General features: G+C 62.5%; 40 protein-coding genes and 1 pseudogene (2 of these 41 cut by a window edge). 25 read left to right on the forward strand and 16 right to left on the reverse strand.

Annotation, left to right across the window (positions count from 1 at the left end):
- From ACIPZF_RS00435 to ACIPZF_RS00445, 3 genes are all read right to left on the reverse strand, one after another.
- A protein-coding gene (locus ACIPZF_RS00435; RefSeq protein WP_400794195.1) for a neuraminidase-like domain-containing protein crosses the window boundary here: on the reverse strand, positions 1–3327 show its start. Its footprint begins 4545 nt before the window's first position; only the first 3327 of its 7872 coding nucleotides appear in the window; the start codon lies at positions 3325–3327; its stop codon lies off the left edge, out of view.
- Between the two features lie 259 nt (positions 3328–3586).
- Positions 3587–3715: a phosphopantetheine-binding protein gene (locus ACIPZF_RS00440; RefSeq protein WP_400794997.1), complete on the reverse strand. Its 129-nt coding sequence runs from the start codon at positions 3713–3715 to the stop codon at positions 3587–3589.
- 61 nt (positions 3716–3776) lie between these two features.
- Positions 3777–3938, reverse strand: coding sequence for a hypothetical protein (locus tag ACIPZF_RS00445; protein ID WP_012273262.1), 162 nt, complete (start codon positions 3936–3938; stop codon positions 3777–3779).
- A gap of 140 nt (positions 3939–4078) precedes the next feature.
- Between ACIPZF_RS00445 and ACIPZF_RS00450 the strand changes: the two genes are divergently transcribed.
- From ACIPZF_RS00450 to glgB, 3 genes are all read left to right on the forward strand, one after another.
- Positions 4079–6097 carry an alpha-1,4-glucan--maltose-1-phosphate maltosyltransferase gene (locus tag ACIPZF_RS00450; RefSeq protein ID WP_400794197.1) on the forward strand — a complete coding sequence of 673 codons (2019 nt, stop codon included), beginning with the start codon at positions 4079–4081 and terminating at the stop codon, positions 6095–6097.
- A gap of 150 nt (positions 6098–6247) precedes the next feature.
- The gene (gene treS, locus ACIPZF_RS00455; RefSeq protein WP_400794199.1) at positions 6248–9565 is read left to right on the forward strand and encodes a maltose alpha-D-glucosyltransferase; all 3318 of its coding nucleotides are present in this window, start codon (positions 6248–6250) and stop codon (positions 9563–9565) included.
- Positions 9565–11775, forward strand: coding sequence for a 1,4-alpha-glucan branching protein GlgB (glgB, locus tag ACIPZF_RS00460; protein WP_400794201.1), 2211 nt, complete (start codon positions 9565–9567; stop codon positions 11773–11775). The genes treS and glgB overlap by 1 nt, the downstream gene beginning before the upstream one ends.
- A gap of 55 nt (positions 11776–11830) precedes the next feature.
- On the opposite strand, the gene ACIPZF_RS00465 is transcribed toward glgB, so the two are convergent.
- Positions 11831–12907 (reverse strand): autotransporter domain-containing protein, encoded by a 1077-nt coding sequence (locus ACIPZF_RS00465; protein ID WP_400794203.1) that lies wholly within the window; start codon positions 12905–12907, stop codon positions 11831–11833.
- Positions 12908–13434: 527 nt separating this feature from the next.
- On the opposite strand from ACIPZF_RS00465, the gene ACIPZF_RS00470 reads away from it, so the two are divergent.
- Positions 13435–14349 (forward strand): hypothetical protein, encoded by a 915-nt coding sequence (locus tag ACIPZF_RS00470; protein WP_400794205.1) that lies wholly within the window; start codon positions 13435–13437, stop codon positions 14347–14349.
- Between the two features lie 141 nt (positions 14350–14490).
- Complete coding sequence (locus tag ACIPZF_RS00475; protein ID WP_400794207.1) at positions 14491–17415, forward strand: RHS repeat-associated core domain-containing protein; 2925 nt, start codon at positions 14491–14493, stop codon at positions 17413–17415.
- A 51-nt stretch (positions 17416–17466) separates the two neighbouring features.
- Here ACIPZF_RS00475 and glgX read toward each other — a convergent pair whose 3' ends face one another.
- The 8 genes from glgX to ACIPZF_RS00515 all read right to left on the reverse strand — a co-directional run bounded on the left by glgX (position 17467) and on the right by ACIPZF_RS00515 (position 29383).
- Positions 17467–19620 carry a glycogen debranching protein GlgX gene (gene glgX / locus ACIPZF_RS00480; protein ID WP_400794209.1) on the reverse strand — a complete coding sequence of 718 codons (2154 nt, stop codon included), beginning with the start codon at positions 19618–19620 and terminating at the stop codon, positions 17467–17469.
- 134 nt (positions 19621–19754) lie between these two features.
- Entirely contained in the window at positions 19755–20021 is a 267-nt protein-coding gene (locus ACIPZF_RS00485) for a DUF2934 domain-containing protein (protein WP_400794211.1), read from the reverse strand.
- 14 nt (positions 20022–20035) lie between these two features.
- Complete coding sequence (locus tag ACIPZF_RS00490) at positions 20036–22810, reverse strand: malto-oligosyltrehalose synthase (protein WP_400794212.1); 2775 nt, start codon at positions 22808–22810, stop codon at positions 20036–20038.
- Complete coding sequence (malQ, locus tag ACIPZF_RS00495) at positions 22807–24876, reverse strand: 4-alpha-glucanotransferase (protein ID WP_400794214.1); 2070 nt, start codon at positions 24874–24876, stop codon at positions 22807–22809. Before malQ ends, ACIPZF_RS00490 begins: the two co-directional genes overlap by 4 nt.
- A complete protein-coding gene (gene treZ / locus ACIPZF_RS00500) occupies positions 24873–26615 on the reverse strand; it encodes a malto-oligosyltrehalose trehalohydrolase (RefSeq protein WP_400794216.1) in 1743 nt (580 codons plus the stop codon). Before treZ ends, malQ begins: the two co-directional genes overlap by 4 nt.
- Before the next feature lie 14 nt (positions 26616–26629).
- Complete coding sequence (gene glgA / locus ACIPZF_RS00505; RefSeq protein WP_400794218.1) at positions 26630–28189, reverse strand: glycogen synthase GlgA; 1560 nt, start codon at positions 28187–28189, stop codon at positions 26630–26632.
- Between the two features lie 476 nt (positions 28190–28665).
- Positions 28666–29124, reverse strand: a complete 459-nt coding sequence (locus tag ACIPZF_RS00510; protein ID WP_400794220.1) for an SgcJ/EcaC family oxidoreductase — start codon at positions 29122–29124, stop codon at positions 28666–28668.
- A gap of 91 nt (positions 29125–29215) precedes the next feature.
- Positions 29216–29383, reverse strand: coding sequence for a DUF6026 family protein (locus ACIPZF_RS00515; RefSeq protein ID WP_400794222.1), 168 nt, complete (start codon positions 29381–29383; stop codon positions 29216–29218).
- A 202-nt stretch (positions 29384–29585) separates the two neighbouring features.
- Between ACIPZF_RS00515 and gnd the strand changes: the two genes are divergently transcribed.
- The 6 genes and pseudogenes from gnd to ACIPZF_RS00545 all read left to right on the forward strand — a co-directional run bounded on the left by gnd (position 29586) and on the right by ACIPZF_RS00545 (position 35328).
- Entirely contained in the window at positions 29586–30569 is a 984-nt protein-coding gene (gene gnd / locus ACIPZF_RS00520) for a phosphogluconate dehydrogenase (NAD(+)-dependent, decarboxylating) (protein WP_400794224.1), read from the forward strand.
- Positions 30566–32071, forward strand: a complete 1506-nt coding sequence (gene zwf, locus ACIPZF_RS00525; protein WP_400794226.1) for a glucose-6-phosphate dehydrogenase — start codon at positions 30566–30568, stop codon at positions 32069–32071. The genes gnd and zwf overlap by 4 nt, the downstream gene beginning before the upstream one ends.
- 117 nt (positions 32072–32188) lie before the next feature.
- Complete coding sequence (locus tag ACIPZF_RS00530; RefSeq protein ID WP_400794227.1) at positions 32189–33985, forward strand: glycoside hydrolase family 15 protein; 1797 nt, start codon at positions 32189–32191, stop codon at positions 33983–33985.
- A 108-nt stretch (positions 33986–34093) separates the two neighbouring features.
- A pseudogene (locus ACIPZF_RS00535) lies at positions 34094–34373 on the forward strand (type II toxin-antitoxin system RelE/ParE family toxin).
- Positions 34374–34388: 15 nt separating this feature from the next.
- A complete protein-coding gene (locus ACIPZF_RS00540; protein ID WP_400794229.1) occupies positions 34389–34676 on the forward strand; it encodes a HigA family addiction module antitoxin in 288 nt (95 codons plus the stop codon).
- A gap of 31 nt (positions 34677–34707) precedes the next feature.
- A complete protein-coding gene (locus ACIPZF_RS00545; RefSeq protein ID WP_400794231.1) occupies positions 34708–35328 on the forward strand; it encodes a TetR/AcrR family transcriptional regulator in 621 nt (206 codons plus the stop codon).
- 123 nt (positions 35329–35451) lie between these two features.
- Here ACIPZF_RS00545 and preA read toward each other — a convergent pair whose 3' ends face one another.
- The 3 genes from preA to hydA form a co-directional block, all read right to left on the reverse strand.
- Positions 35452–36726, reverse strand: coding sequence for an NAD-dependent dihydropyrimidine dehydrogenase subunit PreA (gene preA, locus ACIPZF_RS00550; RefSeq protein ID WP_400794233.1), 1275 nt, complete (start codon positions 36724–36726; stop codon positions 35452–35454).
- Positions 36727–38094 carry an NAD(P)-dependent oxidoreductase gene (locus ACIPZF_RS00555; RefSeq protein WP_400794235.1) on the reverse strand — a complete coding sequence of 456 codons (1368 nt, stop codon included), beginning with the start codon at positions 38092–38094 and terminating at the stop codon, positions 36727–36729.
- 94 nt (positions 38095–38188) lie between these two features.
- Entirely contained in the window at positions 38189–39628 is a 1440-nt protein-coding gene (hydA, locus tag ACIPZF_RS00560; RefSeq protein ID WP_400794237.1) for a dihydropyrimidinase, read from the reverse strand.
- A gap of 350 nt (positions 39629–39978) precedes the next feature.
- On the opposite strand from hydA, the gene ACIPZF_RS00565 reads away from it, so the two are divergent.
- Positions 39979–41481 (forward strand): NCS1 family nucleobase:cation symporter-1, encoded by a 1503-nt coding sequence (locus tag ACIPZF_RS00565; protein WP_400794239.1) that lies wholly within the window; start codon positions 39979–39981, stop codon positions 41479–41481.
- 13 nt (positions 41482–41494) lie between these two features.
- A complete protein-coding gene (locus ACIPZF_RS00570; RefSeq protein ID WP_400794241.1) occupies positions 41495–42778 on the forward strand; it encodes a Zn-dependent hydrolase in 1284 nt (427 codons plus the stop codon).
- Between the two features lie 32 nt (positions 42779–42810).
- Here the strand turns inward: ACIPZF_RS00570 and ACIPZF_RS00575 are convergent, their stop codons facing one another.
- On the reverse strand, positions 42811–43344 hold the full coding sequence (locus ACIPZF_RS00575) for an RNA polymerase sigma factor (protein ID WP_400794243.1): 534 nt from the start codon (positions 43342–43344) through the stop codon (positions 42811–42813).
- Between the two features lie 256 nt (positions 43345–43600).
- Between ACIPZF_RS00575 and tssA the strand changes: the two genes are divergently transcribed.
- The 12 genes from tssA to tssK all read left to right on the forward strand — a co-directional run.
- A complete protein-coding gene (tssA, locus tag ACIPZF_RS00580) occupies positions 43601–44614 on the forward strand; it encodes a type VI secretion system protein TssA (protein ID WP_400794245.1) in 1014 nt (337 codons plus the stop codon).
- Between the two features lie 54 nt (positions 44615–44668).
- Positions 44669–45181 (forward strand): type VI secretion system contractile sheath small subunit, encoded by a 513-nt coding sequence (gene tssB, locus ACIPZF_RS00585; RefSeq protein ID WP_400794247.1) that lies wholly within the window; start codon positions 44669–44671, stop codon positions 45179–45181.
- An 88-nt stretch (positions 45182–45269) separates the two neighbouring features.
- Complete coding sequence (gene tssC / locus ACIPZF_RS00590) at positions 45270–46766, forward strand: type VI secretion system contractile sheath large subunit (RefSeq protein WP_400794249.1); 1497 nt, start codon at positions 45270–45272, stop codon at positions 46764–46766.
- A 50-nt stretch (positions 46767–46816) separates the two neighbouring features.
- The gene (locus tag ACIPZF_RS00595) at positions 46817–47299 is read left to right on the forward strand and encodes an Hcp family type VI secretion system effector (RefSeq protein WP_400794251.1); all 483 of its coding nucleotides are present in this window, start codon (positions 46817–46819) and stop codon (positions 47297–47299) included.
- A 98-nt stretch (positions 47300–47397) separates the two neighbouring features.
- Positions 47398–47916 carry a type VI secretion system baseplate subunit TssE gene (gene tssE, locus ACIPZF_RS00600; protein WP_400794253.1) on the forward strand — a complete coding sequence of 173 codons (519 nt, stop codon included), beginning with the start codon at positions 47398–47400 and terminating at the stop codon, positions 47914–47916.
- The gene (tssF, locus tag ACIPZF_RS00605) at positions 47913–49787 is read left to right on the forward strand and encodes a type VI secretion system baseplate subunit TssF (protein ID WP_400794255.1); all 1875 of its coding nucleotides are present in this window, start codon (positions 47913–47915) and stop codon (positions 49785–49787) included. The genes tssE and tssF overlap by 4 nt, the downstream gene beginning before the upstream one ends.
- Entirely contained in the window at positions 49772–50809 is a 1038-nt protein-coding gene (tssG, locus tag ACIPZF_RS00610) for a type VI secretion system baseplate subunit TssG (RefSeq protein WP_400794257.1), read from the forward strand. The genes tssF and tssG overlap by 16 nt, the downstream gene beginning before the upstream one ends.
- Positions 50802–53441 (forward strand): type VI secretion system ATPase TssH, encoded by a 2640-nt coding sequence (gene tssH, locus ACIPZF_RS00615; protein WP_400794258.1) that lies wholly within the window; start codon positions 50802–50804, stop codon positions 53439–53441. The genes tssG and tssH overlap by 8 nt, the downstream gene beginning before the upstream one ends.
- A 31-nt stretch (positions 53442–53472) precedes the next feature.
- Positions 53473–54063 (forward strand): hypothetical protein, encoded by a 591-nt coding sequence (locus ACIPZF_RS00620; RefSeq protein ID WP_400794260.1) that lies wholly within the window; start codon positions 53473–53475, stop codon positions 54061–54063.
- A 93-nt stretch (positions 54064–54156) separates the two neighbouring features.
- Positions 54157–56118, forward strand: coding sequence for a type VI secretion system Vgr family protein (locus tag ACIPZF_RS00625; RefSeq protein WP_400794262.1), 1962 nt, complete (start codon positions 54157–54159; stop codon positions 56116–56118).
- A gap of 34 nt (positions 56119–56152) precedes the next feature.
- A complete protein-coding gene (tagH, locus tag ACIPZF_RS00630) occupies positions 56153–57514 on the forward strand; it encodes a type VI secretion system-associated FHA domain protein TagH (protein WP_400794264.1) in 1362 nt (453 codons plus the stop codon).
- A gap of 31 nt (positions 57515–57545) precedes the next feature.
- Positions 57546–57671, forward strand: the beginning of a protein-coding gene (tssK, locus tag ACIPZF_RS00635) for a type VI secretion system baseplate subunit TssK (RefSeq protein ID WP_400794266.1). The gene runs 1206 nt beyond the window's last position; 126 of the gene's 1332 nt are visible here — the first part of the coding sequence; it begins with the start codon at positions 57546–57548; its stop codon lies off the right edge, out of view.

Below are 57671 nucleotides of genomic sequence, written 5' to 3' on the forward strand. Positions count from 1 at the left end.
CACCCGCAACGGGTAATACTGGCTGGGTTTGTTGTCGGGCCCCATGGCGATGGAAGTGGCTTCCCACTCCACCCAGACGACATAGCGCCGCCCGGCGACGATGACCGGGCGGATCAGCTCGATATGCGTACGCTCGTCTTGTTTAAGCAGCGAGTCTTCAGTTTTTTTCGCCGCTTCGGCGTGCGACTTCTTCTTCTTATCTTCGGCGGCCTTCTCAGCCTCGGGAACTTCTTTGGGCGCGATGTATTGCAAGGGCGCTGCTGTTGCCAATGGCGTCAGCGCCACGGCGCCGCTGATCGGCAGCGCAATTTTCTCCCATTCCCCCCACGCCAACATACTCGGGGCACCGACCCCGTCACGTTGGCGCATGTCCAAAGTGCGCCAGTAGTATTCGACGGGCTCGACGTTGGTCTTGCCTATGAAGTGATAGGTATCTTCAAGCGGTGAGGTGCCATCGGCGTACGCTGAAATCGGTTGTATATTGCTGAGCGTCTCGAACGTGCTCAGGTAACCCACCATGGCGGTCTGGATGTCCTGCGGTTGGCACTTGCCTTGTGCGATCAGGTTTTCAAGCTCTTTGAATGCCGTGGTCTTGCGCGTGCGGCGGGTCGGGTCGATGAAGTTCTGCGGCTCGTTGCGCACCTGCTGGCGCAACTTCCAGTTCTCGTAACGGCTGGCAAAGTTTTCCCACTCGTCACGTTCGGCTTCATCAAACAGCGTGCTGCGGTAGCCGTTTTCCTGGCGCGCATATACCTGGTGCAGGTAACGCTGCAAGCTGGCAATGGCAGCGGCTACCCGGGTGGTACGCGGCTCATGGGAGACTTGCAGGTCTATCAGCAGGTAGTCGGCCAGCGCTTGTGGCTTGGTGATCCAACTGCGCTGGGTGTTTGCTGGTACCCAGCTGGCAAGCATCCAGTTAACCAGTGCGTCACGCCAGGCCACACTCAATTGCTCGTCCAATACCTTGCGCTGCTTGGCTGTACAACTTTGCCGCAGTGCCGTGGCGGCTTGCTGGAACGGCATGTGGTTGCTTGCTGACGGCAGTGCACCGAGCTCGACCAAGGTATCCACCGACAGCCGCTGTTGCTGCGACAGGTCCAGCAGCCGCAGCAACCGGTCAATTTCTCCCAGCGTGGTGGGAGGCGTCAGCGAGGTAAGGCGTGCCAGACTGCCTTGAGGCTTGCCAAGCAAGGTTTCCAGTGCGGTCCAGGCCGTGGTAATCCGCTTTCCGGTCATTGGGCCGTGCTTGGAGGTATCTACGTCAGCCAGGTAACCCGTAACATGGCTTTCTATGTTGCCCTCCGGCAGCCTGGCAATAAGCGCCTTGTAGCGGGTGAGTAGATAGGCAGTCGTGAGGTCAAGGCCGCGCAGCACCGCCCCGGTTTCATCAAGCAAGCCAAACCACGCGGGTTTTTCCACCAGCTGTTTAAGCGTCCCGGCACTGAGCCCGAGCAGCTTCACGAACGTGCTGTATTGATCAAGCAGGGACCAATCTTTGATATCTTTTTCAGTGAAACAGGCGAGCGGGGGCAGTTTTTTCTCAGCGTGCTTGCGCTGGATGGCGCATACGTTGGCGCGAAACTTCACTGTGTCGAGGCCAGCCCAGCGCAACAATGGCTGCACCAGCGCCACGTCTTCGAGCTGCAGTGCCTGTTTCAGCGCCGTATGCAGCGTGCTCTCCTCACCTGCCGGGTCAAGGGCGGGGGCATCGCAGATGCTATGCCAACCTCGCCGAGCTGGGGTGAATTCGGACTGCAGCGACAAGTAGAGTTGATTGACACCCCATGTTTGCTGCTGCATCCATTGTATAGCGCCCATCATGCCTACGATCACATCGACGATATCCGCCTGCGCCGCGTCGGTGCCAAGGCTAGGCGTGCCTGCCAACTGGGTTTTGTAGGCCGGGTCTTTCTGTGCGAGTAGCGCAAGGGCCATCATTCCGTCCCGGGGGCTCATGCCGAACAATCGGGGCAGGGCAGCCAACCGGTAGCAAGCCGACACCACTTTGATGGAGCGCGTGGGTTGCGCCAGGCCCTGGGCTTTGACCACCCACTCCAGTATCGCGCGCAGCACCGGTTCGTCCACCTTGAGGGCCAGGCACAACTGCTTGACGGTGAGCGCGTCGGCACCGCTGGTGGCTGTGGGGTCGAATGCACTGTTGTCGAGCCGGAAAACAGGTGCCGCAGGGGCATCTTCGTCGGTGTTTTTGGGGGCGAACAGCTGGTCGTAGAAGGGTTTTTCGCCGTCGGCGCCGTAGGGCAGGATCTCACAGATGAACGCTGCGAATTGATGGGCGCTCACAGCGTATTTTTCGTGCAAGTGGCGGAACAGGCCGAGTGCGCGCAAGGTGTGAGCAGTGATGGTATGGTCTTCGCCTAGTTTCTCGGCCCGGATCGCTGCCATGACTACTGCGTCGGCCTCGGCGGGCTTGAGGTCCAGCGCCCGCTGTATGTACAGGATGTGCTGCAGGCGAACGAGGTGATCATCGGTGACGCCGTTGATCTGTACGGTGCTGTCCGCCACGTTTGGCTGGGTGAGGAAAAGTGGCGCTTTGCCATTATTGATGTACCCTGCGCCGTAACGCTCGCTTGAGCCGGCATGGAATTCCGCAGCTGAGACATGCTGGCTCAGGGTCACCGAGCTGTTGCCGTTGCCAATAGCGCGTACGGCCAACAGCCGACGCAACGCCTTGCGTGTCAGCCCCAGGGCTTTGCTCACCGCTTGGGTGGTGGTCAGGCCGTTCAAAGGCGAGTGGGCAGTGCTCGCGTCAAGCAACCGTGCCTGCAGCTCGGGTGCGAAGCCGCTGCTCAAGGTGGTGGCCGCACGCTGCGTGGGTCGGGTCAGTTTGTCGCAGATGAATGTGGGGTGGTCGATGTCGCTGGTGCGTAGCACATCCCAGAGTGGTAGTTGCTTGAGTGCCAGGGTGGCCTTGACCGACTCCCAGGTATGCTGGAACGGTACACTGCCCTGGTGTACGACACTGGCCACGGCTTGTTCCAGCGTCTGGTTGGCTGCAAGCACCTCGCGCGCGCGACTTTCCAGAAGGCCAAGCACCAGGCGCAAGGTGGGCAGCGCTTTTTTCGCGGCCTTCTCGTCGAGCTTGAGCTGCAACAGGTCGGGGCGCCGTTGGAACAAGGTGACCGGGGCGGCGACATCGGCGCGAACTTCCAGTGCCTCGATCATTTCCTTCAGGTAGACCAGGTACGCCATCTGGCTGGTGTTGGCCTGTGGAGCGCCGAGTGCGCAGCGGATGCTGGCATCCGGGAACAGGCCCATGTAGGTGGCTGCATCCTTGCGGGTGGCTGGGACTGGCGAGAGGTCGTTCATGCTAAGACTTCCTTGCTCATGAGCGTTGAGGAAGCTATTGGTATGCCGCATCGAACATCGGCGTGGATGCGATAACACTACTTCGGCAAAGGCATCGCCGCACCTGGCAAAAATATCAGGTGGTGGGAATCAGGAAGGGGTGATGGCGGGGGGATGTTTCGGATGAGATACGTCAGTATCGAACGCTTTACTAAAGCTAAATCCTAGGAGAAGCAGGCCTGTCTTCAGGCCTGTTCTGTAGGGGTTGATGGCATGAGGTTCATGAATTTTCGTGCTCTTTTATATAGGCAATTATATTTCCTACGGTTGTAAATTTCTCTGCTTCATCAGCAGGGATGGAAATGGAAAATGCTTCTTCAAACTTCAGAACCAGCTCTACGCAATCCAGTGAGTCAGCTACTACAACCGACGAGCACTACTGGCAGTATTACCAGTAGCCTCGTCTATCCTTAAGCCTTCACCGGTGGCTCCTGACTCGGCGGATCACCCACCGTCGGCGGCATGGTCGGCTTGATCGGCAGCTCGTCCGGCTCTTCTTCCGGCACCGGCGGCGGCAAGCTCGGGTCGTCGATATTCGGGTCGGGTGTTTCCGGTGGAATGGGAATGTTCATGGCCTGACCTCGCGGGGTGTAAATGAGAGGGTGGTGCAGGCTTTGATACGTGGCTGCGCCGTTTGCTCACTTTTTTTGAACCCCCTGCGTGGACGATGGCTCTGAACCCTTACCGCCAATGCCAACAGGGAGCCAGACCGATGTCGCGTAACGAGCCCTTCGAAAGCGTACCGATGGCGAACGACCACCCGGACCAGGCAATCAGCCTGTCCCAGGCGCTCTTGGCGCCACGTATCGTCATCGAGGACAGCAGCCCCGTGCTGGACGCTGGCACTTTCGCCGCCAAGGCCATCAGCGGCCAGCCGGTGGCGGTCAGCAGCAAGGTCTACAGCGACGGCCACGACCGCTTGGCGGTGATGCTCAACTGGCGTCAGGCCAACAGTCGGCGCTGGCACTGCGTGCCGATGCACTCGCCGGGCAATGATCTGTGGCTTGCCGAATTCACCCCCACCGAGCTGGGCTTGCACCTGTTCAGTATCGAGGCGTGGATCGACCCGTTCGCCACCTATTGCTACGACCTGGAGAAGAAGTACCACGCTGGGGTCGATATCAAGCTCGAGCTGGAGGAGGGCCGCCTGTTGCTGGGCAAGGGCGCCGAGCGCAGCGAGGGCGCGTTGCGCGAGCAGATCGAGGCGCTGCAGGCTCAGTTGCCGCAACTGCCCCAGGATGATCAGGTGGCGCTGCTATTGGGCACCGAAGCCACGCGGCTGATGACCGAAGCCGAGCATCGCAGCTACCTCACCCGCAGCAGCGAATTCCCCCTCGACGTCGACCGCCCGGCCGCGCAGTTCGCCAGCTGGTACGAGCTGTTCCCACGTTCGATCACCGACAGCCCCGAGCGCCATGGCACGTTCAACGACGTGCACGAGCGCCTGCCGATGATTCGCGACATGGGCTTCGACGTGTTGTACTTCCCGCCCATTCACCCGATCGGCAAGCAGTTTCGCAAGGGCCGCAACAATGCCTTGCAGGCCGAGCCGGGAGACCCTGGCAGCCCCTACGCCATCGGCAGCCCCGAAGGCGGGCATGACGCCATTCATCCTCAGCTGGGCACCCGCGAAGACTTCCGCCGCCTGGTTGCAGCCGCCGCCGAGCATGGCCTGGAAATCGCCCTGGACTTCGCCATCCAGTGCTCCCAGGACCACCCCTGGCTGAAGGAGCATCCCGGCTGGTTCAGCTGGCGCCCCGATGGCACCATCCGCTATGCGGAAAACCCGCCGAAAAAATATCAGGACATCGTCAACGTCGATTTCTATGCCGCCGAGGCCGTGCCGTCGTTGTGGTTGGCTCTGCGTGATGTGGTGGTGGGTTGGGTCGAGGAGGGCGTGAAAACCTTCCGCGTCGACAACCCGCACACCAAGCCGCTGCCGTTCTGGCAATGGCTGATCGCCAATGTGCGCAGTCAGTACCCCGAGGTGATCTTTCTCGCCGAGGCGTTCACCAAACCCGCGATGATGGCGCGCCTGGGCAAGGTCGGTTATGCGCAGAGCTATACCTACTTCACCTGGCGCAACACCAAGAAAGAGCTGCGCGAGTACTTCGAAGAACTCAACCAGCCGCCGTGGAGCCAGTGCTACCGGCCCAACTTCTTCGTCAACACGCCGGACATCAACCCGTTCTTCCTGCACACCTCGGGCCGTGCCGGCTTTCTCATCCGCGCCGCGCTGGCGACCATGGGTTCGGGGCTGTGGGGCATGTATTCGGGCTTCGAGCTGTGCGAGGGCACGCCGTTGCCGGGCAAGGAGGAGTACCTGGACTCGGAGAAGTACGAGATCCGCCCGCGCGACTTCACCCAACCCGGCAACATCATTGCCGAGATCGCTCAGCTCAACCGCATCCGCCGGCAGAACCGTGCCTTGCAGACGCACCTGGGCGTGGCGTTTTTCAACTGCTGGAACGACAACATCCTGTATTTCGCCAAGCGTACGCCCGAGCGTGACAACTACATTCTGGTGGCGATCAGCCTCGATCCGCATAACGCCCAGGAGGCGAGTTTCGAGCTGCCGTTGTGGGAGCTGGGGCTGGACGACGACGCCGACACTCTGGGTGAAGACCTGATGAATGGCCACCGCTGGACTTGGCATGGCAAGACCCAGTGGATGCGTATCGAGCCGTGGCATCACCCGTTCGGTATCTGGCGCATAGAGAAAGCCCGCTAGCGCGGCACACAACTTTCCCTGTGGGAGCGGGCTTGTCCCGCGAAACAGGCACTGCGGTGTCTGGCACGGGCTTCGCCCGTGTTCGCGGGGCGAGCCCGCTCCCACAGGGAATGGTGGGTAAGCCCAGGAAAGATCTGAAAGGAGTCGCACATGGCCAAGCGTTCCCGCCCGGCAGCCTTCATCGACGACCCGCTGTGGTACAAGGACGCGGTGATCTACCAGCTGCACATCAAGTCGTTCTTCGATGCCAACAACGACGGCATCGGCGATTTCGTCGGCCTGATCAGCAAGCTCGACTACATCGCCGAATTGGGCGTCAACACCCTGTGGCTGCTGCCTTTCTATCCTTCGCCGCGCCGCGACGATGGTTACGACATCGCCGAATACAAAGCCGTGCACCCCGATTACGGCAGCATGGCCGACGCCCGGCGCTTCATCACCGAAGCGCACAAGCGCGGTTTGCGGGTGATCACTGAGCTGGTCATCAACCACACCTCCGACCAGCACCCGTGGTTCCAGCGCGCCCGCCTGGCCAAGCGCGGCAGCAAGGCACGCGATTTCTACGTGTGGTCGGATGACGACCAGAAGTACGACGGCACGCGGATCATTTTCCTCGACACCGAGAAGTCCAACTGGACCTGGGACCCGGTCGCCGGCCAGTACTTCTGGCACCGCTTCTACTCGCACCAGCCGGACCTCAACTTCGACAACCCGCAGGTGCTCAAGGCGGTGATCGGGGTGATGCGCTTCTGGCTCGATCTGGGCGTCGACGGCTTGCGCCTGGACGCCATCCCGTACCTGATCGAACGCGACGGCAGCAACAACGAGAACCTCCCGGAAACCCACCAGGTGCTCAAGGCGATCCGCGCCGAAATCGACGCCAACTATCCTGACCGCATGCTGCTGGCCGAGGCCAACCAGTGGCCCGAAGACACGCACCCGTATTTTGGCGAAGGCGATGGCGACGAGTGCCACATGGCCTTCCACTTCCCCCTCATGCCGCGCATGTACATGGCCCTGGCCATGGAAGACCGCTTTCCGATCACCGACATCCTGCGCCAGACCCCGGAAATCCCCGCCAACTGCCAGTGGGCGATCTTCCTGCGCAACCACGATGAACTGACCTTGGAAATGGTCACCGACCGCGAGCGCGACTACCTGTGGAACTACTACGCCGAGGACCGCCGCGCACGCATCAACCTCGGCATCCGCCGCCGCCTGGCGCCGCTGCTGCAACGCGACCGTCGGCGTATCGAGCTGCTCACCAGCCTGCTGCTGTCGATGCCGGGCACACCGACCCTGTACTACGGCGACGAGCTGGGCATGGGCGACAACATCTACCTGGGCGATCGCGACGGCGTACGCACCCCCATGCAATGGTCGCCCGACCGCAACGGCGGTTTCTCCAAGGCCGACCCGCAGCGCCTTGTACTGCCGCCGATCATGGACCCGCTGTACGGCTACCAGACCGTCAACGTCGAGGCGCAGTCGCACGACCCGCATTCGTTGCTGAACTGGAACCGCCGCCTGCTGGCAGTGCGCAACCAGCAAAAGGCCTTTGGCCGCGGCAGCATGCGCACGCTGACGCCGAGCAACCGGCGCATCCTGGCGTACATCCGCGAATACACCGATGCCAATGGCAACAATGAAGTGATCCTCTGCGTTGCCAACGTCTCCCGCGCGGCGCAGGCGGCGGAGCTGGAACTGTCGCAATACGCCGACAAAGTCCCAGTGGAAATGCTCGGCGGCAGCGCCTTCCCGCCGATCGGCCAACTGCCGTTCCTGCTGACCTTGCCGCCTTATGCCTTTTACTGGTTCCTGCTGGCGGCGCACGACCGCATGCCCAGCTGGCACGTCCAACCTACCGAGGGGTTGCCGGAATTGACTACTTTGGTGCTGCGCAAACGTATGGAAGAGCTGCTCGAAGCGCCTTCCAACCACACCCTGCAGGACGCGATCCTGCCGCAATACCTGCCCAAGCGGCGCTGGTTCGCCGGCAAGGAAGGGCCGATCGACCAGGTGCGCCTGCGCTACGGCGTGCGCTTGGCCACGGCCACCACGCCGGTGTTGCTCAGCGAAATCGAGGTGCTCGGCGATGGCCTGGCCACTCAATACCAGCTGCCATTCGGCTTCTTGCCCGAGGAACATATCACCACCGCCTTGCCGCAACAGCTGGCGCTTTCGCGGGTTCGCCGTGGCAGCCAGGTGGGCCTGATCACCGATGCCTTCGTGCTCGAGCCGTTCATTCGGGCTGTGCTGCGTGCCTGCCAGGATGGCGTCAGCTTGCCCTGTGGCAACGACCAGGGCGAGTTGCAGTTCAAGTGCACCGACCAGTTGGCCAAGCTGGGGCTGGACGACGACAGCGAAGTGCGTTACTTGAGCGCCGAGCAATCCAACAGTTCAGTGGTGATCGCTGACCGCGTGGTGCTCAAGCTGATCCGTCGAGTCAACCCCGGCATCCACCCAGAACTGGAAATGAGCGCCTACCTCACCGCCGCCGGCTTCACCAATATCTCGCCATTGCTGGCCTGGGTCAGCCGGGTGGACGAAGCCGACGCACCGCACCTGCTGATGATCGCCCAGGGCTATCTGAGCAACCAGGGCGATGCCTGGGCCTGGACCCAGAACACCCTGGAACGGGCGATCCGCGACGAGATGGAACCGGCCAGCAGCGACGGCGAAGCGCACACCGACGCGCTGGCCGAGCTCAACGGCTTTGCCGCCTTGCTCGGCCAGCGCCTGGGTGAGATGCACCTGCTGCTGGCGGCGCCCACCGAGGATGCCGCGTTCCAGCCTCGGGCCAGCGAAGGCGAGGACAGCGCGCGCTGGGCCCGCCAGATCAGCGCCGAGCTCAACCATGCCCTTGACCTGCTGGCCCAGCACCGCGACAGCCTGGACAGCGACAGCCAGGCGCTCGTCGATGACCTGCAGCAGCAACGCGAAGGCCTCACTCAGCATATCGCCAACCTCGCCCAGCAAGCTCAAGGCGGGCTGCTGATGCGTGTGCACGGCGACCTGCACCTGGGCCAGGTGCTGGTGGTGCAGGGCGATGCCTACCTCATCGATTTCGAAGGCGAACCGTCGCGCCCGCTTGACGAGCGCCGGGCCAAACACAGCCCTTACAAGGATGTCAGCGGCGTATTGCGATCCTTCGACTATGCTGCTGCGATGATCCTGCGCAGCGCCTCGGCGGTAGACCTTTCCGAGGCAGCACGGCAGGCTCGTCAGCGGGTCGCCCGGCAGTACCTGCACCAGTCGCGTCATGCCTTCGTCGAAGCCTACGGCCTGGCCACCGCCGCCATGCCCCATGCCTGGTTACAGGCCGACGGTGAACGCGCTGCTCTGGAACTGTTCTGCCTGGAAAAAGCCGCCTACGAGATTACCTATGAAGCCGAAAACCGGCCGAGTTGGCTGGCCGTGCCTTTGCATGGCCTGCATGGACTGATCAGTACCTGGGGAGAGTCGTAATGAATGCAACCACGCGTGACAACGGTGGCCTTCGGCAGCGGGAGCTCGATGCCCTTGCCCGCGCCGAGCACGCCGATCCATTTGCAGTGCTTGGCCCCCATGGCGATGGCGCAGGCGGCCAATGGGTTCGCGCCTTTCTGCCGTCTGCCTTGAATGCGCGAGTGCTGGCTCGGCACGACGGGCGTGTGCTGGCCGAAATGGAGCAGAGCAGCCTGCCCGGCCTGTTCACTGCGCACCTGAATGAAGCGCAACCGTACCTGCTGCAGATCGGCTGGGCCGGTGGTGAGCAGGTGACCGAAGATCCGTACAGCTTCGGCCCGCAACTGGGCGATATGGACCTGCACCTGTTTGCCGAAGGCAACCACCGTGACCTATCCGGGCGCTTCGGTGCGCAGCCGACCCAGGTCGACGGCGTCGACGGCGTGTGCTTCTCGGTCTGGGCGCCGAATGCACGGCGGGTCTCGGTGGTGGGCGATTTCAACAACTGGGACGGCCGTCGCCACCCGATGCGCCTGCGCCATAGCGCTGGGGTGTGGGAACTGTTCGTGCCGCGCCTGGGGGTGGGGGAAACCTACAAGTTCGAGGTGCTGGGCAAGGATGGCATTCTGCCGCTCAAGGCCGACCCGCTGGCACGCGCCACCGAGCTGCCGCCCAGCACGGCGTCCAAGGTGGCAAGCGCGTTGAGCCACGAGTGGCACGACCACGAGTGGATGGCGCATCGCGCCCAGCGCCACGCCTATAGCGCGCCGCTGTCGATCTACGAACTGCACCCAGGCTCCTGGCAGTGCGAGCTGGATGACCTGGGCGAGGTGTCACGCTTCTACAACTGGCGGGAACTGGCCGAGCGCCTGGTGCCCTATGTGCAACAGCTCAACTTCACCCACATCGAACTGCTGCCGATCATGGAGCATCCGTTCGGCGGCTCCTGGGGCTACCAGCCACTGTCGATGTTCGCGCCGACCTCGCGTTATGGCAGCCCGGAAGACTTCGCCGCGTTCATCGACGCCTGCCACCAGGGCGGTATCGGGGTGATTCTCGACTGGGTACCAGCGCATTTCCCCACCGACGAACACGGCCTGGCGCGTTTCGACGGCACGGCGCTGTATGAGTACGACAACCCTCTCGAGGGCTTCCACCAGGACTGGAACACGCTGATTTACAACCTCGGCCGCAACGAGGTGCGTGGCTTCATGATGGCGTCGGCGCTGCACTGGCTCAAGCACTTCCACATCGACGGCCTGCGCGTCGATGCGGTGGCCTCCATGCTGTACCGCGACTACTCGCGCAAGGCCGGCGAGTGGGTACCCAACCGCCACGGCGGGCGTGAGAATCTCGAAGCCATCGACTTCATCCGCCACCTCAATGGTGTCGCCGCCCATGAGGCCCCGGGCGCGCTGATCATCGCCGAAGAATCCACCGCCTGGCCAGGCGTCAGCCAGCCCACCCAGCAAGGCGGCCTGGGCTTTGCCTACAAGTGGAACATGGGCTGGATGCACGACACCTTGCACTACATCCAGAACGACCCGGTGCACCGCGCTCACCACCACAACGAAATGAGCTTCGGCCTGATCTATGCCTATTCCGAGCATTTCATCCTGCCGATCTCCCACGACGAAGTGGTGCACGGCAAGCACTCGCTGATCGACAAGATGCCCGGCGACCGTTGGCAGAAGTTTGCCAACCTGCGCGCCTACCTGACCTTCATGTGGACCCACCCAGGCAAGAAGTTGCTGTTCATGGGCTGCGAGTTCGGCCAGTGGCGTGAGTGGAACCATGACCACCAGCTGGACTGGTACCTGTTGCAGTACTCCGAGCACCAGGGCGTGCAGAAGCTGGTCAGCGATTTGAACCGGCTGTACCGCGAGCTGCCGGCATTGCACGAGCAGGACTGCCAGCCGCAGGGCTTCCAGTGGCTGATTGGCGATGATGCTCATAACAGCGTGTATGCCTGGCTGCGCTGGAGCAGCCAGGGCGAGCCATTGCTGGTGGTGGCCAACTTCACCCCGGTGCCGCGTGAGGGGTATCGGATTGGCGTACCGTTCGGCGAGCGTTGGCAGGAGCTGCTCAACAGCGATGCCGAACTCTATGCCGGGTCGAATGTGGGCAATTTGGGGGCGGTGGAAAGTGATGACATTGCCAGTCATGGGCAGCCGTTGTCGCTGGCCTTGAATCTGCCGCCGCTGGGGGTACTGGTGATGAAGCCGGCTTGATGTGTTGCCTTTTCGCGGGGCAAGCCGGGACGCCCCGCGAAAGGGCCGGCACTGATTACCACCGCATCCGCACACCCAAGCTACCGATCAGGCCATTCAGATCATTGTCATCCACATCACTGCTGTAATCGGCGCTGACGAACAATGCCACTGATGGCGTCACCCGAGCCACCAGCCCCAAGCCCAACTCCACGGTGGTCGAGTACCGCGACCCGGAAATCTTGTCGACTTGATCCAGCTTCACCTCGTCGGCATTGCTGAAGTCATACCAGACGTTGGTCCGCACATAGGGCTCGATCGGCATCCCCCGCACTTCGTACCGACCAGACAACTTGGCGCCGACCCGGCCGCTCCAGGTGGGCTGGCTGTCGAATGCCTGCAGGGTTTCTTCCTGCACCTGATTGCCGGGGAAGAACTGCTGGTTGATCAACTGCGCCTGCGGCTCGATCACCCAGCTGCCACCCAACTGAATCGGGTAGCCACCTTCCACGGAAAAGGTCATCGCATGGCCGCTGTCGTCCAGCCGCTGACCGCTCTCGCCACGGCCCAGCACGTCGATGCGCGATCCCATGGCAACGGCATCCACATGCCAACCCTGCTCATGGGTCATGCTCCAGTACACCCCCAGGCTCTCGCCGCTGAGGTTGACCGCATTGCGCTGCTTGTCGCCGAGCAGCGGACGGCTGCCGCTCAGGCTGCTTTGCAGGTTGTTATGGCCGACGAAAATCCCTGCGCGGTGCACATTGCCGTCACCGGTTTCACGCACGAACAGGTCCGGGCCGATCATCAGTTGCTGGCTAGGGGCTTCCAGCTGCTCGGGGGCCTGCGCCCCGGGCCGCGCTGTGCCTGGGAAAAATTGCATCCATGGGCTGGTCATCAGGTCAGGCGCCGCCTGGGCGTGGCGCTCTCCCATCTTGTCGCTGAAGGCCGACAGCGTGCCCAGGCTCAGACCGCTGGCACTGACCGGGTCGAGCGACAAATGCGGCATCGCCGGTTGCTGCAGGAAGAGGGGCGAAGTGGGGTCATCCTGCAATTCGAAGGCGAAGGTTTCCACCGGGGTTGCCAAAAGCATCGACGTGGAAACCGCGTAGAAAATGCGGTCGAAACGCAAGGGAATCGAGGTGCTTTTCATGGCGGATATCCTGTGTTTTTTGTTGTACAGCCCAAGAACCTGGCCTGTCGTCACGAGCTGTACGGCAATAGCAGAGGGCGACCCAAACCCGCACACCAGCTTTCGCAGGCACGCACGAAGGCGCGAGCTAGAGGCCCGGCGCGAGGTTTTCTGAGACTAGGTAACCTTTAGCTAAGGAGAGGGAATGGCTTGCGTCAAGAAAGTGTTAAGCGTGCGTGCACGGGGCAGAAACAAGGTTAACGTCTTGATGTAGGTGGAAAACCTTAGCGCTATAGCGGCGATCGCTATTTGCCATGGGTTGGCTATGCCGAATTATTGCTAAACAAAGAGCGTAGCGGAACGTGCACTGAACATCGGCGTGCAAGCTTTGCGCCCCAATATACACGGCGCAGGTAAACTTCTGCAGGAGGAACCGAATTTTCCTTCACTCTGATGTGGTAACTGCGACTTATGAAAGTTTGGAAAATATTGAATGATGCCAATCTTTCAGCACTGTCAATGCTGCCATTATGAAAGGAGTCGGAGAGATGCCGATCAAGCAAACTGGTTTATCAGAGGGGCTTACACGTTTTGCTCAAGATTTTGCACCTAAAAAGAAGCCAGCCAAGTCCGCAGCCCAGCGCGCAGCCGAGTCTGCAACCCAGTTGGCTATCCAGAATATAAAAAACGACTTCAAGACAATGAAGGTGGCTGCATTGGTATTATGGGAGTGCAGAGATCATGTTGAAGCATTTCTGGGTTGTAAACGGTTAGCGGTGGCCACCACCATGTCTCAACGTGTAGTGAAGAGAATCCTGATGTCGGGAGCCGGCGTGGGCGGAGGGATGGTAGGCTCGATAGTGCCAGTGGTGGGTACAACCGTAGGGGGTGTCGTCTGCGCAAATGCCGTGGATACCCTTGTGCCAGGGTTCGATCTGGTTCCGAATACGGAACTGGTGGAGCGAATCGAAGCGGCTTCTCGAGGCATGTTCGCAAAATATTCGACGTCGCAATATTATAGAGATGAGGCCAGGGATTTTGTAATTAACGACATAGGAAACAGAGCGATCAACGTGGTCCTGGACGTTGCAGGAGCGGGTGCGTCTCCTGTCTCTGTTCCGGTTGTATGGATCAAGAATAATGTCAAAGACTTGCGAGAGGTGAAGACAACCACAAAGCTGGCTTTGGTCACGAAGCTGAAGGTCAAGTTGTTGGAGGTCGATATAATGATTGAAAAGCTGCATGCCCGATTCGATACGGCGTTTCGTAATCATCGTGTGCACGAGCAACATTATATTTTGGGCATGCCGGTGGGGAAGGGGTGGGGCGTCAAGATTGCCCAACATCCTGATGAATGGATTCGGCAATCTGAATACGAACTCTACAAGGGCAGGGTCGAGTCGGAACTTAAGCGGCTCAATGATATCGTATTCGCTACAGAACTAAAATATGCGTTAACATAACCGATCGGTATCCACCAAGCAGCTCCAGTAAAAGCGGCCGCCACAGACGCGAGGGCTTCACCTCGCGCTCACGCTTTCGCTTTTGTGAGCTATCCTATCAAAAAGGAAGGCGTATGGCTGGAGTGTTGCAGAGCCGCATTGATGCTGACCAATCAGATCAGTGCACTCACCATCCCGAGCGATTCAGCCATGTCTTCTTCATATGCGCCTGCCTTGCATGCTGACACCCCCCGATTGACGGTTTTCTGTTCGCGCGGTTTTCCAGTGCGCGAGCTCGACTGTTTTCGCAAAGATGCCGCAGACGCCGCCGAACTGCGCATCACCCGCCATCAATACACCGCTCGTGGTCATCTTGGGCAAAGCCGTGACCCGCGCCTCGGCGAATTGAATGCACCAAATTTTCATTGGCACAGCGATCTGGCTGGCAATCACCTGCGTACCGAAAGCGTCGATGCCGGGATTGAGGTGGCGCTGGCAGACACCGCCGGACGGCCGCTGGTGGCCGTCAGTGCCACAGGGGTAGGCATGGCTTGGTGCTACCAGGCCCCTTCGCTGGCCGGTCGGTTGTTGGCAGTGATGGAAAAGGAGGCGGGTGAGCCTACGCCGCGGGTTGCCGAGCGCTATCGCTGGGCGGGCACTGGGCTGGTGGAACAGCAGCGTAATCTGGCCGGCCAATGCCTGCGGCATTACGACACAGCTGGGCTTGCCGAACTACAGAGCTGCGCGCTCACTGGCGCGGTTACCGCTCAGTCACGACGCTTGTTGGCGGGCGAATACGCCGCCGATTGGGCGGGCGACACCGAGCAGGCGTGGCTGGATGCGCTGGAACCTGAAGACTACCTGACCCTGCGAACGTTCGACGCCACGGGGACCCAGTTGACGCTGAAGGATGCGCGCGGCCACTTGCAACGTCAGGCCTATGATGTCGGCGGGCAGTTTTGCGGCAGTTGGCTGGCCCTGCAAGGCCAGGCCGAGCAGCCGATCGTCGCTTCAGTGCGTTATTGGGCGTCGGCGAACAAGGCGCGGGAGGTACATGGCAATGCCATCATCACCGACTACAGCTTTGATCCGCTGACGCAGAGGCTGACCGGCATTCGTGTGCAACGCCCGGGCACCGCAAACGCCAGTGCGCGAACCTTGCAGGACCTTCTCTACGGCTACGACCCGCTGGGTAATGTGCTGAGTGTTGCCAACGCCGCCGAAGCCACCCACTTCTGGCGCAACCAGAAAGTGCTGGCCGAGCGTAGGTTCGTCTATGACAGCCTGTATCAGTTGGTGCAGGCGACGGGGCGAGAGATGGCCAAGCGGGGCGCCCAGGGTCCTCTGCTGCCCGATGTGTTAGTGCCGTTGCCAACCGATGACAGTGCCTACACAAACTACACCCGCCGTTACAGCTATGACAGCGGCGGCAACCTGACTAGAGTGCAACACAGCGCGCCGGCCAGCAACAACAATTACACCACGCAGCTGACCGTCTCCAACCGCAGCAACCGCGCCATGCTGGCACGTGAGGGCCTGTTGCCTGAACACGTGGATGATCAGTTCGACGCGGGCGGGCATCAGTCGGAATTGCTGGCAGGTCAGGGGCTGGAGTGGAGTTCGCGCGGCGAGTTGGCGTGCGTCAGTCCTATCCAGCGGGCGTCGAGTGCCGATGATCGTGAGTGGTATCGCTATGACAGTGGTGGGAGGCGCCTGCTCAAAGCCAGCGAGCAGCAGGCTGCGGGCGTCACTCAGGTCCAGCGGGTGCTGTATCTGGAAGGGCTGGAATTGAGACATACGTGGATCGGCTCAATTGAAAAGTCCAACCTTGAGGTCATTCGTGTGGCAGCTGCGGGTGGAGCCGAAGTGCAGCTATTGCATTGGGTAAAAGATCTAGCGCCGGGCGTTGAGAATGATTGTCCCCGTTACAGCTATCACGATCTGGGCGGTAGTAGCGGGCTGGAGTTGGATGGACGCGGGCAAGTAATTTCGCTGGAAGAGTACTACCCGTACGGAGGGACTTCAGTGTGGACTGCACGAAGCCAGCACGAAGCGAACTACAAAACCGTCAGATACGCCGCCAAAGAGCGTGATCAGACAGGGCTTTATTATTATGGTGCTCGATATTATCAGCCTTGGATCGGACGATGGTTGAGCGTCGATCCTGCCGGAACCTTGGGCGGGATAAATCTTTTTTGCATGGTCAGGAATAATCCGGTGACTTTGCATGATATACATGGTTTGGATGATAGAGCTGGCTATATCTACGCCTCTATGTTGGGTGGAGATGTACTGAAACAGATCGTCGGGCAAAATCGACCGCGTCTGACCAAGAACAAGCCGTTGTACCCCGTGATTGTCGCGGATGATCAAGCGAAGACTAATCTTACGAAGATGATCGCTTCGGCACTATCCAAAGTTGAGGGTGATTTAAGTGATTTTCAACGGCGGATTGGTTTGTTGCAGGGGCAACCTGATCTCGATAAGCATGCTGCTGAACTGGCAGCGCTGAATTTAGATTTTCAATTCAGACTGGATTTTATTGATGTCCTGAGCGACATAAAAATCGAAAGTAATGAGGGAGGGATGTTTCTGTCGTCGCTCAATGCAGGCTCGAGCAAAATCTATCTAATTGGCCACGGAGGTCCTGGGATAAGCGGGTTTGCGGCCGATTCCGCTGGCGGTTTAGCAACGAGCGCAGTTCAAGTGGCCGATCAGTTAGTGAAAGGGCGGTTGCCAACAGATTTTGAAGATATAAGGGTGGCATCGTGCTTCAGTGCTGATACCCGGCCACCAGCTTCTTTCGACCCTGTGGCTACACAGGAAGCATCCATGCCAGCCCGTTACTCTGGACCCTATTTGGGTAGTGAGTGGGATAAAGACGGTTTGAGACAACCTGTCGCCAAGACGTTAGCGGAGCAATTTAATAAGATGGGTTTCGGCAAAATGGTAGTGTCGGGTTACCATGGTGCGGAGTTAACTTTTAGTGAACAGCCCAATCATGTGAATCGACTGAGTGAGGTTGGCAGTGCAACAATGCGTCGATCTTCAGTCCGCCAGAGGTTTTTCGCACGAGGTAAGGCGTAAGCGGCCACCTACTGTTGGCCGCTTTTCCCTTTTAGGCAAACTTCTCAGGATTTATTCATCCTCGCGCTGCAATACCATCAGCAGGAAGGAGCGCCCTTTGACCTCGAACCTACTCTCAAACTGCAAATGCTGCCCCTTGCGCAATTCCGGCCGGTCGGTATCGACCAGGCAGCTCCAGTAATCGCCTTCCGGAACGCTTGGCAACAGAAACGGCACTACATCATGGTGCGCATTGACTATCAGCAACGCAGTCGCTTCGGACCCCGGTCTGGCAATGCCGCTGACCTGCGCGCGCCCATCGATCAGCATCCCCAGGCAACGCCCATGTGGATCCTCCCACTGCTCCACACTCATCTCGCTGCCATCTGGCGCCAGCCAAGTTACGTCCTTTACCCCGATCGCTTCGTTGTAGTCGCCGACCAGGAAACGGGATCGGCGCAGTACCGGGTAGGCCAGGCGCAAGCGAGTCAGGCGCTTGACGAAGGCCAGCAGGTCCTTGCCGTCCTCGTCCAGGTCCCAGTTGATCCAGCCGATCTCGCTGTCCTGGCAATAAGCGTTGTTGTTGCCATGTTGGGTGCGGCTGAACTCATCGCCGGCGACGATCATCGGCGTGCCTTGGGCGAGCAGCAGGGTGGCAAAGTAGTTGCGCATCTGGCGCATGCGCAGGGCGTTGACCTCGGGGTCGTCGGTGGGGCCTTCGACGCCGCAGTTCCACGACAGGTTGTTGTCTGTACCGTCCTGGTTGTTCTCGTCGTTGTCTTCGTTGTGCTTGCTGTTGTACGACACCAGGTCGCGCAGGGTGAAGCCGTCATGCGCGGTGATGAAATTGACTGAAGAGTAGGGGCGTCGCCCCCGGTTGTTGAACATGTCGCCGGAAGCGGTCATGCGCGCGGCGAAGTCGGCCAGCTGGCCTTCGTCGCCTTTCCAGAACGCCCGCGCCGTGTCGCGGAAGCGGTCGTTCCACTCCGCCCAACCGGGTGCGAAATTGCCCACCTGGTAGCCACCGGGGCCACAGTCCCAGGGCTCGGCGATCAATTTTACCTGGCTGAGCATCGGGTCCTGGCGGCAGGCGACGAGGAAGCCGTGGCGTTCGCTGTAACCGTCGTGGTAGCGCCCGAGGATGGTCGCCAGGTCGAAGCGGAAGCCGTCCACGTGCATTTCGCCGGCCCAGTAGCGCAGCGAGTCGGTGACCAGCTGCAGCACGCAGGGGTGGCTGAGGTCGAGGGTATTGCCGGTACCGGAGTCGTTGATGTAGAAGCGCTTGTCATCGGGCATCAGGCGGTAGTACGAGGCGTTGTCGATGCCGCGCATGGACAGCGTCGGGCCGCGCTCGTTGCCTTCGGCGGTGTGGTTGTAGACCACGTCGAGAATCATTTCCAGGCCGGCGTCGTGCAGGTGCGCGACCATCTCCTTGAACTCGGCGATCTTGCCACTGGCAAGGTACCGCGGGTGCGGGGCGAAGAAGGCGATGCTGTTGTAGCCCCAGTAGTTGTTCAGGCCCTTGTCCAGCAGGTGCTGGTCGTTGACGAAGGCGTGGATCGGCAACAGCTCGATGCTCGACACGCCCAGGTCCTTGATGTGCTTGAGCAACTCGTCGTTGGCCAGGCCAGCGAAAGTGCCGCGCAGTTCTTCCGGCACCGCCGGATGGCGCATGCTGATGCCGCGGACATGGGCTTCGTAGATGATGGTGCGCTCCCAGGGGATCTGCACACGCTGGTCGCGGCCCCAGGTGAACGCCGGGTCGATGACCTTGCACTTGGGCACGAAGGGCGCGCTGTCGCGCTCATCGAACGACAGGTCGCCGTCGGGGTGGCCGATGGTGTAGCCGAACAGCGCCTCGGACCATTTCAGGCTGCCGACCAGTTGCTTGGCGTAGGGGTCGATCAACAGTTTGTTGGGGTTGAAGCGGTGGCCGTTCTCCGGCTCGTAAGGGCCGTAGACGCGATAGCCGTACACCAGCCCGGGATGGGCGTCGGGCAGGTAGCCGTGGTAGATCTCGTCGGTGTATTCGGGCAGCTCGATGCGTTCGAGTTCCTGCTCGCCGGTGGAGTCGAACAGGCACAGCTCGACTTTGGTGGCGTTGGCCGAGAACAAGGCGAAATTGACCCCCAGGCCGTCCCACGTGGCGCCGAGAGGGAAGGGCATGCCCTCGCGCAGGCGGGATGGGGCGATGGAGCGGGTTTTCTTAGGGGTGCGGGGGCTCATGGCGGTCCTCGGATGGCCTTGGGGAAGAGGAAGCGGTGTGACTGGAATGGCCTCTTCGCGGGCAAGCCCGCTCCCACAGGGACCGGTGGAGAACTTGTGGGAGCGGGCTTGCCCGCGAATAGGCCGGAACAGGCTCAACCCGCAGCGGGCTTTTTCACTGCCTTGGGCTTTTTCGCCGCCGCCGGTGTTACTCCCGGCAACGCTGCCGCCTTGGGCTCTGCAGGCGCCTTGGGCTTGGCGGCAGCCTTCTTGCGTGGCGCAGCCTTGGGGGCCAGCGCTTCGGCTTCGGCCAGCTTGCGAGCCATGTCCCAATGGCGTTCCTCCTCCCCTGCAGGCTTACCCTCCGACTCCCAGATCTGGTAAGCAAATTCGCGTATACGCTTTTCATCGACACTCATCATGACGCTCCTGATGCTCAAGATTGTTGTATCAACACATTGACCGGAAACTCCGCGAGCACGGCGCTCAACATCAGCTCCTTTGAAGGGCTGACCACCGCACTGGGGAAAAGTCCCATCGTATTGGCAGGTGACACGGCAAACGGCAGAATTACCCGGGTGTCGTCCCAGTTCTGCGCCGGGATCAACGGTGTAGTAGCGCCGCCCAGCAGGCCGCTGGCCAGGCGCGGGGCGACGACGATGGCGCGCTGTTCTTCATCCAGCCGGGCGAACGCCAGCACCTTGTCGGCATGCTTGCCCTGCACGCTGAGCGGCAGGTAGGCACCGCGCTGGAACAGCTCGGCATGCGCCTGTCGGCAGTCCAGAACCCGGGCCAGCAAGGCTTGCTTGACGCGGCCGTCTCGCCAGTGCGCCAGCAGCTCTGCGACAGGCGTTGCGTCGTCCAGCGTGCGACGCCTGGTAGCGTAGTCCACGGCGCGGCGGTTGTCCGGGTCGACCAGGCTGAAATCCCAGTACTCATTGCCCTGGTACAGGTCGGGCACGCCGGGTACGGTGCAGCGCAGCAGGGCCTGAACCAGGCCGTTGAGGGCGCCGGGGCAGGCGATCAGTTGCGCGGCATCGGCCAGCGACTGGCGCAACTGTTGGTTTTCGCGGTCAAGCAGCAAGCCATCGACATAAGCGCCGCAGGCGGCCTCGTAGGCCTCGTTGGGCGCGCTCCAGCTGCTGCGCAGCTTGGCTTCGCGCAAGGCTTTTTGCTGCCACTGGCGGATGCGTTCGGCATAGGCACGTAGCGCGTTGTCGTCGTGCAGCTCCAGCCCAAGCGGCCAGCTGCCCAGCAAGGTCTGCAGCAACAGCATCTCGTCACCGGGGCTGGGGGCCGGGCCGTCGTCGAGTTGCTCACGCAAGGGCGCGGCCAGCTCGCGCCAGTGCTCCACGCGGCTGGCCAACCAAGGCCCACGTTCGCTCAGCACGGCCAGCCGAGCGCGGGTGTCTTCACCGCGCTTGTGGTCGTGGGTGGCGGTGGCCAGCAGGTTGTCGGGGAAGTCGCGCAGGCGGCGCTGAGATTCGTTATGGAAGTGTTCGGGGCCGGCACTGAAACGCTCTGCCTCGAAGCCGACATCATTGCGCGACAGCAACCGTGCAGAGCGGTAGAACGCGGTGTCTTCCACGGCTTTGGCAGCCGTCGGAGCGGTGAGTTGTTGAAAGCGCACGCAGGCGTGGCGCAAGTGCTTGCGCGGGCGGCCAGGCGGCAGCTTGCGCCAGGGGTGGCCGCCGAGCCACTGTTCCAGCTGGTCGAGCAGCGGCCAGTCGGCTTCGCCAAGGTCCTGGCGGGCATCGCGCAGGGCCTGCTGGAAGAATTTCTCGTCCTCGGCCGGACGCCCGCACGGGTTGAAGTAGGTGCGGTATACCGGGTAATGCGCGACCAACGCCTGCAAGGCCCGACGGATGGCGCCGAGGGTCAGGTCGCGGGTCATCAGGTCGTCGCGGGCGACCTGCAGCAGCGCCTGGGCCACCGACTCGCAGTCACCGGCCAGGCTGGCATTGAGCACCAGGTGGCGAGCCTGGCGCACTTCTTCGGGGAAGTCGGGGCGCTCGCTGACATTGGCCCACAGCTCGGTGAGCGGCGCTTCGCCGGCCGGGTCGTGCTGCAGCAGCGAGACCTGGTTCATGAATTCATAGCCGGTGGTGCCGTCGGTGAGCCAGTCGCGGTGCAGATGCTCGTCAAGGCCGAGGATCTTCTCGACGTAAACCGGAAAATGCTCCAGGGCGGCATTCAGCGGCCGTTTGGCGAGCAGGCTTGCGACCCGTCGGCGCAGCTTGCGGCAGTAGCCGCGCGGGTCGGCCAGGCCGTCGATATGATCGATGCGCAGGCCGTCCACCAGGCCGCGCTCGATCAGCTCGAACAGCTTGGCGTGGGTGGCCTCGAACACCGCCGAGCGTTCGACCCGCAAGCCGCCCAGCTCGTTGATGTCGAAAAAGCGCCGCCAGTTGATGTCGTCGGCAGCGGTGCGCCAACTGGCCAGGCGGTAGGTCTGGCGCTCCAGCAACAAGTGCAGGCGTTTCAAGCCGGCCTCGCTGCGGCTGTCGAAGGCCTGGAGTGCCGACTGCAGGTCCGCGCCGTCGCTTACCAGCTGTGCCAGCTGACGCTGCAGGTCAACGGCGGCGGCCAATGGATCAGCCGCATCGCTCAGCGCCGTGAAGTGCTCGGCCAGGTACTTCAGCGCGGGCTCTGGGCTGAAAGACAGAATCCAGCCGTAATCGATGGGGCAGATGGGGAAGCGATGATCGTAGTGAGCCACCTGCAGCACGCCGTGTTGCTTGTCGAACTGCAACGGGATTTCGGCGTTTTTCAGCGCCACGCCATAGTCGCTGCCAAGGAAGGGCAGCAGCAGTTGGCCGGCCAACAGCGGGTCGCTGGAATGCCACTGGATGTCGAAGAATTCGGCATACGGGCTGCGCCGCCCCCAGGCCAGCAGGCTTTGCCACCATGGGTTGTCGGCGCCGCCGACCGCCATGTGGTTGGACACGGTGTCGAGAATCAGGCCCATGCCATGCTGACGCAGCGCGGCGACCAGGCGCTCCAGCGCCGCCTCGCCGCCAAGTTCCGGGTTGACTTGGGTCGGGTCGACCACATCGTAACCATGACGTGAGCCGGCGCGGGCCTTGAGAATGGGCGAGGCATACAGGTGGCTGATGCCCAGCTGGGCGAAGTAGGGCACCAACGGCACCGCGTGGTCGAGGGTGAAATCGCTGTGAAATTGCAGGCGCAAGGTCGCGGTCAACGGCTTCATCGGTCACGCTCCCAGGCTTGTTCGCGGGCCTGGGCCAAGAGCTCCAGGCGGCGTGCGGCGTCCTCGTCGTCGAGCAGGTCGCGTACCGGGGCGGCAAAGCGCCGACGCCAGTTCGGATGGCCTTCGGTGGTGCCGGGCAGGTTGGGTTGTTCGTCGCTGCCAAGCAAGTCTTCCAGTGGGATCAGCACCAGCGGTGCGCGGGTATGGCCGACGTAGCGAATGGCGGCATCGATCACGTGGTCGTTGTCCTTCTGCGTGCCGTAGTTGGCTTCCAGGATGCGGCGCAGACCGGCAGTTTCTTGCAGACGGGTCTGGCGCCAGTGCTTTTCGGCGTCGGCGTCGATCAGCTGCAGGCGCTGGCTCCAGTCGATGTCGCGGCTCTGCAGCCAGCCGGCCAGGGGCGCCAGATCGTGAGTGCCGGTGGTGGCCAGGGCGTTGTCCGGCCAATCGAGGATCGGCTTGAAATGGCCGGCCTGAGTCTGTTCGAAGGGCAGCACGCGCATGCCCAGCACGGCCTTGTCGGCCAGCTGTTCGCGCAGGCCTTCGGGCACGGTGCCGAGGTCCTCGCCGAGGATGATCGCCTGGTGCCGTACCGATTCCAGCGCCAGCAGGCGCAGCAGGTCTTCCAGTGGGTAGTGCAGGTAGGCGCCTTCGCTCGGCTTGCAGCCGCGCGGGATCAGCCACAGCCGACGCAGGCCCATGACATGGTCGATACGCAGGCCGCCGGCATGCGCGAGGTTGGCCCGCAGCATTTCGATGAAGGCGCGATAACCATTGCGCTTGAGGCCCTCGGGAGAAAATGCGCAGATACCCCAGTCCTGGCCTGAGCGGTTGAGGATGTCCGGCGGGGCGCCGACCTTGAGGTCGGCCAGCAGTTCGTCCTGGCGGCTCCAGGCCTGGCTGCCGGCACCGTCGGCGCCGACGGCCAGGTCGGCGATCAGGCCAACCGCCATGCCATTGCCGCGCGCCGCCTCCTGGGCGCGTTGCAGGCTACGTTCGGTGAGCCACTGGCAGAAGGCATGGAACTCGACCTTGGCTGGATAGGCGCTGGCAAAGGCTTCGACTTCCGGATGGTAGGGGTCATGCCAGGCGCTTGGCCAGTTGCGCCAGTCCGCGCCCAGGCCATGGTCCACGGCCTGGGCTTGCAGCACCTCGAAGCGGCAGTGGTGTTCCAGGGCTTCGCCACCGGCCTCGCGGAAGCTGTCGAAATCCTTACGCAGCGGATGATCGCCTTGGCTGAAGTCCTGGTACAGCGCTTCGAGCAGGCGCAGGCGAGCGTCGGCGGCGCGCGGCCAGTCGACCAGTGAGCGTTGTTCCAGGTCTTCCAGCGTCTGCTCCAGGCCACAGGCCTCGATGGCCATGCGCACGGCACGCTCGCCAAGCAGGGCAGCGGGGCTGGCGTACAGGGTGTTGAGCAGCAGGCGGCTGGACGGTGAATAAGGGCTGTAGTGTTGTTGGTCTATGGCGCAAAGGGCGTGGATCGGGCTGATCGCCAGGGCATCGGCACCACGCTCGGCCGCAGTACGTGCCAGTTGCTCGAGGGCCAGGCAATCGCCGTAGCCACCATCGCCCGGGCGGCGCAGGCTGTAGAGCTGTACCGCAAGGCCCCAGCAGCGGGGTGGCGGTTGTTCGACGGCATCCTCCAGGCTATGGCAGCGCTTGGGGGCCACCGCCAGGGTGAAGGTGCGGCCGTCGATGTCGACCTGATGGTAGCCGATGGGCAATTCGCCGGGCAGGCACGCCTGGGCGTCAAGGGCCAGCTTGAGTTTGTCGTGATTTTCCAACGTGCAGTGCGCGGCGCTGCCGGCGCTGAAGTAGCGCGACAAGGCCACGGGTTCGCCGAGGTCGGCGGTCAGCAAGGGCGGCAGGTGTTCGCTGTCTTCGGCACCCTCGACAGCCCGCAGGCTGTTGTCGACGGCACTGTCATCGGTGGCCGGATGACCCAGGCCCTCCAGTACTTTACGCAGTACTTCATCGTCCACCTGCTGGGGCCGGTTGTTGGCGTCGATCCAGTCGCGGGCCAACCCGACGCGGGCGGCCAGTCGGTGCAGTGCGGTTTCGCTCATGGGCTCTCCTGGCCGGGTGCAAGCAGGCTGACCACGCAACTGTAGGCAGACAGCGCGGTGTCGGGGTGCGTGGTGTCGCTGCTGTCGAACAGGCGGTGTTCGGCAGCGGGCAGTTCGACCGGCTGCGGCGTGGCCGCCAAGTTCAGGTCGATGCGCAAGGTGTTGCCGTCGCCCAGGCGCCAGCGTGCGGTCAAGGCCTTCTTCCCAAGCACCTTGGCGCCGAGTGCACGGCTGCCGGGCAGGTGCGGGATGATGTGGCGCTGGCGCAGTTCGAGCAGTTGCTGGTAGAGGCCGTGCCAGCCGGCGATGACTTCCTGGCGTTGCGGCCGCGAAGCCTCGAAGGTCTGCTCGGCGTTGGGGTCGGGAATGCGCTCGCGCTGCTCAGGGTCGGCGAATGCGTTGAAGTGGGCGAATTCGCCGCGCCTGCCTTCGCGCACGGCGTCGGCCAGCTCGTCATGGAAATCGGTGAAGAACAGGAACGGTCGGCAACTGCCATCGTCGTCGCCCATGAACAGCAGCGGGATCATCGGCGACAGCAGCAACAGGCCGGTCGCCGCGCGCAGGGCCTGGGGTGGGCACAAGCGGGTCAGGCGCTCGCCCAGCGCGCGGTTGCCAATCTGGTCGTGATTCTGCAGGAACAGGACGAACGAACTGGGCTCAAGGTGCCCGCTGGGCTCGCCGCGTGGCGTGCCGTGGCGGTTGGCCTGGCCCTGGAACACGAATCCTTCCGACAGGCAGCGGGCCAGCTTGTCGATGGGCTGCGCCTGGTAGTCGGCATAGTACCCCTCGGTTTCATCGGTAAGCAGTACGTGCAGCGCGTTGTGGCCGTCGTCGTTCCATTGGGCGTCGAAACCCTGGTCGAGCAAGAAGGCCTGGTTATGTTCGTTTTCCAGCACCAGCCAGACCTGCCGGCCAGGTTCTACCGCAGCGCGCACCCGTTGTGCCAGTTCGATCAGGAAATCGGGCTGGTCGATGGCGTGCACGGCATCCAGGCGCAGGCCGTCGCAGCGGTAATCGCACAGCCACATCAAGGCGTTCTGGATGAAGTATTCACGCACTTCGCGGCGGCGAAAGTCGATGGCAGCGCCCCAAGGGGTCTGCCGGTCCTCGCGAAAGAACGGGCTGGCGTACTGGTGCAGGTAATTGCCGTCCGGACCAAAGTGGTTGTAAACCACATCCACCAGCACCATCAGCCCCTGGCCGTGGGCGTTGTCGACCAGCGCGCACAATTGCTCGGGGCTGCCGTAGTTGTGCTGCGGGGCATAGGGCAGCACACCGTCGTAGCCCCAATTGCGTTCGCCGGGGAATTGCCCGAGGGGCATCAGCTCGATGGCGCTGATGCCAAGCGCCGCCAGGCGCGGCAGGTGTCGGGCGACACCTTCATAGCCATCGAGCACACCAACGTGCATCTCCTGAATGACCGCTTCGTGCCAGGGGCGCCCTTGCCAGGGGTGTTGCCAGGCATAGGCCTGGGTATCCACCACCTGGCTCGGGCCCTGCACGCCTTCGGGCTGAAAGCGCGAGGCCGGGTCGGCCACCTGCAATTCACCGTCGATGCGGTAGTGATAACGGTCACCGGCCTGGCACGGGGCAACCCCGGTGTACCAGCCATTGTCGTCGGGCAGCAGTTCGATGGGCGGCTGCTGCTCCAGTTCCAGGCTCACGTTGCGCGCATCCGGCGCCCACAGGGCGAAGCGCGCCGACGTGGCGTCCAATAGGTGTGCGCCATGTCTGTGCATCTTCCACCCCCTGCTCAGTAGTGGCTCAGTTGTGCCTGCTTGACCAGGTCCTCATAAAGGCGCGCATAGGGTTCGACCGCCTGGCACCAGTTGAACGGCTGGGTCATCGACAGGCAACGCATGGCGTTGAGCAGGTTCTTCTTGCCGTAGACATAAAAGGCCCGGGCAAGCGCCTCGCGGTAGCTGTCTGGCGTGGACTCGTCGAACAGGAAGCCTGTGACGCCGTTCTCGATGGTGTCGGCCAGGCCACCGGTGTTGCGGGCCACCGGCAGCGAACCGAAACGCTGTGCATACATCTGGCTCAGGCCGCAGGGCTCGTAGCGCGACGGCATCAGCAGAAAATCGCTGCCGGCGAACATGCGCCGGGCGTCGGTTTCGTTGAAGCCGATACGCACGCCGATGCGGCCTGGATGGCGCACCGCCAGCTCGCTCATGGCCTGTTCTTCTTCAGGCTCGCCACGGCCAATGATTGCGATTTGCCCACCCTGTTCGACGATGTAGTCGGCCACGGCCAGGGTCAGGTCCAAGCCTTTCTGAAAGACCAGCCGCGAAACAACCGCGAACAGGGGGCCTTCGGACGGCTCCAGCTCGAACAGGCGGCGGACTTCTTCGGCATTGCGTGCCTTGCCTTCCCAGTCATTGATGCTGAAGTTGTGCTGCAAGTGCTGGTCGGTGGCCGAGTCCCAGCTCTCGTCGATGCCATTGGGGATGCCACCGAGCAGACCTTGCTGAGCCTTGCTGGCGAGAAAACCATCCAGGCCGCAGCCGAATTCCGGGGTAGTGATTTCGCGGGCGTAGGTGGCGCTGACCGTGGTGATATGGCTGGAGTAGGCCAAGCCTGCCTTGAGGAATGACAGCTTGCCGTAGAACTCCATGCCTTCTTGCTGCATGGCATGGTCGGGGATCGCCAGCTCCGGGCTGCAGGCGCGGCTGTAGACGCCCTGATAGGCCAGGTTGTGGATGGTGAACAGGGTCGGCGTGTTCAGGCCGCGCCAGTGCATGTAGGCCGGCGCCAGGCCGGCGGGCCAGTCATGTGCGTGGACCACTTCGGGTTTCCAGTGGATCTTGCCTTCACCAGCGGCGATTTCGGCCGCAGCCAGGCCCAGGCGGGCGAAGCGGATGTGGTTGTCGGGCCAGTCGCGACCGTTGTTGGCACCATAGGGAGTGCCGTCGCGCTGGTACAGCTCAGGGCAGATCAGGACATAGATGACCAGGCCGTCGGCCATGTCCATACGGCCGATCTTGCACGGCGGCAGGGCAGCGTGGCCACCGAGTTCGCCGACGATATGAATGGGGTTGTCGCTTTCCATCACCTGGCTGTAGCCGGGGATCAGTACGCGTACATCGTGCAGGTGCGCCAACGCCCGTGGCAGCGCCGCAGACACGTCGCCCAAGCCGCCGGTCTTGACCAGGTCGGCGATTTCCGAGGTGACGAACAGGATCTTGCGTTTGTTCGGGTTGTGCTGGCGCTGAGCGCCGGGTGCCTTGGCTGTCGTTGCGAACTCCGGGGTGAGGGGTTCGCGGTTTTCCGGTTTGAATGAATCTACGTGAGGTTCGACAGCGGCACTGATCATACTTCTCTCCGTCCCTATGTGTGGCCGGGTGCTGGCACCCGTTGCTCTCTATCGTGTTGGCTTTCTCTGATACGTCACTTGGTAGTGCGGTCCTTGCCCCAGGGTCGTGCGCACGGGCACGGCGCGATCGGCATTCCGGCCGAAGGCGAGTGGACTGGTTGGGGTGGCAGGCCGTAGCGCGGAAAGTCCCGTTACAATTGGCCTACTTAGTTGCTGACCCGCCAGCGTTTGCAAAAGTTCGACTTTTTTACGTCGCTCTTCCCATGAGCAAATGGCGGGCCGAAAGCTGAGTGTAGGAGAGCTGGAGATAAAAAGGTGACCCACTGGTCACTTTCGTTATGAGGCGAGATAGACGCAAACGTTGGCGTGTGTAATCGGATGTGAACAGGGTGTTTCAGAGAGAGGCGCCAGCCAATTTGCGTCGCTCCTTTATGTAGCAACGGCAAATTGGCTGCGCTGTGGTGGTGCGCTAGGGGTCAACCTTGGGGCAATACGGAAGAATGATGGTGCTTGATCATCCAGTTTTGGCCATCCCAACGGTAGGTATAGGTGTATCGTGCAGCGACCTGCTTGCCGGTCGAGGCGTAATCGAACGTGTATAACCCGGCCAGGGTGGCCGTGTTGCATCCGGTCTGCAGGTGATGGCTGTCGAGCTTGCCGCTCGGGCGGTCGGCGAGGAAGTGGCGGAAGTAGTCGATTCGCTCGTCGCGTGTCAGCCGGGGTGTTTTCGATACGGTGGGCAGCAGTACCGCTTGCTCGTGATAAAGGTCGGCCACTTGCGCGGGATCACCTGTTTGAAGGGTGGTATTCCACTTCGCAAACAAGCCAAGCGCGTCGTGCTCGGTCAACGGCTGGCATTGCTCCGGCGCCGCTGCGTGGGCGTGCATGCCGATGGCGAGCAGGGCGGCGGTAGCAAGGTATTGGCTGGGACTCATGCGGTCATCCTCGGGATGCAGGCGCCAGGGTGGGCCTGCGGCGCCATCCAAAGTAGGGAAGGCGCCGCTCGCAAACGAGTGGGACGATCGGTCAGAGGCTGAAGGACTTTTCGCCGGTGTTGGCTTGCTTGAGCATCAGGGTGAGGCGGGCTACCTGCTGTTGCAGCTGGTCACGCTCGTCTTTGAGCTTACGCAGTTCATCACGGCGCACTGAGACATAGAGGGTCTGGGTGGGGGTGGCAGGCATCAAGGTACCCATGTATACACCTCGCGGTTTTGGCTGGTGACAGTTAAAGCGTAGTCGCTTCACGCGGCGCGCATTCTGAATTCTTTCGCAGCCTATGGGAACTTTTTTGTTTAACGTTGTCTCGCCGTTCGTCGCTGAACCCTCGGTCGGTGTGCTGGACTAATCTGAAACGTTGGATTGTTGTCATTCATTTTTTTAAGGGGAGCATCGGCTCATGCAATTGGGAATCGTCGGGCTGGGCCGCATGGGCGGCAATATTGCAAGGCGCCTGATGCGCGCCGGTCACCGCACGGTGGTCAATGACCGTAACCGTGAAGCCATCACCGCGCTGGAAGGCGAGGGCGCGCAAGGGGCGCACGATCTTGGCGCGCTGGTACAGAAACTAAAGGCCCCGCGCGCGGTGTGGGTGATGCTGCCGGCGGGTGAGCCCACCGAGCAGACCATCGCGCAACTGGCCGAACTGCTGGAACCGGGCGATGCGATCATCGACGGTGGTAACACGTTCTATAAAGACGACATGCGCCGCGCCGCCGAACTGGCCAAGCGCGGGCTGCATTACCTGGACGTCGGCACCTCCGGCGGGGTGTGGGGCCTGGACCGTGGCTACTGCATGATGATCGGCGGCGAGACAGATGTCTTCGAGCGGCTGGAACCACTGTTCAAGGCCCTGGCCCCAGGTGTGGGCGACATTCCGCGCACCCAGGGCCGCGAGGGTGAGCACGCGCGTGCCGAACATGGCTACATCCACGCCGGCCCGCCTGGTGCAGGGCACTATGTGAAGATGGTCCACAACGGCATCGAATATGGCCTGATGCAGGCCTACGCCGAGGGCTTCGACCTGCTGCGCAGCAAGGGCGGCAATGAGTTGCCTGAAGAGCAGCGCTTCGATCTGAACGTGGCCGAGATCGCCGAAGTCTGGCGCCGCGGCAGTGTGGTCACCTCATGGTTGCTCGACCTTACCGCCGATGCCCTGGTGGCCGACCCGCAGCTGGCGCAGTTCAGCGGCTCGGTGTCCGACAGTGGCGAAGGCCGCTGGACCATCGATGCCGCCGTCGAACAGGCCGTGCCGGTACCGGTGCTGTCCAGCGCGCTGTTCGCCCGCTTCCGCTCGCGCCAGCAGCAGGGTACTTATGGTGACAAGGTCCTGTCAGCCATGCGCCTGGGCTTTGGTGGCCACGTCGAGAAGAAAGGCCAATGAGCAAACCGACCATACCTGCTGCTCCGCCCTGCACCTTGTTCCTGTTCGGCGCCAACGGTGATCTGGTCAAGCGCCTGCTGACGCCGGCGCTATACAACCTCAGCCGCGACGGCCTGCTCGATCGCAACCTGCGCATCGTCGGGGTCGACCACAACGCCGCCACCGCCGAGGAATTTGCCGAGCGTCTGCATGACTTCATGCGCGAGCGGGACAAAGGCGGCGAGGGGGCGGCCAAGTGCCTGGATGAGAAGCTCTGGGCGCGTCTGGCCAAGCGCCTGGACTACCAGACCGGCGACTTCCTGGACCCAGCCACTTACACGGCGTTGGCCAAGCGTATCGACAAGACCAGCCATGGCAACGCGATTTTCTACCTGGCCACCTCACCGCGCTTCTTCCCGGAAGTCGCCCAGCGCCTGGGCGAGGCCGGATTGCTCGATGAGTCTGCGGGGGGCTTTCGCCGGGTCGTGGTGGAGAAGCCGTTCGGCACCGACCTGGCCAGCGCCGAGGCGCTCAATGCTTGCCTGCTGAAGGTGATGAGCGAGCGGCAGATCTACCGTATCGACCATTACCTGGGCAAGGAGACGGTGCAGAACATTCTGGTCAGCCGCTTCTCCAATGGCCTGTTCGAATCGTTCTGGAACAACCACTACATCGACCACGTGCAGATCACCGCCGCCGAGACCGTGGGCGTGGAAACTCGTGGCGGGTTCTACGACACCACTGGTGCGCTGCGCGACATGGTGCCCAACCACCTGTTCCAGTTGCTGGCGATGGTCGCCATGGAACCCCCTGCTGCGTTCGGCGCCGATGCCGTGCGTGGCGAAAAGGCCAAGGTGATCGGCGCCATCCGCCCATGGTCGGCGAAGATGGCGCTGAAGAACTCCGTGCGCGGCCAGTACACCGCTGGCAAGCAGGGCCGCAAGCACCTGGCCGGTTATCGCCAGGAGGAACGGGTGGCCGCTGACAGCCAGACCGAAACCTACGTGGCCCTCAAGGTGATGATCGACAACTGGCGCTGGGCCGGCGTGCCGTTCTATTTGCGTACCGGCAAACGCATGAGCGTACGCGACACCGAAATCGCCATCTGCTTCAAGCCCGCACCCTATGCGCAGTTTCGCGAATCGGAGCTCGAGCGGCCCAAGCCCAACTACCTGAAGATTCAGATCCAGCCCAACGAAGGCATGTGGTTCGACCTGCAGGCCAAACGCCCGGGGCCGGAGCTGGTGATGGAAAACGTCGAGCTCGGCTTCGCCTACAGGGACTTCTTCAAGATGACCCCGGCAACCGGCTACGAGACCTTGATCTACGACTGTCTGACGGGCGACCAGACCCTGTTCCAGCGGGCCGACAACATCGAAAACGGTTGGCGTGCGGTGCAGCCGTTTCTCGATGCCTGGGCGCAGGATGGCGAAGTGCATGAATATCCGGCTGGTGAAGATGGACCCGAGGCTGGAAATGAATTGCTGACCCGCGACAAGCGCGAGTGGCACAAGCTGGGGTGACTGTGCCGGCCCTTTCGCGGGGCAAGCCCGCTCCCACAAGGTTCGGTGCAGTTCACTTTGTGGGAGCGGGCTTGCCCCGCGAAGAGGCCGGCACAGACAAGCCATTAAGGAGATCCAATGCCCGCCCACATCGAAGACTATGCCCTGCTCGGCAACTGCCGCAGCGCCGCCCTGGTCAGCCGTGACGGCTCCATCGACTGGCTCTGCCTGCCGCGTTTCGATGCCCCCGCCGTATTCGCCGCGCTCCTGGGCAATGAAGAAAACGGCCCCTGGCGCCTGGCCCCGAGCGACCCCATCGACCACGTTAGCCGAGCTTACCTGGAAGACACTCTGGTCCTTGAAACCACTTGGGTCACTGCCAGCGGTCGCGCCCGCGTGCTCGACTTCATGCCGCTGGACGATGTCAATTCGGTGGTGCGCATCGTCGAGGGCATCGCGGGTGAAACCAACTTTGAAATGGACCTGGTGCTGCGCTTCGATTACGGCCGTAGCGTACCTTGGGTGGAGAAGCTCGATCCACTGACGCTCAGCGCCGTCGCCGGCCCTGACCGGCTGATCCTGTGCAGCAGCGTACCCACGCACGCGCGCGACCACCACACGGTTGCACGCTTGAGGGTAAGTGCAGGTGAGCGCCAGGTGTTCAGCCTGCGCCATCAGCCCTCGCACCTGGCGGTACAGCCAGATTGCGACATTGATCAGGCGCTGGAACATACCGTCAACCATTGGCAGGCCTTTGCCGCACGTTGCCCTGAGGTCGGCCCCTACAGCGCCCAGGTGCGCCGCTCGCTGCTCACGCTCAAGGCCATGACCTACGCGCCCACCGGCGGTATCGTCGCAGCTGTCACCACCTCGCTGCCGGAAAGCATCGGCCGCGAGCGCAACTGGGATTACCGCTTCTGCTGGCTGCGCGATGCCACCATGACCTTGCTGGCATTCATGAACCTCGGCTATTTCGATGAAGCCCAGGCCTGGCGCGAGTGGTTGCTGCGCTCGGTGGCCGGCAACCCTGAGCAGATGCAGATCATGTACGGCCTGGCCGGCGAGCGCGACCTGCAGGAATACACCTTGCCCTGGCTGGCCGGCTACGAGCACTCGCAGCCGGTGCGTGTCGGCAATGCCGCCGCCCAGCAGGTGCAGCTGGATATCTATGGCGAACTGGCCGACGCCATGACCCAGGCCATCAAGGGTGGGCTGCCACGACACCCGCGCAGCGCGGCGATCTCGCGTTTGATCTTGCCGTACCTGGAGCGCATCTGGCGCGAGCCCGACGAAGGCATCTGGGAAGTGCGCGGCGGCCGCCAGCATTTCGTGCATTCCAAAGTCATGGCCTGGGTCGCCTTCGACCGTGCGGCAGGGCTGGCCGACACCACTGAAGAAGGCCGCGAGCGCGGCCGGCATTACCGCGAGGTGGCGGACGAGATTCGCCGAGAAGTGTGCGAGCACGGGCTGGATGCTCAGGGCCAGCATTTCGTTCAGGCCTATGGCTCGACGGAAATGGACGCCAGCCTCCTGCAGATTGCCCTGACCGGCTTCCTGCCAGTGGAAGATCAACGCTTCCTGCGCACACTGGCGCAGATCGAGCAGCGCCTGCTCAAGAACGGGCTGCTGATGCGCTATGACAGCGATCGCTGCAGTGACGGGCTGACGCCAGGGGAAGGGACGTTTCTGGTCTGTTCGTTCTGGCTGGCGGATGTCTACGTGCTGCTGGGGCGCCAGGACGAGGCGCGGGCGCTGTACGAGCGACTGAGCGGGCTGTGCAATGACGTCGGCCTGCTGGCCGAACAATACGACCCGGCAGGCAAGCGCATGCTGGGCAACTTCCCCCAGGCGTTCAGCCATATCGGCATCATCAATACCGCGCTGAACCTGCACCGGGCGCAGTGCCCGGTGCGGGATCGGGCCCGATGTGGTTAGGGGTCGTTGATAAGTAAGTGACGCATTGGGTCACACATGATACTTTGCCAGGTGTGATGCATGGAGTCACACTGTGCCGGTCTCACAAACGGACGCGGCGAGCTATCCATGATCATCAGTTTTCGACACAAGGGACTGCGAATTTTTCATGGAAACGGGAAACACGCGTGGCATTCAAGTGGCTCACGCAGGGCGCTTGAAGCGGCAACTTCAATTTCTCGAACGCGCCATCGTGGCGCAGGAGTTGAGTCTGCCGGGTTGGCAGTTGCACCCTCTCAAGGGTGAGCTGATGGGCTTCTGGTCAGTCAGTGTTTCTGGCAACTGGCGGTTGATCTTTCGTTTCGTGGGTTCGGACGTCGAATGCGTCGATTACCTTGATTATCACTGAAGAGGAGGGCAGACCATGCCTTTGCACAATCCGCCACACCCGGGCGAAACCTTGCGTGAGGATGTTTTGCCTGGACTGGGCCTGACGGTGAAAGCGTTTGCGACGCATCTGGGTTTTTCGCGTGAAGCGCTTTCGCGTGTCTTGCACGGTCGGGCAGGCATGTCCCCGGACCTGGCACTGCGTTTAGAGATGGCAGGTATCAGCACCGCCCGACTCTGGCTGGCCATACAAGCTGATTACGATATCTGGCAGGCGCGGCACCGTCAGCAGCCAGTCATTACCCGATTGTTTCAGGCCGCCTGAGCAGCGCGGCTAGCAGCTTACCAGGAACGGTATGGCCAACCACAAGATCGAAATCCGCAGGCGCAACATCGAGAAGATCCTCGTGGCTGCAGAAAGGGTGTTTGCCGAGAAAGGCTACGGCGCCTCCTCAATGGGCGATATCGCCGAACAGGCCGAGCTGCCGCGTTCCAACCTGCACTATTACTTCAGCACCAAGGACGAGCTGTTCCGTGCCGTGCTGCAGGACTTGCTGGACGTGTGGAAGCAGGACGCCCTGTGCTTCGAGAACTTCGACGACCCGCGGGTGGTGCTGACCAGCTACATCCGGGCGAAGATGGGCCATTCGCGCTCGCGGCCGCTGGGGTCGAAAATCTGGGCCGAAGAGATGCTGCATGGCGCGCCGCTGCTGGGGGAGAGCCTGGAGGACAACCTGGTGCCCTGGGCGAAGATGAAGGAAGACAAGATTCGTCGCTGGGTGGAGGAAGGGCGGATCTTGCCGGTGGAGCCTTCAGCGCTGTTGTACATGATCTGGGCCTCCACCCAGCACTACGCCGACTTCGGCTATCAGGTAACGGTACTCAATGGGGGTGAGCCGCTGTCGGACCTGGCGTTCGAGAGTGCGGTGCAGACGGTGACCGGTGTGATTCTGCGCGGTATTGGGCTGGAGCCTTGATTGTTGGGGCTGCTGTGCAGCCCATTCGCGGGGCAAGCCCGCTCCCACAGATACCGCTACAGGGTCAAACTTGTGGGAGCGGGCTTGTCCCGCGAATGAGCCGCGCAGCGGTCCCAATCGATATCAGCTCGCTTCGCGGTAGGGGTTGCGCGGATCCTGGGTCCAGTTCAGATAGGGCTTGCCGGTATCCTGCGCCACCATGTCGATGCAGTTTTCCACCGGGCAGGTGATCTGGCACAGGTTGCAGCCCACGCACTCGTCCTCGATCACACTGTAGGCATGGGTCCCGTCCGCCTTCAGCGTGCTGGCAATGGCCTGGTGCGATGTATCTTCGCAGGCGATATGGCAGCGCCCGCAGCCAATGCAGGCTTCCTGGTCGATGTGCGCCACCGATTTGTAGTTGATGTCCAGGTATTTCCAGTCGGTGGTATGCCCCACGGCCTGGCCGCGGAAGGCTTCCAGGTTTTGATGCCCGTGCTGGTCCATCCAGCGTGCCAGGCCGTCCTGCATGTCCTCGACGATGCGAAAGCCATGCAGCATCGCCGCCGTGCACACCTGCACGGCGCCACTGCCCAGGGCCACGAACTCGGCGGCATCCCGCCAGTTGCCGATACCGCCGATGCCGCAGATCGGCAGGCCGCGTGTCTCAGGGTCGCGGGCGATTTCGGCAACCATGTTCAAGGCGATAGGTTTGACGGCAGAGCCGCAGTAACCGCCATGGGTGCTCTGATCGCCGACGATCGGGTGAGCGACCATGCGGTCCAGGTCGACGCTGGTGATCGAGTTGATGGTGTTGATCAGCGACACGGCATCCGCACCGCCTCGGTGGGCGGCCCGGGCCGACTGGCGGATGTCGGTGATATTGGGTGTGAGCTTGACGATCACTGGCAGTGAGCAATGCGTCTTGCACCAGCGGGTGACCAGCTCCACGTACTCCGGTACCTGGCCGACTGCTGCCCCCATGCCGCGCTCGGGCATGCCATGGGGGCAGCCGAAGTTGAGCTCGATGCCGTCGGCACCGGTGGCTTCCACCAGCGGCAGGATGAACTTCCATGACTCCTCGACGCACGGCACCATCAACGACACGATCAGTGCACGGTCGGGCCAGTCCTTTTTCACCTGGGTGATTTCGCGCAGGTTGATCTCCAGCGAACGGTCGGTAATCAGTTCGATGTTGTTGATGCCCTGCACCTGGCGATTGGCGCCGTAATGCGCGGAGTAACGCGACGACACGTTGACCGCCGCCGGATCCTCGCCCAAGGTTTTCCAGACTACGCCACCCCAGCCGGCCTCGAAGGCTCGGACCACGTTGTAGGCTTTGTCGGTGGGCGGCGCGGAAGCCAGCCAGAAGGGGTTGGGCGACTTGATGCCGGCAAACACGATAGACAGGTCGGCCATTTATGCAGCCTCCACGTTGAGCATGAGTTGGGCATGGATGGCTTCGGCGGCCAGCTTGCCGTGTTGCACGGCCTGGACGGTGAGGTCCTGGCCCTGTGCAGTGCAGTCGCCGCCGGCGTAAACGCCCGCCAGGCTGGTGCGCATACCCTCGTCGACGCGAATACGTTCGCCATCGCGGGCCAGTTGCGCGGCCAGCGGGTCGCTCAGACTTTGCTCGTCGAAGCGTTGGCCGATGGCCTTGAAGATGGCGTCGGCGGCCAGCTCGAAGGTTTCGCCGGTGTCGCGCAAGCCGCCGTCTGCCGGTTCGGTGCGGGCAAAGCGCATGCCGCGAACGCGGCCGTTGTCGTCGAGCAGCACGGCGGCGGGGCGGGCCCAGGTGTGCAGGCGTACCTGGTTGGCCTTGGCGATGTCCTGCTCATGACCGGTGGCGCCCATGTCGGCGTAGCCACGGCGGTACACCAGGTTGACGTCGCGGGCGCCGAGGCGGCTCATCTGCACGGCCATGTCGATGGCGGTGTTGCCCGCACCGATGACCAGGCAGCGCTCGGCCAACGGCAGTTGCGAAAGGTCGTCAACCTGGCGCAATTCGCGGATGTAGTCGGTGGCGGCGAGCAGGCCGGGCGCTTCTTCGTCCGCCAGGCCGAGCTGGCGCACGGCGTTCAGGCCAAGGCCGAGGAACACGGCGTTGTACTGATCGCGCAGCTCGGCCAGGCTCAGGTTGCCGCCCAGGCGCTGGCCATGGCGGATTTCGATGCCGCCGATGCCGAGCAAAAATTCAACTTCGCGCTGGGCGTAATCGTCCACCAGCTTGTAGCGGGCGATGCCGTATTCGTTAAGGCCGCCCGCTTTGTCGCTGGCCTCGAAAATAACCACGTCGTGGCCGTGCATGGCCAGTCGATGGGCACAGGACAACCCGGCCGGGCCGGCGCCCACCACGGCGATGCGCTTGCCGGTGCTGGGCGAGCGCTTGAACGGGTGTTCGCCGAAGCCGGCATTGTCCACGGCATAACGCTGCAGCTGACCGATCAGTACCGGCGCGCACTCCTGGGCGTTGTTGCGCACGCACGCCTGCTGGCAGAGGATTTCGGTGGGGCATACGCGGGCGCAGCTGCCGCCGAGGATGTTCGCCGAAAGAATTCGCTCGGCGGCGCCTTGCAGGTTTTCGTCGCTGATGCGGTGGATGAACGAGGGAATGTCGATCTCGCTCGGGCAGGCGTTCACACAAGGGGCGTCATAGCAGTACAGGCAGCGTGCGCTCTCCACGGCGGCCTGGCGGGCGGTGAGGGGCGGCGCGAGATCAGTGAATTGCTCGGCCAGTTGGTCGGCGCCGGCCCTGGGGCGCGGCAAATGGTTCAGGGCATCGATCACGGTTGTAGCCTCTCTTTTCTTTTTTGGTTTTGGCAGTCAACGGCAATACGGCGCCGTCCGGCCTCTGTGGGCCGGTCCGGCATTGCGGGTCAGCTCAGCGCTGGACGGGCGTCGGGCGCTGTTGCTCGGCGCGGCGGCCCAGTACCTCGTACACCGAGGGATAGGCCGGGCGTTCCACGTAACGACCGGCGCCAGGCTCGGCGCGCAGGTCGCCATCGGCCCAGAGCACACGGCCCTGGCTGATGGTGTGGCTGGGGATGCCGCGCACGGTGCGGCCCTCGAAGATGTTGAAGTCGACACGCTGATGATGGGTCTGCGCGGAGATGGTGCGCGTGCCTTGCGGGTCCCACAGCACCAGGTCGGCATCGGCGCCGACGCGGATGGCGCCCTTGCGTGGGAACAGGTTGAAGATCTTCGCGGTGTTGGTGGAGGTCAGCGCGACGAATTCGTGCATCGACAGGCGCCCACTGTTGACCCCTGCGTCCCACAACACGGCCATGCGGTCTTCGATGCCGGCAGTGCCGTTGGGGATGCGGCTGAAGTCGTTGCGGCCCATGGCTTTCTGCTCGGCGCAGAAGCAGCAATGGTCGGTGGCGGTGGTGTGCAGGTTGCCCGACTGCAGGCCATGCCAGAGCGCCTCCTGGTGCTCGCGCGGGCGAAACGGCGGGCTCATTACGTAGCCGGCGGCAGTGGCCCAGTCCGGGTTGCGGTAGACGCTGTCGTCGATCAGCAGATGGCCGGGCAGCACTTCACCGTACACCGGCTGGCCCTTGGCCCGGGCATAGGTGATTTCGTCCAGCGCTTCGCGGCTGGAAATATGCACCACGTACAACGGCGTACCAATGGTTTCGGCTATGCGGATGGCGCGACTGGCCGCTTCGCCTTCGACTTGCGAGGGGCGCGACAGCGGATGCGCCTCCGGGCCGGTCAGCCCCTGGGCGAGCAGTTTCTTTTGCAGGTGATACACCAGTTCGCCGTTCTCGGCGTGCACCGTGGGCACCGCGCCCAGCTGCAGGCAACGCTCGAAGCTGGCGACCAGGGTGTCGTCGGCCGCCATGATGGCGTTCTTGTAGGCCATGAAGTGCTTGAAGCTGTTCACCCCATGCTGGTTGACCAGTTCGCCCATCTCCTCGGCGACCTGCTCGCTCCACCAGGTGATGGCGACATGGAAGCCATAGTCGGATGCGCTTTTCTGCGCCCAGCCACGCCAGGTGTGAAAGGCTTCCAGAAGCGACTGCTGTGGGTTGGGGATGACGAAGTCGATGATCGAGGTGGTGCCGCCGGCCAGCCCCGCTGCAGTGCCGCTGAAGAAGTCTTCACTGGCCACGGTGCCCATGAAGGGCAGCTGCATGTGGGTGTGCGGGTCGATGCCGCCAGGCATCAGGTACTGGCCGCTGCCATCGAGGATTTCGCAGTCGGTGGGCGGCTCGAGGTCTTTGCCGATGGCGCGGATCTGGCCATCGACGCACAGGACATCGGCGGGAAAGCTTTCTTCATGGGTTACCACGGTGGCGCCACGGATCAACAGGGACATGCCGTCTTCCTCGCAGGCTGACCGGTCTTGGCCGGTTCTTGGAATTTTTGCCTTGGCCTGGGATTGGATTCAATCCTGTCAGGCCTGACAAGAATCGAGGCTAGTTGCTGGTTTGAATTTGAGCAAGAAAATATTCCTGATAAAACCTGTGGTCATTAACGCGCTGATAAACATGAAAAAATCCTTCGTGTACGGGTGATGCGCGGTTCGCTCGACTTGCTGTCGCGCTTGACAGGATCAGGAAATGGGCAAGATTTTCTACGCGAATCCAGCATTTTTCGGTCCGCGTGTACTCCGGCCATCGCATTAGCCCGATGAGCAAAAAATTAAAAGAATCTGGAGAAGGCCCCATGCAACAGAGCAGATCGCAAGTGGTCGAGCAGAACGGCCTGTTCGAGCTGTCGGCGGGCAGTGACGTGCTCGACAGCCCGCGCTACAACCACGACATCGCACCGACCAAGGTGCACCAGCGCACGTGGAACAAATGGCACATCACTGCGCTGTGGGTGGGCATGTCCATCTGCGTGCCCACCTACACTCTCGGCGGCGTGCTCACGGCCTACTTCGGCCTCAGCGTAGGCGAGGCGTTGCTGGCGATTCTGCTGGCCAACCTGATCGTGTTGATCCCACTGACCCTCAACGCTTTCCCTGGTACCAAATACGGTATTCCGTTTCCGGTGTTGTTGCGTTCATCGTTCGGCATCCTCGGCTCCAATGTGCCGTGCCTGATCCGCGCGGTGGTGGCCTGCGGCTGGTTCGGTATCCAGACGATGTTCGGTGGGTTGGCCATCCACCTGTTCCTGGGCTCGGTCTTCCCTGAGTGGAAGGCCTTGGGCGGAACAGGCGAAGTGATTGGTTTCATGATGTTCTGGGCGCTCAACCTGTGGGTGGTGTTGCGCGGCGCGGAGTCGATCAAGTGGCTGGAAACCTTGTCGGCGCCGCTGCTGGTGGCGGTGGGCTTCGGCTTGCTGTTCTGGGCGCTGCCGCACATGTCGATGAGCGAGTTGCTGGCCCAGCCACCCAAGCGCCCGGAAGGGGCGAGCGTGGCGAGTTACTTCTGCGCCGGGCTTACCGCGATGGTTGGTTTCTGGGCCACGCTGTCGCTGAACATTCCGGACTTCAGCCGTTATGCCAAAAGCCAGAAAGACCAGATTCTCGGGCAGATTTTCGGCCTGCCGCTGACCATGTTCCTGTTCGCCGCATTGGGCGTGGTGATGACCGCGGCGTCGGCGTCGCTGGTGGGTGAAACGGTGTCCGACCCGGTGAGCCTGATCGGCAAGATCCAAAGCCCGGGCTGGGTGGCACTGGCGATGGCGCTGATCGTGATCGCCACGCTGTCGACCAACACCGCGGCCAATATCGTCTCGCCGACCAACGACTTCCAGAACATCGCCCCGCGCCTGATCGGGCGCAGCCGCGCCGTGTGGCTGACCGGCTTCATCGGCCTGGCGCTGATGGGCCATGAGCTACTGAAGAAGCTCGGCTGGATCGTTTCCGACCTGAGCCTGGAGAGCGTCTATTCCAACTGGTTGCTCGGTTATTCCAGCCTGCTGGGGCCGATTGCCGGGATCATGGTGGTGGACTATTTCCTGATTCGTCGGCAGAAGCTGGACCTGGCCGGGCTGTACCGCGATGACGTCTATCCGGCCTGGAACTGGGCAGGCTTCGCCGCCTTCGCACTGCCGGTGGCGCTGACCGTGATGGCCATCGGCAACAGCAGTTTCAGCTGGTTCTACGACTATGGCTGGTTTACCGGGTCGCTGCTTGGCGGGGCGCTGTACTACGCGCTTGGTGGGGTAGCGGTGCGGGGGCCAGTGCCGCCTGTGATCAATGCCGATAATAACAATGCCTGAGGAGACACGACCGATGACCCCAGCCCAGCATGTCCTGCAATCTACCGAACGCCACGTCAAAACAGATCGCCTGTGGCAATCCCTGATGGACCTCGCACGCCTTGGCGCCACGCCCAAAGGCGGCGTCTGCCGCCTGGCGTTGACTGACCTTGACCGCCAGGCGCGCGACTTGTTCGTTCAATGGTGCGAGGCCGCTGGCTGCAACATCACTGTCGATGGGATCGGCAATATCTTCGCCCGCCGCCCCGGGCGCAATCCCAAGCTGCCACCGGTGATGACCGGCAGCCATATCGACACCCAGCCCACCGGCGGCAAGTTCGATGGCTGCTTCGGGGTAATGGCGGGCCTCGAGGTGATCCGCACCCTCAATGACCTTGGCATCGAAACCGAGGCCCCGTTGGAAGTGGTGGTGTGGACCAACGAGGAGGGCTCGCGCTTCCCGCCGTGCATGATGGGCTCGGGGGTGTTTGCCGGCAAGTTCACCCTGCAGGACACCCTGGCCAAGCGCGACGCCCAGGGCGTGACGGTGGGCGAGGCGCTGGACGGCATCGGCTACGCAGGCCAACGAGCGGTGCTGGGCCACCCGGTGGGCGCCTACTTCGAAGCGCACATCGAGCAGGGGCCGATTCTCGAAGACCAGGCCAAAACCATCGGCGTGGTGCTCGGCGCCCTCGGGCAGAAGTGGTTCGACCTGACCCTGCGCGGCGTGGAAGCCCACGCCGGCCCGACACCGATGCACCTGCGCAAGGATGCCCTGGTCGGCGCCGCTGCGGTGGTCGAGGCCGTCAACCGCGCAGCACTGTCTCACCAGCCGCATGCCTGTGGCACGGTCGGTTGCCTGCAGGCTTACCCCGGTTCACGCAACGTGATCCCCGGCGAAGTGCGCATGACCCTGGACTTCCGCCATCTTGAGGGCGAGCGCCTGGATTCGATGATCGCCGACGTGCGCGCGGTGATCGACGCCACCTGTGCCAAACATGGCCTGAGCCATGAGCTGATTCCCACGGCTGACTTCCCGGCGTTGTACTTCGATCGTGGTTGCGTCGATGCCGTGCGCGCTTCGGCGCAGGCGCTGGGCTTGCCGCACATGGACATCGTCAGCGGGGCAGGGCACGACGCCATTTTCCTGGCCGAGCTGGGGCCTGCCGGGATGATCTTCGTGCCTTGCGAGAATGGCATCAGCCACAACGAGATCGAGAATGCCACGCCCGAGGACCTTGCCGCGGGCTGCGCAGTACTTCTACGGGCGATGCTGGCCGCTTCGGAGGCAATTGCCAGCGGGCGGATGGCCGCCTGAGTTCTCACCACATTGGCCAAGGGCCCGCCTGCTCAAGCACGCAGCAGGCGCGGCCGCTGGCGGCGTTCATCGAGCATTGCGCCAATCGCTTGCCTGGCGCGGGACATGCGGCTCATCACCGTGCCTATAGGGATTTCGAGGATCTGCGCGGCTTCCCGGTAGCTGAAGCGTTCGACTGCAACCAGCAACATGACGTCGCGCTGGCCCTCGGGCAGGTTGTTCAGCGCCGTCAGTATCTGCTGGTGCATCAACTCGGTTTCCGGCGTGGGCGCGCAGGGGTCGCAGACCGACTCGATCACATTCTCATCCCACTCGCTACGCGAGCGACTGCGTACCCGGCGTGAGCGCATTTCGTTGATCCAGCTGGAGTGGACGATGGCGAAGGCCCAGCTCAAGGCGCAGGTGCCTGGTTGTAACTGATGGGCACGCTCGAGTGCGCGCATGCAAGCGAATTGCAGCAGATCTTCAGCATCATGATGATCGCCTGACAGGCGCATTGCGAACGCCCTCAGTTGTGGCAGCAGAGTGGGAAGCAAGTTGGGGAGGCAGTCGCCTTCGTTGGGCATGGTTCTTCGCTTTGGAGTGAGGTGGCTGGCAGGCGGATGCCTTGATTGCCGGTTGGCGGAGCCCCCTCGCATGCCATGGACGTCACTGTCATCGAACCGGTTGTTCACACCTCTAAGTTAAGAGCCGACTGATTGGCCGGTGGCATTGTCAAGGATTTCCCCCTGGCCCCCAGTGCGCGCTAATCCGTCTGGCGGGAATAAACCTCGTCGCCCATGTGTTATCCCCTCAGAACTTGCATTTCGTCGGGGTTTACCCATGCACCTTCCCGAGCACCTGGCTCACTTGTCGGAACCCTTGAGCGCGGCTTGTCCTTGCGGTGAAAGCCTCGAGTACGACGCGGACTATCTGGTCCTCGAGTCAGAAGTTCAGGGCAGACCTGAAGTCGAGTACGGCAATACGCTCACCCAGGCCATCGCTGCGGACTGGAAGCGTGTCCACCCGTTGACTCTGGCCCTGATCAGCCGTAGTCGCGATCTGCGTCTGGCCGTGCACCTCACCCGGGCTGAGCTGCACCTGCACGGTATCGCCGGGCTGGCTGCCGGCCTGATGCTGATCGAGGGCTTGCTGGCCGGTCACTGGCAGCATGTGCACCCACAGCTGGATCCGGACGATGGCAACGATCCACAACTGCGGGTCAATATCCTCGCCAGCCTGTGCGAGGAAAGGGGCCTGCTTCAGGAGCTGCGCGCGGCGCCGCTGGCGGCGGTGGCGTCCTTGGGGCGGGTCAGCCTGCGCGATATCGATTCGGCCAATGGCGCTGTGAATGACAGCGGCTCCGAAACGGCCTCGCTGGCGATGATCGATGCCGTTTTCCTGCAAGCAGGGCATGCGCATGTGCAGAGGGTGCTGGAACAGCTGGAGCAGGCCTTGAGCAGCATCCAGCGCATCGAGGCGCTGTTGACCGAGCACGTCGGCTTTACCTGCGCCATCGACCTCAGTGCCTTGCCGGCGCTGTTACGCCGCGCTGCCGAAGCGCTGCGCCAGCGTTTGCCGCTTGCGCCGGGCGAGCAGCCGCAACCGGCGCCGCATAACCCCACCACTGGCCTGCGAGTGCAGGGCGATTTCACCAGCCGTGAGGACGTTCGCCAGGGGCTGCAAGCCATTTGTACGTACTTCGCGGTGCATGAACCGACCAGCCCGGTACCCCTGTTGTTACAGCGTGCGTGCAAGTTGCTGGACCTGAACTTCATCGAGCTGCTGCAGGACCTGGCGCCTGACGGCTTGGACCAGATGGCCAAGGTCAGCGGCATCCGCTACGACGATCACTGATCACACGTCAGGCCAATACACCCCATCCATGCCTCTCACAGGAGTTGTTGCCCCATGACAGAAAGCAGCCAGAAATTCATTGCCCGTAACCGAGCGCCGCGGGTGCAGATCGAATACGACGTGGAAATCTATGGCGCAGAGAAGACCGTGCAACTTCCCTTCGTCATGGGGGTTTTTTCCGATCTTTCCGGCACGCCGGAGGAACCTCTGCCACCGGTAGCCGAGCGGCGGTTTCTGGAAATCGACATCGACAACTTCGACGACCGTCTCAAGTCGATGAAACCCCGCGTGGTCGCGCAGGTGCCCAACACCCTGACCGGCGAAGGCACCCTGCCGGTGGACATCACCTTCGAAAGCATGGACGACTTCAACCCCGGCGCCGTGGCGCGCAAAGTGCCCGCGCTCGAAACGCTGCTCGCCGCGCGCAACCAGCTCTCGAATTTGCTCACCTACATGGATGGCAAGACCGATGCCGAGCAACTGTTGGCCCGTGTGCTCAGTGATCCTGCGCTGCTGCAGGCCTTGGGCAGTGCGCCAAAGCCGGAAGATCCTGGCGCCCCTGACTGAAGCCCTGAACCGTTGAAAAACGCCTGACCTGGCTGGCCTGCGCGGTACTGGCCGGTAGCCCTTATGCCTAAAAAACGAGGATGCAGCAATGTCCACCGCCCAAGCGCACGAGTCGCTGGCACCGACGGCGACAGAAGATGCCGATCACGGCGACTTCACCAGTCTCTTGCAAAGAGCGTTCAAACCCAAGACCGAACGTGCGCGTGATGCCGTTGAAAGCGCTGTGCGCACCTTGGCCGAGCAGGCCCTTCAGCACACGCCGTCAGTCTCTGCCGATGTGCTTGTCACCATCAGTGGCATGATCGCGGAACTCGACCGCAAGCTGTCGGAGCAGGTCAACCACATCATTCACCAAGCGGCATTCCAGTCGGTGGAAAGTGCCTGGCGCGGCCTGCATTATCTGGTCAGCAATACTGAAACGGATGAATCGCTGAAAATCCGCGTGATGAACATCTCCAAGCAGGAGGTGCACAAGACCCTGCGCAAATTCAAGGGCGTCGCCTGGGACCAGAGCCCGGTCTTCAAGAAGCTCTACGAGGAGGAGTACGGCCAGTTCGGCGGCGAGCCGTATGGCGCGTTCGTCGCCGATTACTACTTCAACAACAGCGCGCCCGACGTCGAACTGCTCAGCCAGATGGCCAAGATCAGCGCCGCCACCCATTGCCCGCTGATCGCGGCCGCCGACCCCAGCGTGATGCTGATGGATTCGTGGCAGGAACTGGCCAACCCCCGGGACCTCACCAAGATCTTCCAAACCCCTGAACATGCGGCGTGGCGCAGCTTTCGCAGCTCGGAAGACGCACGCTACGTGGGCCTCGCCATGCCGCGTTTTCTGGCCCGTGCGCCGTACGGTGCCAAGACCAATCCGGTGGAAGATTTCGATTTTGAAGAGACCACCAGCGCAGCTGGCTGCAAGGATTTCACCTGGGCCAATGCCGCCTACGCCATGGCGGTGAACATCAACCGCTCGTTCAAGCACTATGGCTGGTGCTCGCAAATCCGCGGCATCGAGTCTGGGGGAGCGGTGGAGGGCCTGCCGGTGCACACCTTCCCGACCGACGATGGCGGCGTCGACATGACCTGTCCGACCGAGATCGCCATCAGCGACCGCCGCGAGGCGGAGCTGTCCAAGAACGGCTTCATGCCCCTGGTGCACAAGAAGAACAGCAACCTGGCGGCATTCATCGCCGCCCAATCGCTGCACAAGCCTGCCGAGTACGACGACCCTGACGCCACCGCCAATGCCAATCTGGCTGCGCGCCTGCCTTATCTGTTCGCCACCTGCCGTTTCGCTCACTACCTCAAGTGCATCGTGCGCGACAAGATCGGTTCGTTCAAGGAGCGCGCCGACATGCAGGTGTGGCTCAACAACTGGATCGGCCGCTACGTCGAGATAAACCCTGCAACCGCTTCCGAATCCGACAAGGCACGCAAGCCGCTGGCCGGCGCCGAAGTGGTGATCGAGGAGGTCGAGGGCAACCCAGGTTACTACCACTCCAAATTCTACCTGCGTCCGCACTATCAGCTGGAAGGGCTGACCGTGTCGTTGCGCCTGGTTTCCAAGCTGCCGTCCGCCAAAAGCTGACGACGGCCTTTCGCTGCACCTTCATCAACCCGACTGAAAAGGTTTAGACCATGATCCTGCTCAACTTCAACGGCAAGAAAATCAAAGGTACTTCGACCGTCACCAATCACACCGACTGGATCACCATCGACGCGCTGCAAATGGGCGTGGGTCGCTCCATCTCTGCCAGCGGCGGTGGCTCTGACCGAGATACCAGCAACCCGTCGTTTTCAGAAATCATCCTGACCAAGTCCACCGACCTGGCTTCGGCTGACTTGTTCATGGAAGCGGTATGCGGCAAAAGCCTGGGCAAGGCCGAAATTCATTTCGTCCAGACCGGTGGCGCCGATGCCAAGGACCAGGTGTTCTTCAAGCTCGAACTGGAGGATGCAATCGTCAGTTCCTACTCGGCCAGCAGTAACGGCGAGCGCCCGAGCGAAACCATTTCCATCAACTTCACCAAGATCAGCTACCAGTACGACTCCTTCAGCGGCGACAAGATCACCGTCGGCACGCCGAAGAAGTGGGACTTGCAGGCCAACGTCAAGCTTTGATGCACAGCTAGGGGCTGGTCGGTGATCCAGGCGCCGGCCAGCCCTGTGAAAAGGCATGTTGAAGATGTACATCCCGATTGCCGGTAATGGGCCCGAACATGGTTGAACTCACCAGCAGAGAGCGTCTGCAACCGTCGTTGCTGGACCGCCTCAGCGACGATGCCCGCGAACAACTTCGCGAATCCCGCGAACAACGCGTCATGTCGATGCGTGCATTGCGCAAGGCCGTATTGCGCGATCTGGGTTGGCTGCTCAACAGCACTTCACTGAGCACCGTGCGCGATCTGTCCGGTTATCCGCTGGTCGCGCGCTCGGTGCTCAACTTTGGCCTGCCGGACCTGTCCGGAAAGACTGCAAGCGGACTCGATTCGCAGACGCTGAGCCGGCATATCCAGCGGGCGATCGAAGACTTCGAACCGCGGATCCTGCCCGGCAGCGTGTGTGTCACACCGTTGGCCCGGCAAGGCGAGCAGTGCGGCCTGCACCGGGTGTCATTCGAAATTCAGGGTGAACTATGGGGCCAGCCTCTGTCCGAGCGCCTGTACGTGAAGACCGAGCTTGACCTTGAATCTGGCGATGTAAGGCTCTACGCCAACGAATCGATGATGGCCCAATGAACGCCAAGTTGCTGCGCTACTACGAGCGCGAGCTGCGCTATCTGCGGGAAATGGGTGGCGAGTTTGCCCGGGATTTTCCCAAGATCGCCGGACGTCTGGGCCTTGAAAGCCATGTCTGCGCAGACCCCTACGTCGAGCGTCTGCTGGAGGGGTTCAGCTTTCTCGCAGCAAGGGTGCAGTTGAAGATCGATGCGGAGTTTCCACGCTTCACTCATCACCTGCTGGAACTGGTGTTGCCCCATTACCTGGCACCGACGCCGTCGATGGCCGTGGTGCAATTACAACCCGACCTCAATGAGGGCAGCCTGAGTCAGGGCTTTACGGTGCCTCGAGGTACCTCGTTGCATAGCCAATTGGGCAAGGGCGACCAGACGGCTTGCGAGTTTCGCACGGCACATGACGTCACCCTGTGGCCGCTGGCGCTGACCGAGGCTTGCTATTTCGCCTGCTCAGGGCAGGTCGGCGGCGTCGACCTTGCACGGTTGGGTCCAGTCAAGGCGGCATTGCGTTTGCGTCTGGCCGTAGGCGCGGGCTTGACCTTCGACAGCCTGTCACTGGACACGCTGCTGCTGCACTTGCGCGGCTCTGCAGGGCTTGCCGGGCTGATGCTCGAACAACTGCTGGCACAGGCTGCGGGTGTGCTGGTTCAGCCAGTGCAGGCCGATGGCCGCTGGCATAGTTTCATTGACCCCGGCAAGTTGCGCGCCCAAGGCTTTGCCGACGAGCAGGCGCTGTTGCCAGCCGGGCCACGCAGCTTCCAGGGATATCGGATGCTGCAGGAATATTTCAGCTTGCCGCAGCGCTTCCAGTTCGTCGAACTGGGTGGCCTGGGCGCCGCCATCAAGGGTTGCGATGCCTCGCAGCTGGATATCACGGTGTTGTTCAAGGCGTTTGAACCGACGCTGGAAGACCACGTAACCCCTGCCCAGTTCGCGCTGCACTGTACCCCGGCGATCAACCTGTTCCCCAAATGTGCAGACCGAGTGCACCTGTCTGAGCACAAGGTGGATTATCACGTGGTGCCGGACCGGACTCGACCGATGGATTTCGAGGTGTATCAGGTGACCCGCGTTACCGGGCATGGCAGTGGCGTACAGGCCGAGCAGGCGTTTGCCTCGTTCTACCAGGCCAACGACATGGGCCTGCCAGGGCAGGATGCCTGGTACCACATACGCCGCGACACCCGCGTGCTGTCCGAGCGCCAGCGCAGCAAAGGCCCGCGCTCGAGCTACGTCGGCAGCGAGCTGTTCCTGAGCCTGGTGGACTGCCATGAGGCGCCTTACCGCAGCGATTTGCGGCAGCTGAGCGTACACGCGCTGTGCACTAACCGGGACTTGGTGTTGGGCATGCCGGTGGGCACTGGCAAGACCGATTTCACTGTCGTTTCCGGTGCGCCCGTGCAAGCGGTGCGCTGCCTGGAGGGGCCCACCGCGCCAAAGGCATCCTTTGCTGAAGGCGAAACGGCGTGGCGACTGGTCAGCCACCTGTCGCTCAATTACCTGTCACTGCTCGATCAGAGCCCCGAGCAAGGCGCCACGGCGTTGCGCGACCTGCTGCGGCTGTACTGCGGCCAGAACGATGCGTCAGCGCTCAGGCAAGTCGAGGGTGTGCGTTCGGTGAGTGCCCATTCGATCGTCAGGCGTCTGCCGATTGCGGGTCGAATTGCCCATGGCAGAGGCCTGCAGATTTGCGTGACGGTTGACGAAAGCGCGTTTGAAGGGGCCAGCCTGTTCATCTTCGGCGCCGTGCTGGAGCAGTTTTTCGCCAAGTACGTTTCGATCAACGCGTTTACCGAAACCCACCTGCACGGCGTGACGCGTGGGTTGATCATGCAATGGCCAGCAAGAGTCGGGCGATGCGCGATCCTCTAGCCCTGCTGCAACGCCTGGCACGTGAGCCTGCCGCCTATGATTTCAATGCCGCATTGCGCCAATTGGAATCTGCCTTCGCCGAGCAGCCGCGGATTGGCCAGGCCAGCCGTCCCGCCCAGGAAGCGATACGTTTTGGCCAGCAGCCATCGCTGGCATTCGAGCCGGCGATGCTGGCAGGGCTGGAACACGAGGGGGCCGGCAAGGCGCCGTTGCTGTTGCTCAATTTCTTCGGTGTGCTGGGAGCCAATGGGCCGTTGCCTCTGCACCTGACCGAGTATGTGCGTGACCGTCAGCGCAATCTGAACGACCCCACATTGGCGCGCTTTCTGGACATGTTCAACCACCGCATGGTCAGCCTGTTCTATCGCGCCTGGGCCAGTGCGCAGCCGACGGTGAGCCTCGACCGCCCGGCGGCAGATCGCTTTTCCGACTACATTGCCTCACTGATTGGCATGGGCATGCCCTCGCTACAAGGGCGCAATGCCGTCCCTCATCTGGCCAAGCTGCACTATGCCGGGCGCCTGGCACCCCACGCACGCAATGCGCAAGGCCTGGCCGCGGTGCTCAGCGACGACCTGCAGGTGCCGGTGCAGGTGCAGCAGTTCGTTGGCCACTGGATGGTGCTGCCGGCCGACGGGGCGTGCACGCTTCGCAGCGGGCCGGATGCCGCACGCCTCGGTGAAGGCACAATGCTCGGCCGCCGGGTATGGGACGCCCAAGGCAAGTTCCGCCTGCTGATCGGCCCACTCGACATGCTGCAGCTATCCCGCCTCCTGCCAGGCCGCCAGGGGATGATTCGGCTCACCGACTGGGTTCGCCACTACGCGGGGTTGGTGCTGGAGTGGGATGTCAACCTGATCGTCGGCAGGGAGCACCTGTCGGCTGCGCGTCTGGGCCAAGGCACAAGGCTCGGCTGGAGCAGTTGGCTGCTTGGCGCGCCAGCGACCGAGGACGACCACCAGTTATTCATCAAGCCTCGCCTTTCACCAGCCTTTTCACCGCAAGGAACAGATCATGTCTGAGATCAGCCGGGTGGCCCTGTTCGGGAAGCTCAACAGCCTGTGTTATCGCACCCTCGAAAGCAGCACGCAATTTTGCAAGTTGCGCGGCAATCCTTATGTGGAGCTGGTGCATTGGCTCCACCAGTTGCTGCAATCTACCGACAGTGACCTGGCGCGTATCGTGCGTCACTATGGGTTGGACAGTGCACGGTTGGAGCATGATCTGTCTGCGGCTCTTGATCGCCTGCCCCGGGGCTCGACCTCGATCACCGACCTGTCGTCGCCATTGGAGGAGGGCGTCGAGCGCGCCTGGGTGCAGGCCACGTTGTTGTTTGCCGATACCCAGGTGCGTTCGGGGCACTTGCTGTTCAGCTTGCTCAAGGACCGTACGTTGCGCAATACGGTACTGGCCATGTCGGCGGAGTTCGGCAAGGTCAAGGTCGAGGACCTGGCCGACCGTTTCTCTCAGATGCTGTCCGACTCGCCCGAAGCCCGCCTGAAAGCCACTGACGGTTTCACCCTGGCACCGGGTGAGGGCAGCGCAGGGCGGGGCGGGGACGTAGGCCAGACGGCGCTTGCCAGGTTCACCGTCGACCTCACCGCCCAGGCGAGCGAAGGTACTCCAGACCCCATCGTGGGGCGAGACGATGAAATTCGCCAGGTGATCGATATCCTCATGCGCCGGCGTCAGAACAACCCGATGCTGGTCGGCGAGGCTGGCGTCGGCAAGACGGCCGTGGTCGAAGGGCTGGCGCAGCGCATCGTCCGTGGCGACGTGCCGCCGGCATTGCGCGACGTGCGTTTGCGCACGCTGGACATCGGCCTGCTGCAGGCTGGCGCGAGCATGAAAGGTGATTTCGAACAACGCCTGCGCTCGGTGATCGACGAGGTGCAGGCCAGCCCGGTACCGGTGGTGATGTTCATCGATGAAACCCACACCTTGATCGGCGCCGGTGGCGCCGCCGGCACGGGAGATGCGGCCAATCTGCTCAAGCCCGCACTGGCACGAGGTACGCTGCGTACCATCGGTGCCACCACCTTCGGCGAATACCGCAAGCATATCGAGAAGGACCCGGCACTGACGCGACGCTTCCAGACCGTCAAGGTCGATGAGCCCGACGCGGCGCGCGCGCTATTGATGCTCAGGGGGCTCGCCGAGGGCATGGCTCGGCATCACCAGGTACAGTTGCTCGACGCAGCGCTGGTGGCGGCAGTACGACTGTCGCAGCGCTACATACCGGCACGTCAGCTGCCCGACAAGGCCATCAGCCTTCTGGATACCGCTTGCGCGCGCGTCGCCATCAGCCAGCACGCCACTCCGGCGGCGTTGCAAGACAGCCGACGACGAATCGAGGCGCTGCAAACCGAACGGGCGATCGTTGCCCGTGAGCGCGCCGTGGGCGGTGACACCGAAACCCGCGAGCAGGACCTCGATGATAAGTTGCAAAGCGAGCAGCAGCGCCTCGCTGGGCTGGAGGCGCGATGGCAAGGCGAGCACAGTCACGCGAAGGCCATTTTCGATTTGCGCGAGCAGGTGCGGGACCAACCAGACAATCGCGACACCCTGCAATCACTGCGCACCCATCAGCAGGCCCTCGCCGATGCTCAAGGCGAGTCGCCGATGATCCTGCTCACCGTCGATGAGCAGGCCGTCGCCTCTGTCGTGCAGGATTGGACCGGCATTCCACTTGGGCGGATGGTGGGCAACGAGATCGGTCGCGTACTCAACCTGGCCGACACGTTGTCCCAGCGCATCCTTGGCCAGCACCATGCCCTGGAAATGATCGCCCGGCGCATCCAGACCGCTCGTGCGGGCCTGGACAACCCAGACAAACCGGTGGGCGTGTTCCTCCTGGCAGGCACTTCGGGTGTGGGCAAAACCGAGACTGCTCTGGCGCTTGCCGAAACCCTGTACGGGGGCGAGCAGAACCTCATCACGCTCAACATGAGTGAATACCAGGAAGCTCATTCGGTTTCCTCGCTCAAGGGCGCGCCGCCTGGCTATGTTGGCTACGGTGAGGGCGGAGCGCTGACCGAGGCGGTGCGCCTGCGGCCGTACAGCGTGGTGTTGCTGGATGAAATCGAGAAGGCTCACAGAGACGTGCATGAGCTGTTCTACCAGGTGTTCGATAAAGGCTGGATGGAAGACGGGGAAGGCCGGCTGATCGATTTTCGCAATACGCTGATCCTGCTGACCAGCAATGTCGGCACCGCGACCATCGAGCGTCTGTGCCGGCAGCCAGGCCTGGCGCCGGAGCCCGACACTCTTGCGCAGGCGCTGCGAGCGCCGTTGCTGCAGGTGTTTGCCCCCGCGCTATTGGGGCGGGTAGTGGTGGTGCCTTACTACCCGTTGAGCGACGACTTGCTCGCCAGCATCGTCCGCCTGCAACTGGGGCGCATCCAACAGCGCCTGCAGAGCAGTCAGGGCGTGCCCTTGAGTTTCGATGACGAGGTGGTGGCACTGGTCGTGAGTCGCTGTACAGAGCTCGAGAGTGGCGGGCGGATGATCGACGCGATCCTGACTCAATCAATTCTGCCCAGCATCAGCCGGATCTGCCTCGAACACCAGCTGCGTGCAGACGCCTTGAACAGGCTGCATATCAGTGTGCGTGGAGGTGTCTTTGTTTTCGCTCACAGCGACGACCACCCGTAATCACGGCCTCAGGGCCCTTTGAGAGGCATCGATGAGAAAGCAACAGCAATTCAACAACTCCTGTGGCGCGGCCAGCCTGCTATGCGCAGCGGTGGAGTTGCAGGCCAGACAGCTGCCCAACGTCGGCGGGTCCAATCGCGGTCAGCCGTTGGCCGTGACGCCTACCTGCGAAGCGGCCTTGTACGAAATCACTTCAGGGGCGCTTACTGGAGGGCATGTCAAACCCATCATTCACGGCGCGCTGGGTTACTCGCTTCCGCACAACCTCGCTATCGCGGCGCGTGAGCTTGGTCTGGATGTGGCGATCTACATACACGGTAGACTCTCCAGCATGATTTCGACCTTCTACCCAGACGCCGAACCAAACTGCATTCGGGCTGGCTTTACGGTCAATCATCGCGAGGCGCCCTCGCTGGCACACAATCAACGGGCACTGAAGGTGATGATCTCGGGCGGCGTTGGGCTTCACTATGTGATGAAGCGATCGGATGGTACCTACATGGACCCCGCAGACGGCAATGACTTCACGAGTTTCAATCACATGAACAGCTGGTCGAAGATGTACAAGTTCACTGGCATCACCCTTGTTCTGAGCTCCCCGCTCGGCGCTCCTGGGGCCTGAAAAACACGCTGTCGCTCCTGCGCACCAGGGAATAATCCGAGGCGCTGGGCTGTTGTACTCCATGACAGCCCATCAGTCGTCCAGGATTGCACGATGCCCGTTACGCAAACCCATCGCCAAATCGCCGTTCAAAGCGCAGCGGGCGCAGATGCGCTGCTGCTGCGGCGTATGGTGGCCAGCGAAGGCCTGTCGAGCCTGAGCGAGTACCGGATAGAGCTTTTCAGCGAGCGCAGCGACTTGAACCTGGACGATCTGTTGGCCACGCCGCTGACGGTTGCGGTGGAGCTGCCCAGCGGCGGTCAGCGCCATTTCAGCGGCGTGGTCGCTTCTTTCGCCTACACCGGCCATCAAGGACGTTTTGCCACATACCGCGCAGTCGTGCGCCCCTGGCTGTGGTTGCTCACGCGCAGCAGCGATTGCCGGATCTTCCAGCAGCAGAGCGTGCCGCAGATCGTCAAAACCGTCTGCGCCGCTTACACCGTCGCTGACCTCGACACGTCCGGGCTCAGTGGTACATACCCTGCGCTGGAGTACTGCGTTCAATACCGCGAAACGGATTTCGATTTCGTCAGCCGCTTGTTGGAGCATGCTGGCATCTACTATTTTTTCAAGAGCAGCGCAGGGCGCCACACCCTGGTGCTGGCTGACGGTTACAGTGCGCATGCATCGGTCGAGGGGTTCGAGCAGTTGCGTTATCTGGCGGTGCAAGACCCTGCCAGGGGCGAGCAACAGGTGATCCACGATTGGAGCATGAGCGCCGAAGTCGAAACCGGTGCGTGGTCATTGCAGGATTACGATTTCGAAAAGCCGTCGGCCAATCTGCTGGTCAAGTCGTCCCTGGCGCGTGACTACGGCCAGTCTCGCCATGAACGCTTCGACTACCCGGGCAAGTACCGTGAACGCCAGCATGGTGAAACCCTGGCACGCCACCGTATCGAGGCACGTCACAGCAGTTATCGGCGGGTTGAGGGGGCTACCCATGCCCGTGGGCTGTTCCCCGGTGCGCTGTTCACCCTCACCGAACACCCGCGCAGCGATCAGAATCAGCAGATGCTGGTGCTGTCTGCCGACTATGTGCTGTCGTCCGATGCCTGCGAGCCGATCGCTACGGGGGCGCAGGAACCCACACTGAGCTGCCGTTTTACCGCGATGCCGAGCCAGCAGGAGTTTCGGCCGCTGTGCCTGACGCCTTGGCCAGTGATTCACGGCCCGCAGACCGCCAAGGTGGTCGGTAAGCAGGGGGAAGAGATCTGGACCGACAGCTACGGTCGGGTAAAGGTCCAGTTCCACTGGGATCGTGAAGGTACGCACGACGAGAACAGTTCGTGCTGGATCCGTGTCAACCAGGCCTGGGCCGGCAAACGCTGGGGCAGTTTTTTCCTGCCGCGCACTGGCCAGGAAGTGGTCGTGAGCTTTCTTGAGGGTGACCCGGATCGCCCGCTGGTCACAGGTGCGCTCTACAACGCCGAGACCCTGCCGCCCTGTGCGTTACCCGAACAGGCCACGCGCTCGACGCTCAGAAGCTGCTCATCCCCAGGAGGGGGAGGCGCCAACGAGCTGCGCTTCGAGGATCGCAAGGGCGCCGAACAAGTCTTCATCCATGCCGAAAAGAACCTCGAGCAGCGCATCAAGCAAGACGCCCTGGACTGGGTCGGGGGTGATCGCCATTCCCGCGTTGCTGGCGACTTGCGCGAACGCATCGGTGGTGACCGCCATCAGCAGGTGTTGGGTGATCGCACCGAGAAGGCCGCTGGCAGCGTGGCGCAGGTGGCTGGCCGTGACTTGCTGCTGCAGGGCGCCATGAAAGCCAGCCTCAGCGGTGGCATGGATGTGCACATCAAGGGCGGCACGAATGTGGTCATCGAGGCAGGCGCGAGCATCATCCTCAAGGCTGGCGGGTCGTTCCTGACCATCGGCCCGGCCATCATCGCCTCGGCGCCGCCATTGCCACTGCCGCAGGCGGCCGCCGCCGCGAATGCCCTGGCGCAAGCCTTGCGACCAGGACCTGCCGGTGAGCCGCTCGAACCCAAGGAGGCTGACGATGGCCAGCCTTGAATTTTCGTCAACCTGGCACGTCAAGGAGCCTGATATGCCCATGAAATTACGGGTCACAAGTTACCGCGGGCAACCGCCGGTGACTGACCTTTGCTGTTCGATCGATGCTACCGGAACCCTGGGACGGGCACCGGGCAATGATCTGGTACTGGACGACCCTGACCGGTACATCTCCCGCAAACATGCGAGTATCGAACGACGCGAAGCGCATTACTACCTGGTCGACGTTGGCAGCAACCCCAGCGTGGTCAACCAGCAACTGGTCGGCCGTGGTTGCGAAACGTTGCTGCAGGCGGGTGACGTACTGATGATCGGCGACTATCAGATCGATGTTGACCTGTTGCCAGCGCAGGCACCCAGCAACGCCCCGGCGCCCACCGGCGCGACCCAGACGCTGGCTGTGTTCGGGCCGCACGCGGCAGCCGCGGCTGCGCCGCGCGTCGAGCCCTCGTTCGGGCCGCCGAGAGCAGGCGCCGAGGTACTGGCAGCACACAGCATAGTGCACGAGCCGGTATTCGATCCCACACCTGTGCTGGCCGAGCAATCAGGCTTCAACCTGCTCACGGGGGGTGGCCACGCATCGCTGTTCGATGTGCCTGCACCTGCGAACTACAGTGATACCCGCGGTGATCACGTGTCGCCCGAGCGGCACGTCCTGCCAACGCCCATCGAGCCTGCTGCGGTCATCGCAGAGGCCGAGCTGATTCCCAAGGGCTATGACCCTTTGGCCGATCTGATGGCTCCGGCAGGTGCGCAGGCGCGGGCAAAGCCTGAACGTGCGGTTGATGACGAACCTCTCTCCACTGAAAGTCGCGTGTTCAAGGCACTGCTGGAAGGCCTGGGCTTGCCCCCTTCGTACAACGCACGCAGCCCCGAGGAGCTGGCTCGGTTGGCAGGGCACACGCTGCGGGAAGCTACCGGCGGCACCATGGCCATGCTGAGAGAACGGGCATTGGCGAAACGTGAACGCTCCCTCGAGATGACCATGATCGGCGCCCTCGAGAACAACCCACTGAAGTTTTTCCCTGATGCCGCCAGCGCCCTGAGCCAGATGCTGGGAACCGATTCACCCGCCTACTTGCCCTGCACGCAGGCGTTCCAGGCGGCTTTCGACGATATCAAGGCCCATGAACGAGCGGTTGAAGCCGACATGCGCGAAGCGCTGACCGAGGTGTTGCTGCACCTGGAACCCGGGGGCATAGCCCGTGGGGTGGCGGCGCCGGGATTGCTGAAGCGTCTGCGCCCTTCGCTGCACAAGGCGCGTTTGTGGGGCCGGTTCATGGAGCGCTATGCCGAGCTGACCCGTGATGGCGACGCGAACGTGCAAGGCGTGCGGGCTGAAAGGTGTTCCAGCGCCTACTCATTGCCGGACCGTCACCTGCGCGGCACTGCGTAATCCGTACTTCACCCGCTGCGAGGCCAACCCCATGTCATGGAACAGCAAGATCGTCTGGTCGGAAGGCATGCTTTTGCAGCCGCAGCACCTGCAACAGCACGACCGCTACCTGAGCGCTCAGCTCGATGCTCGGGTAGGTGCCTTGCGGCCCTATGCC

It is taken from the genome of Pseudomonas sp. NPDC089752 (genome assembly GCF_044748725.1).
Lineage (GTDB): Bacteria > Pseudomonadota > Gammaproteobacteria > Pseudomonadales > Pseudomonadaceae > Aquipseudomonas.

Excerpts from the sequence above, each read along its gene's own strand:
- zwf (WP_400794226.1), top strand. The coding sequence starts at position 30,566 with ATGAGCAAACCGACCATACCTGCTGCTCCGCCCTGCACCTTGTTCCTG.
- ACIPZF_RS00540 (WP_400794229.1), top strand. The coding sequence starts at position 34,389 with ATGCCTTTGCACAATCCGCCACACCCGGGCGAAACCTTGCGTGAGGAT.
- ACIPZF_RS00625 (WP_400794262.1), top strand. The coding sequence starts at position 54,157 with ATGCCCGTTACGCAAACCCATCGCCAAATCGCCGTTCAAAGCGCAGCG.
- ACIPZF_RS00475 (WP_400794207.1), top strand. The coding sequence starts at position 14,491 with ATGCTGACCAATCAGATCAGTGCACTCACCATCCCGAGCGATTCAGCC.
- ACIPZF_RS00530 (WP_400794227.1), top strand. The coding sequence starts at position 32,189 with ATGCCCGCCCACATCGAAGACTATGCCCTGCTCGGCAACTGCCGCAGC.
- preA (WP_400794233.1), bottom strand. The coding sequence starts at position 36,726 with ATGGCCGACCTGTCTATCGTGTTTGCCGGCATCAAGTCGCCCAACCCC.
- hydA (WP_400794237.1), bottom strand. The coding sequence starts at position 39,628 with ATGTCCCTGTTGATCCGTGGCGCCACCGTGGTAACCCATGAAGAAAGC.
- ACIPZF_RS00575 (WP_400794243.1), bottom strand. The coding sequence starts at position 43,344 with ATGCCCAACGAAGGCGACTGCCTCCCCAACTTGCTTCCCACTCTGCTG.
- treS (WP_400794199.1), top strand. The coding sequence starts at position 6,248 with ATGGCCAAGCGTTCCCGCCCGGCAGCCTTCATCGACGACCCGCTGTGG.
- tssE (WP_400794253.1), top strand. The coding sequence starts at position 47,398 with ATGGTTGAACTCACCAGCAGAGAGCGTCTGCAACCGTCGTTGCTGGAC.
- tssG (WP_400794257.1), top strand. The coding sequence starts at position 49,772 with ATGCGCGATCCTCTAGCCCTGCTGCAACGCCTGGCACGTGAGCCTGCC.
- ACIPZF_RS00490 (WP_400794212.1), bottom strand. The coding sequence starts at position 22,810 with ATGAAGCCGTTGACCGCGACCTTGCGCCTGCAATTTCACAGCGATTTC.
- glgX (WP_400794209.1), bottom strand. The coding sequence starts at position 19,620 with ATGAGCCCCCGCACCCCTAAGAAAACCCGCTCCATCGCCCCATCCCGC.
- treZ (WP_400794216.1), bottom strand. The coding sequence starts at position 26,615 with ATGCACAGACATGGCGCACACCTATTGGACGCCACGTCGGCGCGCTTC.
- ACIPZF_RS00545 (WP_400794231.1), top strand. The coding sequence starts at position 34,708 with ATGGCCAACCACAAGATCGAAATCCGCAGGCGCAACATCGAGAAGATC.
- tssH (WP_400794258.1), top strand. The coding sequence starts at position 50,802 with ATGTCTGAGATCAGCCGGGTGGCCCTGTTCGGGAAGCTCAACAGCCTG.
- gnd (WP_400794224.1), top strand. The coding sequence starts at position 29,586 with ATGCAATTGGGAATCGTCGGGCTGGGCCGCATGGGCGGCAATATTGCA.
- malQ (WP_400794214.1), bottom strand. The coding sequence starts at position 24,876 with ATGAGCGAAACCGCACTGCACCGACTGGCCGCCCGCGTCGGGTTGGCC.
- ACIPZF_RS00450 (WP_400794197.1), top strand. The coding sequence starts at position 4,079 with ATGTCGCGTAACGAGCCCTTCGAAAGCGTACCGATGGCGAACGACCAC.
- ACIPZF_RS00510 (WP_400794220.1), bottom strand. The coding sequence starts at position 29,124 with ATGAGTCCCAGCCAATACCTTGCTACCGCCGCCCTGCTCGCCATCGGC.
- ACIPZF_RS00470 (WP_400794205.1), top strand. The coding sequence starts at position 13,435 with ATGCCGATCAAGCAAACTGGTTTATCAGAGGGGCTTACACGTTTTGCT.
- tssA (WP_400794245.1), top strand. The coding sequence starts at position 43,601 with ATGCACCTTCCCGAGCACCTGGCTCACTTGTCGGAACCCTTGAGCGCG.
- glgB (WP_400794201.1), top strand. The coding sequence starts at position 9,565 with ATGAATGCAACCACGCGTGACAACGGTGGCCTTCGGCAGCGGGAGCTC.
- tssF (WP_400794255.1), top strand. The coding sequence starts at position 47,913 with ATGAACGCCAAGTTGCTGCGCTACTACGAGCGCGAGCTGCGCTATCTG.
- ACIPZF_RS00485 (WP_400794211.1), bottom strand. The coding sequence starts at position 20,021 with ATGATGAGTGTCGATGAAAAGCGTATACGCGAATTTGCTTACCAGATC.
- tagH (WP_400794264.1), top strand. The coding sequence starts at position 56,153 with ATGCCCATGAAATTACGGGTCACAAGTTACCGCGGGCAACCGCCGGTG.
- ACIPZF_RS00595 (WP_400794251.1), top strand. The coding sequence starts at position 46,817 with ATGATCCTGCTCAACTTCAACGGCAAGAAAATCAAAGGTACTTCGACC.
- tssB (WP_400794247.1), top strand. The coding sequence starts at position 44,669 with ATGACAGAAAGCAGCCAGAAATTCATTGCCCGTAACCGAGCGCCGCGG.
- ACIPZF_RS00515 (WP_400794222.1), bottom strand. The coding sequence starts at position 29,383 with ATGGGTACCTTGATGCCTGCCACCCCCACCCAGACCCTCTATGTCTCA.
- glgA (WP_400794218.1), bottom strand. The coding sequence starts at position 28,189 with ATGATCAGTGCCGCTGTCGAACCTCACGTAGATTCATTCAAACCGGAA.
- ACIPZF_RS00445 (WP_012273262.1), bottom strand. The coding sequence starts at position 3,938 with ATGAACATTCCCATTCCACCGGAAACACCCGACCCGAATATCGACGAC.
- ACIPZF_RS00465 (WP_400794203.1), bottom strand. The coding sequence starts at position 12,907 with ATGAAAAGCACCTCGATTCCCTTGCGTTTCGACCGCATTTTCTACGCG.
- tssC (WP_400794249.1), top strand. The coding sequence starts at position 45,270 with ATGTCCACCGCCCAAGCGCACGAGTCGCTGGCACCGACGGCGACAGAA.
- ACIPZF_RS00565 (WP_400794239.1), top strand. The coding sequence starts at position 39,979 with ATGCAACAGAGCAGATCGCAAGTGGTCGAGCAGAACGGCCTGTTCGAG.
- ACIPZF_RS00570 (WP_400794241.1), top strand. The coding sequence starts at position 41,495 with ATGACCCCAGCCCAGCATGTCCTGCAATCTACCGAACGCCACGTCAAA.
- ACIPZF_RS00620 (WP_400794260.1), top strand. The coding sequence starts at position 53,473 with ATGAGAAAGCAACAGCAATTCAACAACTCCTGTGGCGCGGCCAGCCTG.